We start from the raw sequence: 57,671 nt of genomic DNA on the forward strand, positions 1-57,671 counted from the left end.
CACCCGCGTCATCCCGTACTGGAGCGCCGATCTGCACCGGCCGATCCTGGTGGTCCAGGCGGTCGATCTCCTCCGGTGCGCCGCCGCGATCCTTCCCGCGGCGATCCTGTGGGGGGCCAGCTTCCCGCTGGCGCTCGCGGCGTTCGGGGCGAAGTCGGCGGACACGGGAAGATCCGCGGCTCGTGTGTACGCCGCGAACACGCTCGGCGCCCTCGTCGGCGCGCTGGCGTTCACCTTCTTGGGGGTGCCCGTCCTCGGAAGCCGGGCCTCGCAGCAGGTGCTCGTCGCCGTCGCCGGGTGCGCGGCGCTTCTCGTCCATCTCCTCCCGCGCCGACTCCCGCGATCGGCGGGGGATGGGAACGCCCCCGCGCCGTTCCCGGGGCTCCCCGGTTTTCCCGCGAAGCCGATCCCAGGCCTCCTGGCCGTGATGGGCGCAACGGCGATCTCGATCGCGCTCCTCCCCGAGGTCCCCGTGGCGATGCTCACGTACGGCCGCAACCTCGACAAGTGGAAGATCATCGGCCGGGTGCCGTATCTCGAGGAGGGGATGGTCTCCACGGTGGCCGTGCAGCAGCGCGAGGAGGGGATCACGTACTTCCACGTGAGCGGCAAGGTGGAGGCGACGACCGAGCCCGAGGACATGAGGCTGCAGCGGATGATGGGGCATATTCCGGCGCTCATTCACCCGAACCCGCGATCGGTCCTCGTCATCGGCATGGGCGCCGCGGTCACCGCCGGCTCGTTCGTGGTCCATCCCGGCGTCGAGAGGATCGTGATCTGCGAGATCGAGCCGCGCGTCTTCGACGCCGCATCCAGGTATTTCGGCGACGCGAACCACCATGTCCTCGAGGACCCGCGCGTTCAGGTCGTCTTCGACGACGCCCGCCATTTTCTCGCCACCACCGGCGAAAAATTCGACGTCATCACCTCCGACCCGATTCACCCATGGGTGCGCGGGGTGGCGGCGCTCTACACGCAGGAGCAGTACGAGCTGGAAAGGCGGCATCTCAACCCCGGGGGGGTCGTGGCCCAGTGGCTCCCCTTCTACGAGACCAGCGAGAAGGCCGTGAAGATCGAGCTCCGCACGTTCATGGAGGCGTTCCCGGGCGGCACGATCTGGAGCGCTGACGCGACGCGGGTCGGTACCGACGCGGTCATGGCGGCGCAGGTGGAGCCCATGCGGATCGATCTCCTCCGCGCGGAGTCGAGAATTCGGCAGAACCCGCGCCTCGCCCGGTCGCTCGCCGACGTGCAGATGGGGACGGCGCTGACGCTCTTCGCGACCTACGCGGGGCGCGGAGAGGATCTCGCGCCATGGCTCGCGGACACGGCGCCCAACCGGGATCTCGATCTCAAGCTCGAGTACGAGGCGGGACGCTCGCTCAACATGCAGGTGTCGAACAGGATTTTCGCCGCCATCAGGAGCCGCCGGCGCTTCCCCGAGGATCTTTTCGTGGGGCCGCCGGAGTCCGTGAGAATTCTCAGGGGTCTGGTGCTCAGGTAGCTCGCCGGGACTCCCGGCGGAATCCGGGGCGCGTTACGCGCCGACCGGCTGCGGCGCGGGCGGGGTCGCGGCGGCGGCTCCGATCTGGAGCACTCTCGAATCCACCCAGTGGGCCAGCAGGCGCCGGACCCTGAAGGCATCCACGGGAACCTGCGCCTCGCACTGCTCGGGCGACGCGCCCGCGACCACCTTGCTCCAGACGAGCTGCGTCAGCTTGAGGTCTTCCTCCTCCTCGAGCTTCGTCGGCTTGGTTCCAGAGAGCCGGAGCTCCGAGCCGTCGGGGACGAGCACTCTCGCCTGCTGGTACTCGTCCTGACGGCGCATCGCCTCCATGAGCATCGGGATCACTTCGATCAGCCCTTCGGCCGGAGCGCCGTCCGCCGGCGCGGCCTGGGCCTGGAACGCGAACGTGCGCGCCTCGGGCTTCTCGAAGAGCTGGTAGAGGGCGTCCTCTCCCTTGACGTGCGTGTACTCGCTGCTCCCGATCTTCCCCTCGGCGAAGGCGACCGTGCCGCAGATCCGGCCGCGCTCGTCGCGAAGCGTGAGGGCCCCGGTGACGCGGGAGTCCGAGAGACTCTGGAAGAGGTTGGGGAGGCCGAAGAGGCCGACGTCGCCCGTGAGCCCCGGCGGCGGCGGTTCCGCCCGGGGCCCGGCCGACTTGAGCGCCTCGAGCGCTCTGGCGGCCTCGACCGCGAGATCCTGGCTGGCGTACTTCGCGACGATCTCCTCGAGCAGCGTCCGGACGGCGGGAAGCGGAGTTCCCGCGAGCGCGCGGATCAGGTGCGGGAGGCTCTCCTGCTTCTGGATCACGAGGCCGAGGATCTTTCTCGGCATCCGCTCGCGCGCCGCATGGAGCATCCTCTCGACGAGCTCCGGCCACGGTGAGAGATCCTGGGCGCCGAGCACATCGAGCCGCGCGCGCGCGTCGCCGAGGGAGGGCTCCTCGCGCAGGCCGTGCTGCACGACGGCGCCGAGCGACCCCGAAGTCCGCTGCAGCGCAAGGGCCGAGCACGAGGCGTCGAGGAGCTCGAGAAGCGGGCTCGGCTTGCCGTCGGTGGAAGGGGCCTGGCGCAGCGCGGCGGCCTCGATCTCCCGCAGCCGCGTCATCAGGACGCGCTCCGCGCTGGGGTGCGCGACCGGGCCGAGCGTGCGGATCGCCTCCCGGACGACGATGGCCGGCTGATCGAGCTTCGAGAGCCGGCTGAGCGCCTCGAGCTCCTTCTCGGCGGGCCCCGCGTCGCCGGCCGGGATGCGCCGCAGCAGGTGGATCAGATTCCGCTGGTGAAATCCGTGGGGCTCGTTCCGGTCGCCGCGAAGGAAGGCCTCGAGCTCCTCGACCGCCGCGTTCCGGGCGCTGGCGCCGTGCGCCTCGAGCAGGAGGAGGAGAAGCCACCGCCGCTCGCGTTTCTTCTCGTCGTGAAGCTGCCTCAGCAGCCCCTCGGGCGTCATCGCGGGGAAGAAGTTCATGAAGCGGAGCAGGACCGAGCGCTCCTCGAGCCGCTCCGCGTGGGCGCGCAACGGCGCCTCCTTGATCGCCTCGTGGGCCCGGCGGCGGATGGCTTTCACGACGTCCTGGTGACGCTCCTGGCCGATCAGCATGCGCTCGGCGAGGTCGAGGATCGTCGCCGCGCGCGCCAGCGATCCCGTGTTGAACTGATCGATCGCCGCCAGCACGAGATCGTTGAACCGGCGGGCCCACTCCTCGGGAGACTCGGCCAGGGCCACCAGCTTGCGCATCGCCTCCATGGATCGATTCTGGACGGGGCCGGCGGCTCCGCCTGCCTCGAGCGCGCCGAGCGGGACGTTCCACTCCGGAAGGCTCCGGCTGAGCATGCGGAAGATCTGCTCCGTCCGCGCATCGAGCCCGGCGCCGCCCAGCCGGCGAAGATGATCCTGAAGCTCGGTCTCGTTGCGCGCCTGCACGGCGGCGGTGACCACCGCCTGCGTCTTGATCTGCTCCATCTCGGGGTCCGCCCGACCGCTGACGCCGACCGTCGCACTTCCCGTGAGCCGCTCGAGGAGGAGGGAGAAGCGGCGCAGCGCGCGGCTCATCTCACGGTCGCCCGCCGGCGCGGACTCCCTGCGAACGGCGGGAGCGATCGTCGAGCCGGTCGAGGCCGCTCCGGCCACCTGGTAGATCTTGTCCACGTGCCCGCCCGACATGACCGCGGTCGACTCGCCCAGCCGGCCGAACTGCTGCCTCAGCCTCTCGCGCTCCTCCTCGGGGCAGTCCTCGAGCAGGGTCTCCCCGAGCTGCTTGAGGTACTCCCGCAGGCGCTCCGCGCCGATCAGATCGAGCTCGCAGAGCACATGGAGCTTCTTGACCGCGTGGTAAAGGTAATCGGAGGCCGAATAGCTCGAGCCGGCGCGCGCGTACTGCGAGCCGATCCAGGCGTGAATCTGGGGGGCCAGGAGGCCGGGCGGGTGCTCCATCAGCAGGAGCACCGAGTCGGCCACCATCATCGGCGCGAGCTCGTCGCCGAGGTAACGCTGCAGATCGTAGACGGCCGCGCGGATCTCGTTCCCCATGGCCGTCTCGCTCATGAAACCATCCTTCTTCGCCTGGCGCCGTTGTCCGGTTTTTATCGGATGTCTCGCGGTCCGGGACACGAGGTCCTGCACCTATTGACTCGGACAAATCTGGACCTGGAAGAGGCCGCGTCAAGGCCGGCGGAACCCCGATGGGGTGGAACGACCCCCTTCCATCCCCCTGGTCGGCGCGGCCGGCCCTCGCGAACCTGAACGCTCCCCACGCTCATTCGAGGGTAATTACTTCCGTTGACCGCTCCATCGGTTCGCGGTATATCGGGGCGACCCGTCTTGCTGTTACATCATTGAAAGGGGGGCACATGGTCGGCATGAGGCTCACGAGACTGGGGTTTTGTCTGGCATGGCTCGTCGTCACGTGGACGGCTTCCGCGCTCGCCGCGTCACCTGACGGCGGGTCTCACCCGTTCGTGGGAGACGTCGGTCTTCGGATGGACGGATTCCTGATCTCCTACCCCGCGTGCCACGGGGTTCTGGTGTCCGATCGTGTGATGGTGACCTCCGCCGCGTGCGCCGACGGGGTCAGCAGCTTCCTGAACGGCGACCCCACGCACCACGTCTTCGTCTCCTTCGACGAGACTCCGCTCGATTTCCAGGACCCGGTCAACAGCTTCGTGGCCGTCTCCTCCTCCGCGACCGATGCCGCCTCTTCCGGAGGGAAGAAGCAGACCACCCCGCTCCTCGGGGTCCTGATCCTCGATCGCGCAGGCGCTCCGCCGGGGGTCTTCATTCCGAGCCCGGCGCTCCTGCCGGCGGCCGGCGCGGTGTCGAATCTCCCACGGAGGACGCCGATCACGGCGGTCACGTATCAGGGAGGCCGCCTGGACGTCGTCTCCAATCTCGTCAAGGTGAGCGCCGACCAGTTCACGCTCGATATCGCAATCAACCCCGCCACGGGAATCGCGGAACTGTGCGGCAAGCGGGGTGCTTTGGACAACGGGGCGACCGCCTTCATGCCCGGCACGGCGAATGTGGCGGCCGGTGTGGCGATCGACGCGGACGCCCAGTGCCGCATGCAGAACGTCGTCGCGCGCCTCGACACGACGAGGGCTCGGACCTTCCTGGCGAGCCAGGCGGTCCCGATCCCGTAGGGAAGACTCCGCGGCGGTAAGGCGAAGGGTGAGGCGCGGGGGCTCGCGCCGGAAACGTCGAAGCTTGTGTAATCCCCCGCGCGCCGTCACCATGGGCCGCAGCCCGTCGAGCACGCGACGTTCGATCGCGCGGAGGATGCCCCGCTGACCCTCGAGCCCGGACAGAAGCTCGCCCACTACCGCCTCCTCGCCAAGATCGGCGAAGGGGGGATGGGGGTCGTGTGGAAAGCGGCGGACACGTCGCTCGATCGCGACGTGGCGATCAAGTTCCTTCCTCCCGCCTTCTCGGCCGATGCGGACCGCCTCCAGCGGTTCGAGAGGGAGGCGAAGCTCCTCGCGTCTCTGAATCACCGGGGGATTGCGGCGATCTACGGCCTGCACTCTGACGCCGGTCAGCGGTTCCTCGCGATGGAGCTCGTCGAGGGGGAGGATCTCTCCGCGAGAATCCTCGGCGGTCCCGTTCCCATCGAGGAGGCGCTCGGGATCGCGGTCGAGGTTGCCGAGGCGCTCGAGGCGGCTCACGAGAACGGTGTCATCCACCGCGACCTCAAGCCCGCCAACATCCGGCTCACTCCCTCGGGACGGGTCAAGATCCTCGACTTCGGCCTCGCGAAGTTCGTCCTTCCGGATCCGGGGTCGGGATCCTCCGACGCGTCGCGATCCCCGACGATGACCTCCGGCGGAACGGCCGCCGGGATCATCATGGGGACCGCCGCCTACATGAGCCCCGAGCAGGCGAAGGGAAAGCCGGTCGATCGCCGCGCCGACGTCTGGTCGTTCGGTGTCGTCCTCTTCGAGCTGCTGACGGGCCGCCAGCCGTTCCGATCCGACTCGGTCACCGAGACGCTCGCCTCGGTGATCATGAAGCAGCCGGACCTGGGCGCCCTCCCCGCCGGGACGCCGCAGGGAGTGCGCCGCATCATCGAGCGCTGTCTGCGCAAGGATCCGAACACGCGTCTGCGCGACATCGGCGAGGCGCGGATCGAGATCCAGGAGATCCTCGCAGGGAGATCGTCCGCGGAGATCGGCGCGCCAGCTCTCGAGGGGACCGCGGTTTCGCGTCCGCGCCCCACCGGCCTCCTCGCGGCGGCCCTCGTGACGGGGGCGCTCCTCGGCGTGGCGGGCGCGTGGATCGCGATGCGTCCGGCTCCTCCGCGCGCCGCGCGCGCGATCCGCATGGACATGGCCCTTCCCGCGGACGCTCCTCTCGCAGCGGGGAGCTTCCTCTGCCCGATGGCGCTCTCCCCCGACGGATCGCAGCTCGTCTACGTCGGCGTGCACGAGGGTGTGAGGCGCCTCTACATCCGGGACCTGGGCGGCTTCGAGGCGGCGCCGCTCTCCGGCACCGAGGGGGCCGAGGGCCCCTTCTTCTCGCCCGACGGGCAATGGATCGGTTTCTGCGCCGACAGCAAGCTGAAGAAGGTCTCGGTCCACGGCGGCGGGCTCCCTCAGACGCTCGCCCCGCTTCTCGATTTCCGGGGCGCGGCGTGGGGCCCCGACGACACGATCGTGCTGGCTCCGGCCCAGCTCGCCCCGCTCTCCACGGTGAGCGCTTCGGGCGGGGCCCTCGTTCCGCTCACGAAGCTGGACGAGGCGAACGGGGAGTGGAGCCACCGATTCCCGCACTTCCTCCCAGACGGGAAGACCATCGTCTACTCGGCGCACCGCGGCGCCTTCAACTTCGACGAAGCCGCGATCTGGGCCTACTCGATCGCGAGCGGGAAGAGCACGAAGATCCTCGACGGCAGCTCCGATCCCCGGGTTCTCTCGTCGGGGCAGCTCGTCTACGTGCAGGCGGGGTCGCTTCTCGCCGCTCCCTTCGACGCGAAGACGCTGAAGATCCTCGGCGCGGCGCGAACGCTGGTCGAGGGGATCGCCGTCCAGGCGAACACCGGGGCCGCCTTCTTCACCGTCTCGGCGAGCGGCACGCTGGCGTACCTTCCCGGCGGCGTCGTCGGCGGGAAGACCGATCTCGTCTGGATGGACGCGGCGGGCCACGCAGAGGAGTTCACGCAGGCGCCGATCATCATGCGGTACCCGAGGCTCAGCCCCGACGGCCAGCAGGTCCTCACCACCGGCATCGGGAGCAATCGCTCGGGGGTCTGGTTCACCTCCACACGCGAGGCGGGTCTGAAACGCCTCGCGAGCGACAACGGCGCGCCGGTCTGGAGCCCGGACGGAAAGCGATACCTGAGCGATGCCGATACGAGGGCCGCGACCCGCCTCGTCTGGAGCTCGCCGGACGGTGGCGGCGGTCAGACGCTCGTCGAGAGCGAGAAGACCTGGGTTCCGACGTCGATCTCCCCGGACGGACGGTGGCTCGCCTTCACGGAACACGGCGCCGATCACAACGCCGACATCTGGGTGATGCCCATCGACGGCAAGACGACGCCCACCCCATGGCTCAAGACTCCCGCCCTCGAAGGGGGGGCGCGCTTCTCCCCGGACGGCCGGTACATCACCTACGTTTCCGACGAGAGCGGGCGCTTCGAAGTCTACGTCGCCGATTTCCCGGGCCCGGGCGGCAAGCGGCAGATCTCGCTGGACGGCGGGCGCGAAGCCATCTGGCCGAGCCACGGCGCCGGCATCTTCTTCCGGAGCGGACAGAACTTTATGGCCGCGAGCGCGAAAACATCCCCATCCTTCGAGGCCGGCTCACCCCGCGTGCTTTTCCGGACGGGGTACGAGGGGCTCCTCTCCAACGTCGACTTCCCCAACTTCGATGCGACCGCCGACGGGAGCCGCTTCATGATGATGCGGAACGAGGAGCTGGACGCCAGGGCGCCGAACATACGCGTCGTCCTCAACTGGTTCGCGGACCTGCAGGGGAAGTGAGGTCGATGGAGTGTGTCAATTTGAAGATCTAATCTTAAATTTGACACGGCCAAGGGCGTGCGTCAGGATCCCCGCATGTTCCTCCGGGCGCTCGCGAAGGAGCTGAAGGCGGCGGCCCGCCGCATGCCCGTCGTGACGGTGACCGGGCCCCGCCAGTCGGGCAAGACCACTCTCGTTCGAGCCGTCTTTCCGCGGCACGTCTACGTGTCCCTCGAGCGGCCGGACGAGAGATCGCGAGCGAGGGAAGACCCGCTCGGATTCCTGGCGGCTTTCCGCGGCGGGGTCATTCTCGACGAGGTTCAACGGGCACCGGAGCTCCTGTCATACGTGCAGAGCGCCGTCGACGAAGACCGCCGTCCCGGCCGGTTCATCCTCACCGGATCGCAAAACCTCATTCTCATGGAGAAGATCTCGCAGACGCTGGCGGGTCGGACGGCCGTCCTCCGCCTCCTCCCGCTGACGCTCGCCGAACTGACCGGACGAAGCGCCGTGGACCCGCGACGTCTCGATGCGCCCCCCCGGAAGGTCGTTCCGCCGAAGCTTGAACTCTGGCACACGATCTGGTCCGGCTTCTACCCGAGAATTCACGATCAGCGCCTGCCACCGGAGCGCTGGCTGGCCGACTACTTGCGGACGTACGTCGAACGGGATCTGCGGGACGTTCTCCGCGTGCTGGATCTGGACGCGTTCGAGCGCTTTGTGCGGCTCGCCGCCGCGAGGACGGGACAGGAGTTGAATCTGGCAGATCTCGCCGCGGACACGGGGGTGAGCCAGCCGACCGCGCAGGCGTGGATCACGGCCCTTCGAGTGGGGTTCATCGTGACGCTGCTCCCTCCGCATCACGCAAACTTTCGCAAGCGGTTGCGCAAGAGGCCGCGGCTCCACTTCCTCGACACCGGTCTTGCCTGCCACTTGCTGGGCATCCAGAGTCCCGCCGTGCTCGAGCGGCACCCGCTCCGCGGCGCCATCTTCGAGTCGTACGTCATGGGCGAGATCATCAAGGGCTTCGAGAACGCCGGACGCGAGCCGCCTCTCTTTTTCTGGAGGGACGCGACCGGCCACGAGCTGGATGGTCTCATCGATCTCGGAGATCGGCTGCTTCCTGTCGAGGTGAAGTCCGGTCTCACCGTTGCCGCCGACGCCGTGGACGCGCTGAGGTGGTGGACCGGATTGCCGGGGAATCGCAACAAGCGCGGTACGCTTGTGTACGGAGGGGCTCGCCCCCTCTCGCTTCACGGCTTCACGGTCCTCCCCTGGTTCCTCAAGTGATCGGCCGGCAGCTCTCCCACTTCCGCATCCTCGATCGCCTGGGCGAAGGCGGGATGGGGGTGGTCTACCGGGCCGAGGACACGAAGCTCCAGCGCGTCGTTGCGCTCAAAGTCCTCCCTCCCGAGAAGCTCGCCGACGAGGAGCGCCGCCTGCGGTTCCTCCGCGAGGCGCGCGCCGCCGCGGCGGTCACCCACCCGAACATCGCCGTGGTCCACGAGATCGACGAGGCCGACGGCGTCGTCTTCATCGCGATGGAGCTCGTCGAGGGGCAGACGCTCCGCGCCGCCGTCGGCGGGAGACCGATGGCGCTCCGGGAGGCGCTGCGCCTGGGCGTCGAGATCGCCGAGGGGCTCGCGGCGGCGCACCAAGCGCGCGTCATCCACCGGGACCTCAAGCCCGAAAACATCCTCGTGACCGCCGAGGGGCGCGTGAAGATCCTCGACTTCGGCCTCGCGAAGCTCCTCGACGAAAAGCCCGGGCCCGACATGGGCGAGGGGAGCAAGCTCGCGACGATCTCCGACGAGATGACGCAGGCGGGGAGGGTGCTCGGGACGGCGTCGTACATGAGCCCGGAGCAGGCTCGAGGGCTTCCCGTGGACGCGCGCTCAGACATCTTCTCGTTCGGGATCGTGCTGTACGAGATGGTGACGGGGGCGCCGCCGTTCCGGGGGGCGACGTCGATGGACGTGATGTCGGCGATCCTCCACAAGGAAGTCGCGCCGCCGTCGCAGGTGAACGCCGAGGCGCCGCCGGAGCTCGAGCGGATCGTCGGGAAGTGCCTGGAGAAGGAGCCGGGGGAGAGGTACCACGACTCGCGCGATCTCGCGGTCGACCTGCGGAGGCTCAAGCGCGACACCGAGAGCCAGCCGCTCCGGAGGGCGGAGGCCGCGACGGCGCCCAGGGTCAAGGGGCGGAGGTGGGTCGCGCTCGCCGCGCTCGGCGTCGTGGTGTTGGCGGGCCTGGGCATCGGCGCATGGAAAGTGCTCCGCCGGGACGCGGGGGCGCGGGAGAGCGCCGGGGCGCGTACGTCGCCGAAGTTCACGAAGCTGGCCACGCTCAAAGACCTCCAGGACATGGGCCTCTCCGCGGACGGAAAGTTCCTGGCGTACGTCGCGGTCAAGAACGGAGATCTGGGCCTCTGGATCAGGCAGGTCGCGACCGGAAGCGACATCCGGATCTCCGCTCCCGAGCAGGCCCGGTTGTGGAATACGAGGAAGACCCGAGGTCTCGTCTTCTCGCGGGACGGCAGCTTCCTTTACTACATGATGACCGATCAGGACTACGGCAACTACAGCGCGCTCTACCAGGTTCCAACGCTCGGCGGGGCGCCGCGAAAGATCCTCTTCGACATCGACTCGCCCCCGACCTTTTCGCCCGACGGCAAGCGCGTCGCGTTTCTGAGAGGCTTACCGAACCATGACAGCGCGTTGATGACGGCGTTCGCCGACGGGACGCAGGAGAAGCAGCTGGCTGTCGCGAAGTTCCCGGATGGCTTCAGCGTGAATACGGCACTTTCGTGGTCGCCGGACGGCCTGCGCGTCGCGGCGGCGCTGAAGAAGTTCGAAGGAGGGGAACGCGTCGAGCTCGTCGAGTTCGACGTCGCCGGCGGAAACGAGTCAGGCATCGGCACCGACCGGTGGGAGACCGTCAACGCGCTCGAGTGGCTTCCGGACGCGAGCGGACTCGCCGTGGTTGGCCGGAAAGGGGACGACCAGACCCAGCAGGTCTGGTTAATGTCGTACCCGGATGGACGGGCGAAGAAAGTCACGAACGACTTGAACGAACACGTTCAACTCAGCGTGTCAGCCGACACCTCGACGCTGGCGACCATTCAGGCTGTCGTGACCTCCGACATCTGGGTTGCGCCGGCCGGGAAGCCCGGCGCCGCCGCGCCGATCGTCTCCGGTGCCGAAATCGGGGATACTCCGACCGCCATCGCAGGCACTCCGTGGGGAGCGATCGTTTTTGCGTCTGCAGGACGAATCTGGAGCATGGCCCCCGATGGGACGGACCGAAGGCCCATCTCACCCGACAGCGTGTGGGCGGAGGGGCCCCTCGTTCCGGGCGGGGCCCGGATCATCGTCTTCACCGCGGCGAAGCCGAACGAGGCGCGGCACGTTTTCAAGATGGATCCCGAAGGCGGAAACCCGACACAGGTCACGCATACCGATCGCGACGAGCGTGCGTTCGCGGTCTCTCCCGACGGGAAGTGGGTCGTCTTCGTGAAGGGCGCGGAAACCTCTCGATGGAAAGCGCCCCTCGACGGGGGCGATCCCGAAAAGCTCGATGAGCCCATCGTCAGCGGCGGCCGGCCGATCTACTCCCCCGACGGCAGGTTTCTCTTCCTTCCGTCATCCCGGGAGGAAGGCGGCAGGCACAGGGTGGGGTACGATCAGATCCCGGCGGAAGGAGGTCCCCCCATCCGCTGGCTCGAACGTCCACCACGCTGCCTGGGAGGTCCGGGGAATCGAATTGCGCCCGCGGGCATGGACTTGACCTGTATCGGCGCCGTGGACGGCGTGCAGAACATCCTCAGCATTCCACTCGCGGGGGGCGACCTGAAGCCGATCACCGAATTCAAGACCGGCCACGTCTTCAGCTACGACTGGTCCGCCGACGGGAAGCAGCTCTACCTCGTGCGGGGCGACATCACGACCGACGTCGTTCTCATCACGAACTTCAAGTAGACAACGGCCGGCCGTCTCCAGCGCGCGGGCGATGATGGAGCGCACCGCGCCCGTCGGCTATAGTCGCCGGGTCGCGAGGCCAATGCCGGCCCGCGCCGTGAGGAACCCGATGACGACACCGATCCGGCACTGAACCATCACATGGCCTGAGGGACTCAGGCCCCGCCTTCGAAGGCCCCTCACCCGAGGCTGACGCCCGCTCGACACGCCGGCCGCCTCGAGCGGGGCGTTCGAGCATGGAGCGTCAGCGATGCCGCAGCCCAATCCCGCAGTTCAGAAGCAGGTCGACGTCCTCGCGGCCGACGTCGTGGCGAAGCACGCCGAGGCCGTCGATCGCACCGCCGCCTTCCCGAAAGCGTCCATGGATGCGCTCGCCGCCGGCGGGCTGATGGGTCTCGTCAGCGCCCGCGAAGTCGGCGGGATGGGGCTGACGGTGGGCGCCGCGGCGCTCGCCGTCGAGCGCATCGCCCGCGAGTGCGGGTCGACGGCGATGGTCCTCGCGATGCACTACGCGGGGACGGCGGTCATCGAGAAGCACGGCCCCGACGACGTTCGCCGGGCCATCGCCTCGGGGCGGCACCTCAGCACGCTCGCCTTCTCCGAATCGGGATCGCGCAGCCACTTCTGGGCGCCCACGAGCACCGCGACGCGGGCCGCGGCCGGCCGGGTCATCCTCAACGCCCAGAAGAGCTGGATCACCTCCGCCGGGAGCGCGACGGCCTACGTCTGGTCGAGCCGGCCGGTGGCGGCGGAGGGGGCGAGCACGCTCTGGCTCGTCCCTTCGAACTGGAACGGGATCCGCATGCCGGCGCCCTACGACGGGCTGGGATTGCGGGGAAACGACTCGCGCGCGGTGACGGCGGAGGGCGTCGTCGTTCCGGAGGCGTCGCGCCTCGGGGGTGACGGCGAGGGGTTCGCGATCATGATGCAGACCGTCCTCCCCGCCTTCAATCTGATGAACGCGGCCTTCTCCGTGGGGCTGATGGAAGCCGCGGTGGCACGGACGGCGGGCCATGCCGCCGGCAGCCGCTACGCCCACATCGACTCGTCGCTCGCCGATCTCCCGACGATCCGGGCCTACGTCGCGCGCATGCGGGTGCGGACCGACATGGCCCGCGCGCTCCTCCTCGACTCCATCGACGCGGTCGAGTCGGGACGCGAGGACGCGATGCTGCGTGTCCTCGAGTGCAAGGCGGCCGCGGCCGAGACGGCGCTCGAGGTGCTCGGCACGGCGATGCGCGTCTGCGGCGGGGCGGCCTACCGGAGGGACGTCGCCGTCGAGCGGTACTTCCGCGACGCGCAGGCCGCGAGCGTCATGGCGCCGACCACCGACCAGCTCTACGACTTCATCGGCAAGGCCGCGTGCGGCCTGCCGCTGTTCTGACGGGCGCGCGCATGAAGACCCTGATCCTCGGCGCCGTCGCGTACGATCCCAAGGTCGTCACGATCTGGGAGGGATTCAAGTCCTGGTTCCTCGATCGGGATCTGCCGTTCGATTTCGTCCTCTACTCGAACTACGAGCGGCAGGTCGAGGGGCTCCTCTCGGGCGAGGTCCAGGTCGCGTGGAACTCGCCGCTGGCCTGGATCGAGGCGGAGCGTGCCTCCTTGCGCGTCTCGAGGAGGGCGAGCGCATTGGCGATGCGCGACACCGATCGCGACCTGACCTCGATCGTCGTCGTGAAGGCCGGCTCGAAGATCCGGTCGCTCGGGGACCTCGCCGGCAAGTCGGTGGCGGTCGGTGCGTCGGACTCGCCGCAGGCGACGCTCATCCCTCTTCTCCTGATCGCGGAAGCCGGCCCGCGCCCCGAACGGGACTTCCGCCTCGAGAGGCACGACGTGCTCGTCGGAAAGCACGGCGATCACGTCGGCGGGGAACGCGACGCGGCGCGCGCGCTGATGGCGGGGCGCGCGGACGCGGCGTGTCTCCTCGACGCCAACCTTCTCGCCTTTGCGCAGGAAGGGACGCTGCCGCCGGGCTCGACGCGCGTTCTCGCTCAGACCCCGCCCTTCGACCACTGCAACTTCACGGTCCTGGACGAGGCGCCGGCCGATCTCGTCCGGCGGTTCGTGGATCTCCTGCTCGGCATGACGTACGAGGACCCGGCGGTGAGGCCGCTTCTCGATCTCGAGGGGTTGAAGCGTTGGCTTCCGGGGCGCGTCGAGGGGTACGCCCAGCTCAACCGTGCGGTCGACGCCTTCGGGACGCTCGAGGGATGGATCGCCCGGATGGCGCCGTGAGCGTGACGAGGCCCCGGATCGACCTGGGAGATCTCGGCCTCGATCGCGGCGGGCACCTGCTTCTGAAGCGGGGGCTTCGCGACATCCCCGTGGGCGACCGTCTCGAGGTGGCCGGCCGCAGCCCGGAGCTCGCCGTGCACCTGCGCGGGTGGTGCCGCGCGCGCGGTCACGAGCTCGAGGTCGTCGCCCCCGGCGAAGGGGCTCCGCCGGGCTCGATCGTGGCGATCGTCACGCGCGGTGGGGCGGAGGTCGGTAGGTGGAGCGGGGCGGAGACGGCGGGCTCTCCCGACCCGGCGGCGGCCGGGGCCGTCGTCGATCATCCTTCGCCCCGCTGGGGGCTCGCGGCCCGCGGCGCACGCGTCGAGCAGGGGAGCCCCGCCTTCGAGTTTCCGCTCAATCTGAAAGACTCCGTCTGGGCGGACGAGGCCGCCTCGCTCTACGCGCAGGCCGCCGCCGCGCAGTGGGATCCGGCGACGGCCATCGACTGGAGCGCGCCGATCACCCACCCCGAGGAGATCGAGGAGGCGGTCGTCCAGGTGATGACCTACCTCATCGAGAACGAGATGGCGGCTCTGATCATCCCGGCCTCGTTCCTCGCGAAAGTCCACCCGCACTTTCGTGAGGTGGTCCAGCTGCTCGCGATCCAGGCGGCCGACGAAGCCCGCCACGTCGAGGTCTTCACCCGCCGCGCGCTTCTCGTGCGAAAGGAGTTGGGCCTCTCGACGGCCGGGGGCCAGGCCTCGCTCAAGACTCTGATCGAGGAGAGTGACTTTGCCCTCGCATCGTTCCTGCTCTCGGTGCTGGGAGAGGGCTCGTTCCTCTCACTCCTGAGGTTTCTCGACGCCCACGGACCCGATCCGGTGACGCGCCGGGTGTCGCGCCTCGCGGCGCAGGACGAGGCCCGTCACGTCGCGTTCGGTCTCGCGCACCTCCAGCGCCAGGTCGTCCGTGAGCCGGGGTTGCGCCCGCGTCTTGCCGCCGCCGTCGTGAGGCGGCACGACGCGCTGCGGCACACGGCCGGCCTCAACGAGGAGGTCTTCGACGCGCTCGTGGTGCTGGCCGCCGGATCGTGGGAGCCCGAAGACCTCGCCGCCGGATTCGACCGCGTCCTCGGGCTTCAGAGCGACATGGACACCGGCCGCCGGCGCCGCCTCGAGCGGCTCGGCTTCACGTCGGTCGAGGCCAAGTCGCTCTCCGCGCTCCACACGCGGAATCTCATGTAGGGCGCCCCGCCGTCACCTCCGGCTTTGATCAGTTTGGTCTCCAGAGTCCTCGCCAGCTCATCGCGCGGCAGCGGATGAGCGATCGGGCGCGCGGACGTTCCTCCCCGGGTGAGTGACTCCACCGCGTGTCATCTCTGAGAATTGCAATATAGGCACTGGAATAGCATGATGGTGGAGCTCACTATCGTTGGGGCGCTGCGGACCCCGGGACGATCACGATCGCGATGACGCACGCGGTAACGGCCGTACGGTGGAGCCATAGGATGACATCCAGGCTGCTTCCTTGGTTCGGGATCCGCCGCGGTCACGGAGGATGTCGCGATGTTCGAGTTCCTTCGAAACATCTTCAACGCCGATTTCGTGCCCCACGGGCACTGTTACTTCTGGCAGCCGTCGATCGTCTGGCTTCACGTCCTCTCCGATAGCCTGATCGCGCTCTCCTACTATTCCATCCCGGTCGCGCTCATCTACTTCGTGCGCAAGAGGCGCGATCTCGCTTTCCCGTGGATCTTCGTGATGTTCGGCGTGTTCATCCTTGGCTGTGGCACGACGCACGTCATGGAGGTGATTACCGTCTGGAACCCCGTCTACCGACTCTCGGGAGTGATCAAGCTGCTGACCGGAGTCGTGTCGATGGCGACAGGCCTGGCCCTCATTCCGCTCTTGCCCCGCGCGCTGAAGCTGCCGAGCCCCGGTCAGCTCGCCGTCGTCAATCGCGACCTCGAAAGAGAAATCGGCGAGCGCCGGCGCGCCGAAGCTGCTCTTCAGAGCGCGAAGGAAGCGCTCGAGAGTGAAGTCGCGGGGCGGACCGCCGAGCTCTCGTTCGCGAACGTCGAGCTCAAGCGGGAAATCGCGGAACGCGAGCGCGCGCAGGCGGATCGCCTGAAGATGGAAGAACGAACCTGGCACTCGCAGAAGCTCGAGAGCCTGGGAGTGCTCGCGGGCGGAGTCGCGCACGACTTCAACAACCTTCTCGTCGTCATCCTCGGGAACGCCGAGCTCGCCGTCGCGGATCTTCCGGACTCCTCGCCGGTGAGGTCGCGTCTGCACCAAATCGAGATCGCCGCGAGCCGGGCGGCGGACCTGACAAACCAGATGCTCGCGTACACCGGCAAGGGACGCTTCGTCGCGGAGCCGATCGATCTGTCGAGCCTCGTCGCCGAGATGACGCACCTGTTGGAATCCGTCGTGACCAAGAAGGCCGAGCTTCGGTGCCACCTCGCCGCGCGCTTGCCCGCCGTGATGGGAGATCCGGGCCAGCTCCGACAGATCGTGATGAACCTGATCACGAACGCCTCCGACGCGATCCGCGACGGGATAGGGACGATCACGGTCACGACGGGCGCCGCGGATCTCGACGCGAGGGACTTGAGCGAAGCCCTGCTCGGGGAAGGGCTCGATGCGGGACGCTACGTGTTCGTCGAAGTCGCCGACACGGGTTGCGGGATGGACGAGGTGACGCGCGCGAGGATTTTCGACCCCTTCTTCTCCACGAAATTCACGGGCCGCGGGCTGGGGCTCGCCGCGACGCACGGCATCGTGCGCGGCCACCTTGGCGCGATCGCCCTGCGGAGCGCGCCCGGGCAAGGGACGAACTTCAAGGTGTTCCTGCCGGCAACGGCCGGCGCGCGCGAAGCCGGCGATGTCGTGCCGAATCAGACGGTGCGACCCGCCCCCGTCCTCGGGCCGAAAGAAAGCGGTACGATCCTCGTCGTGGACGACGAGGAGGGCGTACGAGCCGTCGCGGAATCCATTCTCCGCAGCATGGGCTTTGATGTCCTGCTCGCCGAGGACGGCCGGAAGGGGCTGGATGTCTTCGGAGATCACCGGGACGTGATCGACCTCGTCATCCTCGACCTCACCATGCCGGAGATGGACGGTGAGGAAGTGCTCAAGGAGATCCATCGCGTGAGTCCCGAGGCGCGCGTCGTCCTCTCGAGCGGCTATTCAGAGACGGACGTCATCAAGCGCTTCGCCGGCAAGGGGATCGCCGGGTTCATCCAGAAGCCCTACCGCGTCGAGAGTTTTCTGGAAACCTTGCGCGCCGCGATGCGGGGGCCGTCCCGATCGCGATGACCCGGGCTCATGGCGCCGGAGATCCCTCGCGAGCCGGCGTCAGCCCGCGCGGGACGGGGATGGTCGGCTGGCCGCGTGCGTCTCAACGTGTCCACATCCTGTCACGAGCGGCATGACTTCGGCGCTGAACCTTTCCATCTCGTCGGCCTGCGGGCTGAACTGCAGCAGCACCAGGTCCACGCCCGACGCCTCGAACTCGAGGAGGCGCGTCGCGATGCGCTCCGGAGTCCCGATGAGCCCGCTCCTGAGGCCGCGATTGGAGACCGAATAGTCCTCGAGGCTCACGCGCTGCTCGAGCTGCGTGCCGGCGAGCCACTGCTCGTAATTGGCGTACCCGGCCGCCGAGGCCCTGACATCCGTGATGCGCGAAAGCTCCTTCCGCGCCGACGCGTCGCTCCCCCGGCACACGACGTACCCGGCGACTCCGAATGTCAGCGGCGGAGCCTCCGGGAGGAGCGTTTGGCGCCGGCGCCGCATGTCCTCGATTTTCTCACGCACCCTGTCCGGCGCGTCGCCGTGCATCAGGTAGGCGTCGGCTTCTCTCGCGATGAGATTCTTCGCCGCCTGAGACTCCCCGCCCGCGTAGATCGTCGGCCACGGCCGCCGCACCGGTTTGGGCGAAAGGATAGCGTCGTCGATGTGGTAGAGCCGACCCTGGTGGTGGAAGCGCTCGCGCGTCCACAGCCCCTTCACCACGGTCACCCATTCCTCCGTGCGCGCGTAGCGGTCGTCGTGGACGTCGAAGGGAACGCCGTACTGCGTCGCCTCGTCCTTCCACCAGGACGAGACGACGTTGATGGAGAGGCGTCCTCCCGAAATCCTGTCGATGTTCGCCGCCTGCTTCGCCAGAAGGGCCGGATGGTGAAACGTCGGCCGCACGGCCGCCATGATCTCGAGACGCCGCGTCACCGCCGCGAGCGCCGCCGCCGTGCTCCACGCGTCGAGGGACGGCGCTTCGGGCCCCTTGATGTCGTTCAGGTTTAGCTCGGCGATCAGCGTCAGGTCGAACCCGAGCTCCTCGCTGCGCACGGCGAGGTCGCGCACGTACTCCCACGTCGCCGGCATCCCCTCGTCCTCGACGTTGCGCAGCCATCCCCCGAAGACGGGAAGCCAGTACCCGAACCGGAGGCTCACGGGTGCCTCCCCGCCGAGACGCGTTCCGCGCCGGGGCCCGCCGCGACGCCGGCGCGTGCGAGGAGCGCGTCCACGAGGCGCGACGTCGGATCGAACCCGACGACGCGCACCGGGTCCGCGACGAAGTTGGAGAGGGCGTTGACGTCGTAGAAGTAGAACATGCCGTCTCTCTCGCTCTCGAGATACTCGATCCCTCCGACGTCGAGCCGGGCTTCTCGCGCGATCGTGAGGGCCCCTTCGACGAGCCACGGCGGAGGGGCGAAGCGCTCGACCGTCAGCCCGGCCTTCTCTGCGCCCACCGGGCAGGCCGCGCTTTCGAGGCTGGAGCCGTCGACGGTCTTGCAGATGTCCGCCGGGCAGAGATCGAACCCCGCGTTCTCCCCCATGTGGACGCGGATCGCGTACAGAAAGTCCTCCTCGAGCGTCTCGATGCGCACGATGCTCGAGTTCCGGGGCCTGTGGTACTCCTGGAGGAGCAGGACGCCGTCGATGCCCGGGAAAATGGATCCGTCATCCGCGGCCCGGGCCAGATCGTCCGGGCGGTCGAACCGGACGATGCCGGCGCCGCTCCCTCCGATGTTTGGCTTCACAACGAGCGGAAATTCCAGCTCCCGGGCCGCCTCCGCGAGACCCCCAACGTGGTTCACGACCCTCGTGCGCGGCACCGGAAGCCCGAGGCGCGCGAGGAGCGACACCTGGAGCGCCTTGCTCGTTTCGAGGACGAACGCGTCGTACCCGTTGAAGCAGGGAACGCCGAGCCCCTGCAGGTGCCCGAGGAGATCCCGGGTGTGGAAGATCGCCCCGGGCCTGCCGCGCTTCCACGCGGACGGGCTCATACGATTGAAGAAGAGGGAAATCTCGGCGACCGGGCCGGGGGACGCGGGGTCGAAGTGATGCTTGCCGGCGTCGATCTTCCGGAAGGCGATTCCGCGGCGTTCCAGCTCCTGGAACAGCGGGCGGAACCAGTCGGGGTGCTCGAAGTACACAACGAGAGGGAGCGCTGGCGTCATCGGATGGTCCTCCGAAATGCCCGGCGTCCCCGAATCAGGCAACAAAAAAACCCGCCTCCGGGAGCGCCGTCAGCGGGTTTGAAATTCTCTGGGAGTCGATCAGCTCAGTGGGTCAGTCCCGGATTCCTCCATCCCCGCTCACGCAGGGACAACAACAGGTCGACGAGATCGCCGGTCGAAGGTGGGAGGCTCGTTGCATGGCGGGAATCTACGCCGATCTCGTGTCGACGTCAACGAAAGTTTGGCCGGGTTCACGGGCACGCGCCGCTCGCGCGCGGCGATCCAGCGCTCGTCAGGCCGTAGCCGCCGGCGCCGCACGCGTTCTCCGCGCGGACGAGATACCAGAACGCCATGCCGCCCGGCGGGACGGCGGAGTCGGCAAGCGACGTGGCCACTGTCCCCGTGCTCAGGCAGCTCTCGCCCGCGCCGCCGACCGGCAGCCCCGTGACGCCGCCGCGCAAGACCTGGTGGACCGTCGCGGAGCCCGCGGCCGGCGCCGCGGAGTTCCAGCCCAGCGTGATCCGATCGGCCGCGAAGGCGAGTCCCGTGACCTCGCCGGGTGCGGCGAAGACGCCCGGGTCGCTCGGGCGGCAGTCGGTCAGGTTGTTCGAGCCGTCGCCGTCGGCGTCGGCCGGCCCGAGCTGCGTCAGGTCGAAGCGGTACATCCCGCGGGCGTGCGTTCCCGCGAAGAGCTCACGCGTGGACGCGATGAGATCGAGATCGTGAACGACCACGCCGGGGAGGCCGCTGCCGAGCATGGACCAACGCCCGCCGAAGTCGTCGCTGACTTCCACGCCGAGGTCGCTGCAGACGAAGATCCTCCCGCGATCGTCGGCCGCCGGGTCGGCGCTGACGCAGTTCAGCGGGACATCCGGGAGCCCGCCGCTGATGTCCGCCCACGCCGCTCCGTAGTCGGAGGTCCTGAAGATCCTCGGGAGCGGGGATCCGTCGCGGTATCCGGAGAACGTGACGAACGCGCCCCCGGTCGCGAAGGGATCGGCCTCGAGGCGCGTGACCCACTCGCTGCGGCCCGGAACGTCGATTTGCGTCCACAGCGCGCCGGCGTTCGTCGTCACCCACACGTTCCCGTCGTCGGTGCCGGCCCACAGTATGTTCGAGTCGATCCGCGAGACGGCGATCGTCGTGATCGTCCCCGCGACGGTGCTCGCGAGGTGCGAGGAGGCAGGGGCGCCGCCGCGGGCCTGGGAGGCGAGCGCCGGCGGCCCGTTCGTCAGATCGCCGCTGATCGCCGCCCAGCTCTGCGCGCCGTTCGTCGAGCGATAGACGCGCGTGGTGCCCGTGTACAGTCGCTGCGACGTCGACGGATCGTGCGTGATCGGCGCGTTCCAGTTCCTGCGATCCGACGTGGCGATGCCCGAGACCGCGCCGGCAAACGTGTTGCCCCCGTTCGTCGAGCGGACAATCCCTCCGAACTGCGATTCGCAGTACACCCGCTTCGAGTCGAGCGGATCCACCTCGCACTGCAGGCCGTCCCCTCCGTTGACCATCGCCCAGTTCGACAGGCCGCCGGTCTTCGTCCGCACCGACCCGTTGTCCTGCAGCCCGCCGTACCGCGCGAGCGTGTTCGAGGGATCGATGCCGAGATCGTAGAACTGCGACACGGGGAGCGACGCGGCCTGCGTCCAGGTACCCCCTCCGTCCGCGCTTCGGTAGAAGCCGCCGTCGGTGGCCATGTAGAGCCGCCCCGGAAGGATCGCGAGATCGTGGTTGTCCACGTGGAGCCCCGACACGAAGTTCGTCCACGTGGCGCCGCCGTTCGTCGAACGAGACCAGTAGACGTCGAGCACGTAGACCACCTGGGCGTCCGCAGGGTCCACGCGGATTTGACCGAAGTAGTAGCCCGCGCCGCCGAAGATCGACTGGGGCGGGCTCCCCGGCGTGTCGACGCGCCCCCAGCTCGAGCCGGCATCCGCCGTCCTGTAGACTCCCATCAGCGCGCCCGGGTCGTTGAGGTAGAGCGCATAAACGGTCTGCGGGCTCGACGCGGCGATCGCGAGGCCGATGCGGCCGACGCTGCCGGAGGGGGCGGGGAGCCCGTTCGCGAGGCGGGCCCACGTGTCGCCGCCATCCACCGACTGCCAGATGCCGCTGTTGACGCCCCCGGCGATCCAATGCGTCGGGGTGCTGTAGTGCTCCCAGATCGCGGCGTAGATTCTCACGGGGTTCCCCGGATCGATCGCGACGTCGATGGCTCCCGCCGTCGGTGCGACGAAGAGGACCTGCGTCCAGCTCACGCCGCCATCGAGAGAGCGATAGACGCCGCGGTGGGTGTCGGGGACGTAGACTCCGCCCGCCGCGGCGACGAAGATCCTCTGCGGGTCCACCGGATCGATCGCGATCCGACCGATGCGGTGCGTGTCGGCGAGCCCCATCGGCTGCCACGTCGCGCCGCCGTCCGCCGTGCGGTAGACGCCGTCGCCGTCGTACGAGTACCCGGCGCCGTTCGCCTCGCCCGTTCCGACGTAGACGATGTTCGGGCTGGTCGGGTGCGCCGCGACGGCGCCCACCGGCAGAAGCGGCTGTCCGTCGAAGACGGGGGTCCACGTGGCGCCCTGATCGGTGGACTCGACGACGCCCCCCGCCGCCGCCCCGGCCCAGATGTGGTTCGGATCGGTCGGGTCGACCGCGAGCGACGTCAGCCGGCCGCCGATGTTGGTGGGGCCGGCAAACGTCCACACTCCTGCGGCCGCCGTCGCGAGCGTGATTCCCGCGCTCGCTCCTCCCGCGCCGCGATCGTGGGAGCGCTTCCATCGGGCGAGGGCGCGCTCCCGGGCCTGCGCCGGAATCGGCTCACCCGACGACATCCGCTGCCCGATGAACCAGGCGCGGTCTGGGCGCTCGGGGTCGCGCTCTTCGGCCGGCCGGGTCGTGCCCTCCGTCGCCGGCGGGCGCGCGCACGAGAGGCCCAGGAGCGAGAGGACCAGGAGCCCCGACGCTCCGGCGCGACGTGCGGCACAGGCCAAACCGGCGTTCATGGCACCCCGAACTTACGGCGAACGTCCGTCCTCAAACTTGAAATTCGAGCGGTCACCGCTCGATTTTCAAGGTTCCGCCATCCCCCGCTGCTTTTCCTCGAGCTCCGCCCAGCGGGAGTAGAGGCGATCGACCTCGGCCTGGGCAGCGTCGAGATCCTTGAAGCGCTCCAGGAGCTGGGCGGCGTCGGCGGCGATCGACGGGTCCTCCGCGCGCGATTTCGCCCCGGCGACGCGCCCCTCGGCGGCAAGGACCGCCGTCTCGATCCCGGCCCACTCGCGCTGCTCGAGGTAGCTGAGCTTCCGGGCGGCGGGGCGGGGCGTTTTCGGCGCGGCCGAGCGCGCCGACTCCCTCCTGGTGAGGGGGGTCGCCCGGCTCGTCTCCCACTGGTCGTAGTCGGCGTAGTGCCGCGCCCCGCCGCGCCCGTCGAGGGCGACAATCTGCGTCGAGACGCGATCGAGGAGGTGCCGGTCGTGGCTCACGAGGACGAGCGCGCCGGGGAACTCCAGGAGCGATTCCTCCAGGACCTCGAGCGCGGGGATGTCGAGGTCGTTCGTGGGCTCGTCGAGGACGAGGAGGTCGGCAGGCTGGAGCATCATCCGCGCGAGGACGATGCGCGCGCGCTCGCCTCCTGAAAGGCTCGAGACGCGCGTCTCGAGCTGCTCGGGGCGGAAGAGGAAGCGCTTCGCCCACGCCGCGACGTGGAGCGGCCGGTCTCGGTAGATCACCCCGTCTCCCTCCGGGGCCAGCGCGCGCTTGAGCGAGAGCGTCGGGTCGAGCGACGCCCGAGTCTGATCGAAATAGACGACGCGGAGCATCTCCGCGCGCTCGATCTTTCCGGCGGCGGGCTCGATCTCCCCGACGATCGCTCGCAGCAGCGTCGTCTTGCCCGATCCGTTCGGTCCGATGACGCCGCACCGCGTCCCCGGCGCGAGAAGCATGTCGAGGTTTTCGATGATCGTCGTCTCGCCGAAGGCGATCCGTATCCCCTCGCCCGACCAGAGTCGGCGCGACCTCCGTCCGGACGCCGTGAACTCGATCCCGGCGCTCGAGACGGCGCTCCGCGCGCGGCTCCCGGAGAGCTCCTCGATGGCCGCCTCTGCGGTCTGGATCCGCGCCTTCGACTTGCGCGTGCGGGCCTTCGCCCCGCGGCGCAGCCACGCGACCTCGCGGCGCACGAGGCCGGCGAGCGTCTCCTCGTACGCCGCCTGATTCTTCAGCACGGCGTCGCGCGCCTCGAGGAAGTCCGAGAAAGCGCCGTCCGCATAGAAGAGTCCCGAGGCGTGCAGCCGGTTGATCTCGAGGACCCGCCGCGCGACGCGCTCGAGGAAGTAGCGGTCGTGGCTTATCGCGACGAAGGCGCTCGCCTCGTCCTTCAGCACCGACTCGAGCCAGAGGATGGAGTCGATGTCCAGGTGGTTGGTCGGCTCGTCGAGGAGGAGGACGTCGGGGGAGTGGGCCAGCTCGCGCGCGATGGCGAGGCGGGCGCGCCACCCGCCCGAGAGGACGTCGGCCGGGACGTCCGGGTCGGTGAAGCCGACCTTGCCGAGGGCGAGGGCGACGCGCTGCTCCCTCTCGTGGTCCTCGAGCCATCTGTCCGCGGCGAGCCCCTCGGCCACGACGGCGGCCGCTGTCGCCCCCGGCGTGAAGACCGGCGTCTGGGGCACGAATCCGATGCGGACGTTTTTCCGGCGCGTGCACGTCCCCGAGTCGGGGGTCTCGAGGCCGCCGAGAATCCTGAGCAGCGTCGATTTCCCCGCGCCGTTCGGCCCGACGAAACCGACGTGGTCGCCCTCGTGGAGGGAAAAGGTCAGCCCTTCGAAGAGCGGAGGTCCGCCGAACGACTTGGTGACGCCTTCGCACGCGAGGAGGACGGGTCGGGCCATGGGGGGCGGCAGTGTACATGACGGCGCCCTAGGAACGATGGCGACGCGGCGTCTTCCCGGATGACCTCGAGCCGCGCGTGAATGCCTTCGAGAGCTTCGAGCGCAGGTCGCGGATTCCAATCACTTCGGCCCAGTCGTCGACGGGGTAGGAATCCGGTCCGGGGGACACGATGAAGGCCCGATCGAGCTTCAGATCCTGTCTCGCCGTCCTCAGCGACTTTGTGACCGACGGGGCGTCCGCGTACTTGAACTCGATGCCGAGACGCCTGCCTCCCGGGAACACGAGGAGATCCAGCCCCGCCCCGGACTGCGCCGACCAGAAGTATGCGTCGCGATCGCCGATGACCTTCAGGGCTTCCTCCAGCGCGAACCCCTCCCATGACGCCCCGAGCTTGGGGTGGGCCTCGAGCGCCGGAAACGACGGGATGCCCAGGAGCGAGTGCAGTAGGCCGCTGTCTCGCAGGTAGACTTTCGGAGACTTCACCTGACGCTTCCCGAGGTTCTCGAACCACGGTGGAAGCTGTCGCATGACAAGAGCCCCAGTCAGGATGTCCAAGTGGCGCCTCACGGTCGTGTGCGCCTCGCCGAGAGATCGACCGATCTCGGAAGCGTTCCAGATCTGCCCGTGGTAGTGCGCTGCCATGCTCCAGAAGCGGTGCAGCGCGGCCGGCGCCACCTGCACGCCGAACCGCCGCAGGTCCCGCTCGAGAAAGGTCTGGATGAAGTCGTCGCGCCACTGCCGGCTCTGGTCGTCCGACCGAGCGAGGAACGAGCGAGGGAAGCCGCCGCGCCACCACAGTCGTCGCAACGCGCCGGCCCCCGTCTCGTCGAGATCGAACCCCCCCATGTGGACATGAGCCACCCTCCCGGCCAGGGACTCCGTGACACCGCGCACGAGATCGGGCGACGCGCTACCGAGAACCAGGAATCGCGCGGGGAGCGGTTGTCGATCCGCCAGGACGCGCAGGATCGGGAAGAGCTCTGGCTGGAGCTGCGCTTCGTCCAGGATCACGAAGCCGCGCAGCGGCTCGAGGGCGGTCATCGGCTGGGCGAGGCGGTCTCGATCCCTGGGGTTCTCGAGATCGAAGAACTCCGAGGCTCGGCGCCGTGCGAGCTGAAGGGCCAGGGTCGTCTTCCCGCACTGCCTCGGGCCGAGGATCATCACGACAGGGTTCGCGCGGAACAGTCGCTCGATTCGATCGAGGAGGGCGGATCGCGCGAGCCGCTTGATCATGGATGCATTTTGAGCGACCGTCGCTCAAAATGCAAACCGTTCGACCGCCGTCCCCCGCTCGGCGATTCGCTGGTATCCTCCGCGGCGATGGATGTGAAGCCCGGCACCCGTCTCGGTCTCTACGAGGTCGTCGCGCCCCTCGGCGCGGGCGGCATGGGCGAGGTGTACCGCGCGACCGACGCTCGTCTCGGCCGGGAGGTCGCCCTCAAGATGCTCCCCGAGGCCTTTTCCGCCGAGCCCGAGAGGCTGGCGCGCCTTGAGCGGGAGGCGAGGCTCCTCGCCTCGTTGAACCACCCGGGCATCGCGCACCTCTACGGTTTCGAGACCGCGACCCTCGACGACGGGCGGAGCGTCCACTTCCTCGTCATGGAGCTGGCGGCGGGGGAGGATCTCCTCGAGCGCCTCAAGCGCGGGGCGATCCCGGTCCACGACGCGCTCGAGATCGCGAAGCAGATCGCGGAAGGCCTCGAGGCGGCGCACGAGAACGGGATCGTCCACCGCGATCTCAAGCCCGCCAACATCAGGGTGACGCCGGACGGGAAGGTGAAGGTCCTCGACTTCGGCCTCGCGAAAGCGTACGCGAGCGACCCGGGGGGCGGCCGCGGAGGCTCGGGCGATCTGTCGCAGTCCCCGACGCTCGCGCTCGCCGGGACGATGGCCGGCGTGATCCTCGGGACGGCGGCGTACATGTCCCCCGAGCAGGCGCGCGGGAAAGCGGTCGACAAGCGGGCGGACATCTGGGCCTTCGGCGTGGTCCTCATCGAGATGCTGACGGGGAAACGACTCTTCTCGGGGGAGACGGTCAGCGACACCCTCGCCGCCGTCCTCACACGCGATCCCGATTTCGGCGCGCTCCCCGCCGCGACGCCGCCGGCGATCCGGCGCCTCCTGCGACGCTGCCTTCAGCGGAACCCGAACGATCGCCTCCACGACATCGCCGACGCGCGGATCGTTCTCGACGACGCACTCCGCGGCGCGCCGGACGAGGCGATCGTCGCGGGCGCGCCCGGCCGGCTCCCGCGGACCGCATGGATGATCGCCGCCGGCCTCGCCGTCGCCCTCGGCATCGGGGCCGCCGCGGGGTGGATGCTCAGGCGGCCCGCGACGTCCGATGCCGCGCCCGGCGCGCGGTGGACGCTCGCGATCCCCGACGGCCTGACGCTGTCGACCACCGAGTCCCCTCAGATCGCGATGTCCGAGGACGGGAGGATCCAGGTCGCCGTCGTGATCGGCCCGGACTCCATCCCGCGACTCCTCATTCGCGATCGCGACGAGTTCGAGCCCAGAGTCCTCGCGGAGTCGGAGCACGCGTCCTGTCCCTTCCTGTCTCCCGACGGCGAGTGGATCGCTTTCACGCGCGACGCCGCTCTGTTCAAGATCTCCACCGGGGGAGGGCCGCCGGTCCGGCTGACGAAGACTTCGGGGCAGTTCCGCGGCGGCACGTGGAGCCGCGACGGCTTCATCTATCTCGCCCGGGACTCGAACACGGCGCTCGTGCGCGTTCCGGCGAGCGGCGGGGACGACGCCCGGGAGGTGACCCGGCTCGATGACGGGCGCGACGAGCGCACGCATCGATGGCCCCACGCCCTCCCCGACGGCAGCGCGGTTCTCTTCACGTGCGACACGCAGGCGTCGAGCGAGTTCTACGACGACGCCCGCATCGAGGCGGTGCGGCCAGCGACCGGGGAGCGCAAGGTGATCCTCGAGGGATCGAGTGAAGCGTGGTACGCCCCGGGCGGCTACCTCCTCTTCGCGCGCGGGGGATCCATCTTCGCCGTGCCGTTTGACCTCCGATCGCTGGAGGTGCGGGGGACCCCGGCTCAAGTGGCGCAGGGGGTCGCGACCGACGTCTCCACCGGGGCGGTGCAGTTTGCCGCAGCGCAGAGCGGGGTCGCGACGTGGATACCGGGGATTGCGGTCCTCTCGTACGGGGTCGTCTGGATCGATCGGAAAGGCACCGAGACGATTGTGCCCCTCCCTCCCGCCCCGTACAGCCAGCTCGCCCTCTCGCCCGACGGCCACCGGCTGGCGCTCGTCGGCGGTCAGGGAGGCGTCTCGGACCTCTGGGTCGCGGATCTCGATCGCGGCGGGATCACACGCCTCACCTTCGGCGAGTTCATCGTCGGCCCGGTCTGGAGCCCGGACGGCTCGCGCGTCGCGTTCGGCCTGCGGCTCCAGAAGCGGAACGACAATGCGTGGCGGATCGAGTGGAAGCCGGCGGACGGAAGCCGCGACGCGGAGGTGCTGTTCGAAGGGTCCCGGATCCATGTTCCGACTTCCTTCTCCCTCGACGGACGGACCCTTCTCTTCGACGCGGTGTCGAAGGACGCCGTGACGAAGGACATCCTTGCGCTCGAGATGGGCGGAACCCACGCTTCCCGCCCGATCGTGGCCGGGCCCTTTCAGAAAAACGCGGGGGTGATCTCGCCCGACGGCCGGTGGCTGGCCTACGTCTCCGACGAGGGGGGACAGCCAAGCGTCTTCGTGCGTCCGTTTCCCGGCGGGGACGGCCGGTGGCAGATCTCGACGCCTCTCGGCGACGAGCCCCGATGGGGCCGGGACAGCCGGGAGCTTTTCTACCGAGCCGACGGGGTGATCTACCGGGTGCCGGTCGAGACCGCCCGGGGCTTCTCGGCCGGCCGGCCCGAGCGGTTCGTGGATCGCGTGGCCAAGGGGATCGTGCCGTACACGTACTCGATCGCCGGCGACGGCACCCGAATACTCACCTTCCGGACCCCGAAGGAGGGCGGGTCGGTGCGCACGATCTACTTCGATGCGGGGTTCGCCGCGCGGATCGGCGCCCTCGCGGGGGAGAGGAAGTAGCGGGCCGGGCCGAATCAAGAAAGCGCTGCCAGGAGGGTCAATCGTTCCGCCCATCCCACGGCCGGACGGCGTGGAACCTGTTGCCGCGGGCGCCCCTTGGGCGTATCGTCAGGGCTCACATCCATCCCGCAGGAGGAGTGTCTTCATGCTGCAGAAGTCCATCCGTGCGATCGAATCGCTCACGCTCGTCGCGGTCCTGCTCGTCCTGTCGGTCGCCGCGGCCGACGCGAAGCCGAAATCGACGACCCTTGCCGGCCACTCCGCCGAAGCGCGCTTCAAGCACTCGCTCCCGCGCCTCAGGTACTGGAATCAGGTGGCTGTCGACGCGAGCGGCATCGATCACATGCCGGGGCAGGCCGGTGAGCAGCTCGGTCCGGGTCGCGCGAGCCGCGCGATGGCCATCGTCCACATCGCGATTTTCGACGCGGTGAACGCGATCGCGGGGGCCTTCGAGCCGTACGGCGATGTCCCGCGGGCGAAGCCGGGTGCCTCGATGGACGCGGCGATTGCAACCGCCGCCCACGACGCCCTGATCGGCGTATTCCCCGCGCAGACGTCGCGGCTCGACGACCTCTACGACGCCGACATGAAGGGAGTGCGCGCGGAAGGGGGTCGCCCGGTCGCCGACGGCCTCGCTGCCGGCCATCGCGCCGCCGCCGAGATTCTCGCGCGCCGCACGGGGGACGGCTCGGAAACCCCGGAGCCGATCATCGGCGTGAGCTGGACGACGAGCAACGACCCGGGCCGGTGGCGCATGGATCCGATCAGCCTGAAGCCGGTCGCGCTCGGCGCGCACTGGGGGGACGTGAAGCCTTTCGTCCTCACCTCGTCCGACCAGTTCCGCGTCCCGCCGCCACCGGCGCTCGACAGCGCGGAGTACACCGCCGCCTACAACGAGGCGAAGGCGATCGGCGGCGACGGCGTCGTGACGCCCACGATCCGCACGCCGGAGCAGACCGTCATCGGGACGTACTGGGCGTACGACGGCACGCCGAGCCTCTGCGCCCCGCCGCGCCTCTACAACCAGATCACGATGAAGATCGCGGAGCAGATGCACACGGACCTCGTCGATCTCGCGCGCCTCCTGGCTCTCGTGAACACGTCGATGGCCGACGCGGGGATCTCGGTGTGGGAGTCGAAGTACTACTACGATTTCTGGCGCCCCGTGACGGGGATCCGTGAGTCGGATCCGGGAACCGGGCCGACCGGGCTCGGTGACGGGAACGCGGACACGATCGGCGATCCGACGTACGTCCCGTTGTGCGCGCCCGCGAGCAACCTCGCGGGACCGAACTTCACCCCGCCGTTCCCCGCGTACCCGTCCGGCCACGCGGGATTCGGCGGCGCGCTCTTCGAGACGCTGCGGAACTTCTACGGCACGGATGCGATCCCCTTCTCGTTCGTCTCGGACGAGTTCAACGGCGTCACGACCGACAACGCGGGAAACGTGAGGCCGATCATCAGCCGCTCGTTCTCCACCCTGTCACAGGCCGAGGACGAGAACGGCCAGAGCCGCATCTACCTCGGCATCCACTGGCGCTTCGACAAGGTGGAGGGGATCCACCAGGGGAACATGGTCGCCGACTACGTGTTCGATCACGCGTTCCTGCCGGTCGCCGCAGGAAGCGCGAAGGCGAAGCACAAGTAGGATCCGCCGGTCTACACTCTCTAACGCACCGGGCGGTGGTTCGCGGCGCCCGGCAGGGAGGGGTGCATGCACCGACGCGGCATCGCGGTCCTCGATTTCGGCGGGCAGTACGCCCATCTGATCGCCACGAAGGTCCGCTCGCGCGGCGTCCACGCCGAGATCCGCGAGCCCGACGATCCCGTCGACACGTTTCGCGGCTACCGGGGGATCATCCTCTCCGGGAGCCCCTCCCTCAGCGCGCACGACGAGGACTCGGGGTGGAGCCGCGGCGTCCTCGATCTCGGCATCCCCATCCTCGGATTCTGCTTCGGCCACCAGGAGATCGCGAAGCACGGCGGCGGATCGGTCGAGCATACGCGACGCGAGTACGGCGCGGCGACGCTCCACGTCACGCAAGGCTCGCCTCTCTTCGACGGTCTGAAGCGCGAGGAGGTCGTCTGGATGAGCCACGGCGACACCGTGACCCGCCTCGCGGGAGGGTTCGAGGAGATCGGCTATTCGACCGGCGGCGCGGCTCGGTCGCACGATCACCGGAACGCGGCGATCGCGAACGAGGCCCTGAGGCAGTACGGCCTCCAGTTCCACCCGGAGGTCGACGACACCCCCTGCGGCGCCCGGATCCTCGAAAACTTCGCGGTGACGATCTGCGGGGCCGCGCGCGACTGGGCGGTGGGGGACCAGGTGAAAGAGCGCGCCGCCGCGCTCCGCCGCGAGGTGGGAGATCGCGCCGTCCTCCTCCTGGCGTCGGGGGGCGTCGACTCGACGGTCTGCGCGAAGCTCTTCGAGCGGGCGATCAGCGCGTCGAAGCTCAGGCTCCTCCACATCGACAACGGCCTCATGAGGAAGGACGAGAGCGCGGGAGTCGTCGCGGCCCTGAAGTCCCTGGGGCTGGGCCCGTCCCTGACGCACGTCGACGCGTCGGCCGAGTTCCTCGGCGCGATCGAGGGGCTCGACGACCCGGAGAAGAAGAGGAAGGCGATCGGGGACACCTTCGTGAAGGTCTTCGAGCGCGAGGCGGGAAAACTGGGCCTCGGCGATGTCCTCCTCGGGCAGGGGACGATCTACCCCGACACGATCGAGACGGGGGGCACGAAGCGCGCCGACGTGATCAAGACGCACCACAACCGCGTGCCGATCATCCAGGAGATGATGCGGGCCGGGAAGGTGGTCGAGCCCCTCAAGGATCTCTACAAGGTCGAGGTGAGGGAGCTGGGACGGGCGCTCGGCCTCGATCCGGCGAGCGTCGATCGCCACCCGTTCCCGGGCCCGGGTCTCGGCATCCGCGTCGCGGCCGCGCGCGAGGTCCCCGGCGATTACGACGAGCCCGGATTGCGGAAGGGGATCGACGAGGTCCTTCGCGGCACCGGCCTCTCGGGCCTTCCGCTCCCCGTGCGGTCGGTCGGCGTGAAGGCCGACCTCCGGAGCTACGAGCACCCCGTGATGCTGACGGGACCCTTCCCCGGATGGGATCGGCTCACGGCCGTCGCGACGAGCCTCGCGAAGACGGTCCACGGCCTCAACCGGTGCCTCTTCGAGCTCTCCGGGCGCGCGCCGAAGACGGCCCGCCTCGTCCCGGCGACCGTCACGCGCCGCCGCCTCGATCTCCTGCGCGAGATCGACGCGATCGTGATGGGCGCCCTCGAGCGGCACGACCTCATGCGCGAGGTCTGGCAGTGCCCGACGGTCCTCGTTCCCGTCTCGCTCGACGGGCGCGGCCAGGAGCTGGTGGTAATTCGCCCCGTCCACTCCGAGCGGGCGATGACGGCGCGCCCCGCCTGGGTCGGCGAGGCCTGCGCCGCCGAGATCACGAAGGCGATCCTCGCGTTCGAGCCCGTGGGCGCGGTGGCGATCGACGCGACGACGAAGCCCCCCGCAACGATCGAGTGGGAGTGATCGGGCGACGGGCGGTGAGCCGATGGGCGGCGGCACTCCTGTTGCTGGCCTCGGCGGCACCGGCGTCTGCGCGAGGCGGCGATTCCTGCAAGTGGGTCGAGTCCGAATCCGGCGACTTCTGGTGCAACGAGCGGTACCTGTATCCGGATCCGAACGCGGACACGGATGCCCTGAGGCGGCTGGAGGTCGCGAGGCGAGGCTATCTCTACGCCCTCGCGGCCGCCCTCGTCATGCAGAAGCCCGAGGAGGTCTGCCACCGGTTCGCCGCGCCGGCGCGCCTCGTCGAGGTTCGACCCCGCCCGGACTCGGCGCTCTCCGGGTTCGAGGCGACGACGTTCGAGGTGCGATCGAGAGTCGATCCGAACGACGTCGAGGAGGTCGTCGTCGCCTTCGCGGGAACCGACGAGCTTCGAGACTGGGCGGCGGATCTGGGGATGTCCGACCGGCAGTACGACGAGGCCTCCAGCTACACGTCGGCCGTGGCGAAAGCCCACCCCGGCAAGCGCCTCGTCGTGACGGGGTACTCCCTCGGAGGCGCGCTCGCCCTGCACGTCCTGAACGACGAGAGGACGTCGCCACTCATCGCCGAGTGCTGGGCGCTGAACCCGAGCCCTCTGACCCACGCCGCCGTTCGTTTCGATTCGAGGATCTGGCTGGCGTCGTCACAGCGGGACATCCTGAAGTTCGTCCGGCTCAACCACCTGGGGGCGCCTGAGGCCCAGAGCGCCACGGGGTACGACCTCGTGCCCACCCGTCACCTCGACGCCCACCTCCACTGGGTGCTCCTCCGGAACATCCTCTGGGAAGCCGATCTCGCGCTCCAGGATCCGGGCGATCGGACGAGGAGCACCGAGCCGCTGGAGATACTGAACAAGTCGACCTTCGCGGCGTGCCGCAGGACGGGCAAATGAGCGCGCCGCGGGACCGGCGAGGGGGACGCCGTTCACGCGCGACATGCGCCGCGCGTCAGGTTCGAGCCGTCAGCCCGCGTCTACGGGCAGGGAGCCGCGTTCGGTCGTGCGACGCCGTGGCTGTCGGTGCCGATCGACCCCTCGCCGAAGGACGTCTTCGCCGTGACCAGGAAGTAGTACGACCCGGTGTCCTCGGGAAGCGCGGCCGAGGCGGCCGGGAGCCCCGAGGCGAAGCACGCGTGGTCGAAGACGCCGCCGTGGAGCGACGCGAGCGTCCCCCGATACACGTTGAAGGTCGCTCCGGTGACGTCCTGCCACGCGAAGCTCAGCGTGCCGGTTGAGCGCGACACCGTCACCCCCGACCCCCCGAGGAACCCCGACGCGACTTCGGGGGTGCCGACGGTGAGGCTCGCGGGGATCACGCGGAGCGTCTCGTCGATCGGGTTCTCGTCCTTCGCGCCAAGGCCGGCATCGGGATCGTTGACGAGCGCCGTCGCGGAGGCGTCGAACCCGAGGGGGATCGACCCGGTGGCGGCGGGGAGAAGCGTGAACGTCGCGACGGCGACGAGATCTCCAGGCGGCGGCCCGTTCAGCCGGAACGGGACGTCGCCGCCGAAGGAGACTGCGTACGTCTTGCGGCCCGTGATGAGATCGGGAAGGGGATCGCTCTCGCTCAGCACCGGCAGCGCCGCCGTGATGCCGGCGCGCCTCACCCTCACGTCCGTCACCTGCGCGGCGTTGAAGGTCAGTCCAAGGTCGAGCCCGCGCGCCCGGTTCCCGGCGACGGGGTCGTTGACGTTGAGCGCGCTCGCGGACTGATCGCGCACGAAGATCGGCAGCTCGATCCCGGAGGGGAGCCCCGTCGCCGGCTGGAACACGACGTCGTCCCTGTCGGTCCCGTACGCGAGCATGTAGGCGACGAGATCGTTCCGCTCCGGATTGGTGAGCGTCGTGGTGACGCCGTGCTGGTCGGCCGGGTTCCTCGGTCCGATGACCGCCTGGAGCGTCGGGGCGGTGCCGTCGTGAAGGAACGGCGCGCTGTCCCAGAGGCCGCGCATCGTCGGCGTGTCGAATCCGTTCTGGCCCCTCACGTCGCCGGGGGCGAGCGTCCCGACGTCGTGCACCACGAGCGTCTGGCGGTTGCTGTCTGAGCCGGCCGCGCCGACGTGGCACGACGCGCAGCGCCGCGCGGGGCTCTCGAAGAGGGCCTTCCCGCGCTGGGCCGCCGGCGAGAGCCCGCCGCCGGGCGCCGACGTCGGGTTGCTCTTCGGCAGCCGCTGCATCGAGTCCATGAACGCCGCGAAGTCGTCGAGGTCGGGCGAGAGGCCGGCGTTCGGCGCCCCGAAGGCGTCGTTCGGCGTCCCGGGGATGAGGCCGGCGCCGAAGTTGACCTTGCGGATGCTCCCCTCGAGGTCCTGGAGCTCGTTCATGTTCGCCGTCCAGTGCACCGCGCCGGTGTCCTGGATGCCGTGGATGTCGGTCGTGTTCCTGATCCCCTCGCCGTTGGGGGTGAAGTCCCAGTCGCGCGCGTCGTGGACGCCGTCGGGGTGGCACGAGATGCACGCGACGAAGTTGCTCGTGGACATCCGCCCGCGCGACGTGAAGAAGAGCTTCTTCCCGTTGAGGAGGTTCGCCGAGAGGACCTCAGAGGCGACGTGCACCGTGCGCACGACGGCCGCCGCCGCCGGCGGCGTGAGCGATACGACGTTGACGTCACGCGAGAGGTAGTTCGAAACGTAGGCGCGCGAGCCGTCCGGCGTGATGGCGACCCCCTGGGGCGCGTCGCCGACGAGGACGGTGCGGACTTCCGTGCGCGGTCCGGCGTTCAGGATCGTGACGTCGTTGCTGGCCATGTTCGCGACGACGGCCACGAGCCCGTTCGGCGTGAAGTCGGCGCCGACCGGCTGGCTGACGGCGGGGGAGGCGACGATGACGTTCAGGTCGGTGCGCGTTCCCGGGATCTCGAGGTTGGTCGCAAGGTCCACGAGCGCGATGGCTGGATGCACCGTGGTGTTGAACGCGAGCGCCGGGTTCCCGGTCTGCGACTGGACCATGGGCAGCCAGAGGAGGGTCGTGCCGGGGCGGAAGACCGCGGTTTGCATGATGTTGGGAACGCCGGGGGGAGCTGCGAGCGTCGGGAGGTTTACCACCGCGCGCGTCGCAAGCGTCGCTGCGTCGAGGAGGAGCACCGTCCCGTTCAGCCCCGGCGTCTGGGTCAGGAACCGCGTGACGGCGACGACGGTCGAGTCGGCGGAGACAGCCACGGCGCGCGGGCGATCCCCCGCGCCGACGGTCGCGACGACGGAAAGCGTCGCGGGGTCGATGACGGAGAGGGTGTCCGAGGATTGGTTCGCCACCCAGATGCGCTCCCCGTTCGGCGAGACGGCGATGCCGGAAGGCTCGCGCCCCACCGGGATGCGCGTCAGGAGGAGGAGCGATGCCGCGTCGACGACGTCCACCGAGTTCTCGGCCGCGCAGGCGACGTAGACGCGCGTGCCGTCGGGGTGGATCGCGAGGCTTCGGGGCATGCGGCCGACCGGTATCTCCGCGAGGAGCGTGTCGGTCGCGGCGTCGATCGCCGAGACGGTGTCGGCGTCGGGGTTCACGACCCAGACCCGCGTCCCCGCGGCGTTGACGGCGATGGCGGAGCTTCGGGCCTGGACGGCCCAGAGCGAGGACAGCGCGGTGAGCAAAACGACGAACGACGTCGTGAGGTATCTCATCTTTCCCCAGTAGAAGATGGCGCCTCCAAGCGGCGGCCGGACGGTCTGATTTCGGTCGCAACTATACGACGTTGGCCACCTCGGGGCACGCCTATATATATGTAGGGGCCGCAGGGGGAAGGGGTGGATTTACCCCGGCTCCTGGAATCCGTAGGCGACCACGACGCGCTCCTTGATCTTCTCCGGCTGGCCGAATCCGGTGAAGTTCTCGTAGCGGATCGGAAAGCACTCGAAGTAATTGGTTCTCCCGATCTCGACGCCGGGCGAAGACTCGCGGATGACGCTCATCGCCCGCCGCCCCGCGCCCGAGGTGCCGAGCGTCGCGATCTCGCGGACCCAGTCGAGGACGCCGCCTCCCTCGACGAAGTCGTACGTCAGCGTGAGGGTGCGGTTCACGGGATCGTCCACCACGACGGGATAGGGCCCGGTCTGAATCCCCGCGATCTCGACGCGGGTGTCGGTCAGCAGGTTGTTCGACGACGCGGTGCGGTTGGCGGGAGGGCCCTCCTCGATCTGGACCCGGTTGTCGGGAAGGTGCGTCTGGTGCATCACGTACCGCTTCCCGCCTCCCGCGGCCGGCTCGATGGTCGCCAAGCCGAAGTCGCGGAAATTCCAGCGGAAGATCTCGTTCAGCGCGATGTCGCGGACGATCAGGCTGAAGTCCACTCGGAGGCCCTGGTTGACGAAGTTGTCGTGGACACCCTGGAGGGTGTTCGCCTGCGGCCCGGAGTACTCGAAGACGAAGTCCCCCTCCATGTTCGGCCCCGAGGAGTCGAGCGGTCTCCCGAACCCGTCGAACCCCGAAATCCTCTCGATGTCGAGCGACGGCCCCATCGTGACGAGGACGGTGTCGTCGAACGTGTCGATCACAAGGCGCGCGGAGTTGTCAACGACGCTCGGGAAGGGCTGGCAGGTTCCGGTCTTGCACGTCTCGCCGATCGCGCAGGCGTTGTCGCACGCGCCGCAGTTCGCCGGGTCGGTGTGGCTGTCGACGCACAGGCCCCCGCAAGACATCTGGCCGGCCGGACATCCTCCCTGCGTGCAGACGAGATCCCCGGCCGCGTCGAAGCCGATGACCGCGCGGCCGTTCGGGCACATCTCGCCCGCGAGCCCCGAGGATCCGGCAGGACCGATTGGTCCGCTCGGCCCCGAAGGTCCGGTCGCCCCCACCGGTCCCGGGGGACCTGACGGCCCCGGCGGTCCGACCGCTCCGATCGTCACCTCGATGGAGTCGGTCTGCGTGGCGCCGTGGCCGCGGGTGACGGTGAGCGTGAAAGTGCCGGATCCGATCCCCGCGGGAAGCGCAGCCTCGATCAGCGTGGCATCCCAGTGAAGAATCGGCTGAAGATCCCGACTTCCGAGAGTCACCTGTCCCGTCCGGTCGCCGAACTTCTGTCCGCGGATGACGATTGTGGCGGGCACGCCGCCGGCGATCGTGATCTCGGTGCTCGTGATGACGAGCTGGGGCGGAGGGTTCTTCCCGCCGGGGGCCGCCATCACCGTCGCGACGCCGGCGGCGAGCGCGAGAAGGACGAGCGGAGCGAAGGCTCTTCTGTTCGTCATCGACACGGGGGGTCTCCTTTGATGGTCGCCGGGCCGGGCGCTCGGAACCTTATACCGCGAAGTGGGCCGCGGGGCTACCCTCGTTCCTCGATCCGGACGTGAGTCGACGGAGGGCGCGCATGAGTGAAGCCTGCAAGAGATTCCTCCTGGCCGCGGGGGCGGTCCTCGTCGCCGCTCTCGTGGCCGATATCGGCCTCCGTGTCTTCGATGTCGCGCGGGGGCGGACCGTCAACGCGCGCGCCTACTGGTACTGGCTCTACGAGCAGGATCCGTACCTCGGCTGGCGCGGCGTCCCGCGCGCGCACGCCGTCACCGACCTCGACGACATCCGCCACGACGATGCGGGATTCCGCGACGCGCGCGACGTCGCGGAGCTGGTGCATCGGGGAGACGGGAAGCAGCTCGTGGTCTGCGTCGGCGAGTCGAGCACCTACGGCATCTCCGCCGGGTCGAACGACGCGACGTACCCGGCCGCCCTCGAACGCGAGCTTCGATCCGCGGCGGGCGACGACGGGTGGATCGTCCTTAACGCCGGGATGCCGGGGTACACAAGCCACGAGGTCCTCACGCTCATCGACCTCCAGCTCCTCAAGCTGCACCCGGACATCATCGTCGAGATGAACCTCGCGAACGATCACGACTTTATGGCCCTCTACCTCGACGAGGCGACGGATTATGACCACCTCCCCGTGAGACTCGCCCCTCTGTCGCGCTCCGCGACCCGCGATCTCCTCATGCGGTCTTCGCTCGTCGCCTTCATCGCATCGCGGCTCCGATTCGCGCTCGGCGACGATCTCGGCGGCCTCCATGTCGGCGCGCCGCACGACGGCCCGACTTCCCGCGGCCTCAAGCTCTACCGCGACAACCTCGCGATGACGGCGCTCCTCGCGAGGAGATCGGGCGTACGCCTCATGCTCGTGGATCAGCCCATCGAATACTCAAGCCTGCCGGCTCCGGCCGTCGCGAGCCTCGAGACGGTTCGCGGGGCGCTCCGGAATGCCGCGCAGGAGGAAGGGGTCCCGCTCCTCGAGGCACACGCCGGCTTCGACTGGAGAGGGCTCAGCGTCCATCAGCTCGTGCACCTCGGCCGGCCCGGCTACGAGCGTCTGGCGAAGCGCCTCGCGCCGCAGATCCTGGCTGCGGCCGGCATTCCGGATCTCCACGCCCGGGACGCCGGACGGTAAACTCCCTCCCGCTCGACCCGCCACATCCCACCACCGGAGGCCGTCATGATCCGAACGCCGTCCCCGCGAACCGCCGCCTCGATCGCCCTCGCCCTCGTCGCGCCGATCGCCCTTCTGCTGGCACCGTCGCCCGCCCGCGCCGCGGCGATCCCCACCCCGAGCGAGTTCCTCAAGCTCGACATCGGGGCCGACAGGGTCCTCGCCGACTACCGGCAGATCCGCTCGTACTTCGCGGAGCTGGATCGCCTGTCGGAGCGCGTGAAGGTGCTGGAGCTGGGGAAGACGACGCTCGGCGAGCCGATGATCATGGCGGTGATCACGAGCGAGGCGAACATGGCGAACCTCGAAAAGCTCAAGGAGAGCGCGCGGAAGCTCGCCGATCCGAGAGGCCTCACCGACGCGCAGGTGGACGCCCTCGTCCGCGAGGGGAAGACGATGCTCCTCATCACCTGCAACATTCACTCGACCGAGATCGGATCGACGCAGATGGCGATGGAGTGGGCGCACGCCCTCGCCACGGGAGACGACGCCGAGACGAAGCGGCGTCTCTCCGAGGTCGTCCTCCTCCTCGTGCCGTCGCTGAACCCCGACGGCCAGATCATGGAGACCGAGTGGTACCGGAAGTACCTCGGCACGAAGTACGAGGGGGGCCGGATGCCGTGGCTCTACCATCACTACACGGGCCACGACGACAACCGCGACTGGTTCATGCTGACGCAGGCCGAGACGAAGGCGATGTCGCGCGCCGTCTACCACGAATGGTTCCCGCAGGTCTGGCTCGACGAGCACCAGATGGGATCGACGGGGCCGCGCATCTTCGTCCCCCCGTACTCAGAGCCGGTGTCCGACGCGATCCATCCGCTGATCTGGCGCGAGGTGAACCTCTTCGGCGCCCTGATGGCGTGGCGGCTCGAGCAGAAGAACAAGAGCGGCGTGATCTACGGCTACGCCTTCGACGCCTACTGGCCCGGCGGCACGAAGAACACCGCGTGGTTCAAGAACGTCTCGGGGCTCCTGACCGAGGTGGCCTCCGCGCGCCTCGCGTCGCCGATGTTCGTGGAGCCGAACGAGCTGGCCGGCGGTAGGAAGGGGCTCGTCGACTACGAGGTCCAGACGAACTTCCCGAACCCGTGGAAGGGAGGGTGGTGGCGCCTCCGCGACATCATGGACTACGAGCGCATCGCCTCCGACGCCCTCCTCGAGGCGAGCGCCAACCGCCGCGCCGACATCCTGAAGGACATGGCGGCGCGCGCCCGCGCGGTGATCGCCGCGGCCGGCCCCGGCGAGGCGATCCGCATCCCGAAGGAGCAGCGCGACGGGGCGACCGCTCTGAAGCTCGGCGCGCTGATGGACGAGCACGGCGTCGAGGTCTTCTCGGCGGAGGGGGGCGATCTGTACGTCCCGCTCGCGCAGCCCTACGGCGGCTTCGCGCGGGAGATGCTCGGGACGCAGCGGTACCCGGAGGTGAAGCTCGTCCCGGGGCAGGACATCGTGCGGCCGTACGACGTCGCCGCCTGGTCTCTCCCGCTGATGATGGGCGTGACCGTCGAGAAGAGCGTGATGCCCGCGAAGGTGTCGCGCTGGACGCCGAGCGGTTCCGCGGCGCCGACCGCGGGCGCCGCCTCGCTCGCGGCGGGCGGGGCCGAGAACGCGAAGGCGGTGAACGCCGCGCTCCGGAGCGGCGGGAGCGTGACGTACCAGACGGGGATATTCTATTTCGACGAGCGCGCGGCGAGGGCCGCCTCTGGGGCCGCGAGCCCGGGGGTGAAGATGACGGCGGGGGCGGTCGCGGCGTCGGGGCTCACGAAGCTCCCGGCGCCGCGCGTCGGCCTCTACAAGCCCTGGGCGGCGTCGATGGACGAAGGGTGGACGCGGTGGCTGCTGGAGCAGTACGGCTTCGCCCCCGTCTCCCTCGACAACGCGGCGATCGTCAAGGGGAATCTGCGGCAGAGCTTCGACGCCATCCTCCTCCCCGACATGCCCAAAGAGACGATCGCGACCGGGAAGCCGAAGCGAGAGGAAGGGGAGATGGCGTACTTCGTTGAGCTGCCTCCCGAGTACAACGGCGGGCTCGGCGCCGACGGCGCGAAGGCGCTCGTCACGTTCGTGCAGGACGGAGGGACGCTCGTCGCCTTCTCGGCCGCGAGCGACTACGTCATCGATCAGTTCAACGTCCCGGTGTCGAACACCCTGTCGAAGGCGAAGCCGTCCGAGTTCAGTTGCCCGGGATCGATCCTGCGCGCGCGCGTCATGACCGATCACCCGGTGACGCGCGGCCTTCCGGAGGAGATCGGCCTCTTCGTCGACAAGCCGATGGTGTTCGAGACGGCGCCGCCGGCCGGGGACGTGGGGCGCCGCGTCCTCGCGACGTACCCTGACGATCCGCGCGACGTGCTCATGTCGGGGTGGATCTCGGGGGCCGACAGGCTGACGCGCCGCGCGGCGGCGGTCGCGCTGACCTACGGCAAGGGAAAGATCGTGCTCCTCGGCTTCCGCCCTCAGCACCGCGCCGAGACGAACGGGACGTTCCCGTTCGTCTTCAACTCGATCTGGTGGTCGGTCCTCCCCGAGTAGCTACGGCGTGACGTGCACCTGCACGACGTCGCTGAACGTCGTCCTGTGCGGGTCCTTCGAGGAGACGTTCAGGTCCTTCCCCGTGACGCGGATGAAGAGGACCGGCGAGCCCGCGTTCGCGGCGATCGCGAGCGAGCACGCCTTGCGGAGCTTCTTCGTCGGCGGGGTGTACGTCGGCGTCTTGAGAGGGGTGCTCCCGCTCGAGACGACCGTCCCCTTCGTGAACCCGGCGGTGGTCGAGACCTCGACCTTGAAGCGGTCGTAGAATCCCGGCGACCACGTCAGCGTCGGCCTCACGTTCACGGGATCGGCGCACGCGACCGTCGCGCCGGTGAGAGGAGCCGTGATCATGATGTCGCAGGCGTCGCCGCGGCCGTCGGCGTCGGCGTCGTCCTGGCCGGGGTTGGCGAGGCCGGGGCAGTTGTCCACGTTGTCGCAGACGCCGTCGCCGTCGGCGTCACCCGCCGTGCAGCCGCCGCCCGTCCCGCCGAAGCGCTGCGCGAAGACGCCGGTGCCGTCCCCGTCCTGCGCGTAGCTCGTCCACGAGACGATGAACTGCCCGGCGTCGGCCCCGCCGATCGACGGAGTCCCCTGGCCGTTGGCGGTCGTCGTGTTGACCAGGAACTCCGAGCCCATCGGCGCGCCCGCCGTGTCGATCTGCTGCGCGAAGACGCCGCCGTTGGATCTGTCCTGGTCGTAGCTGGTCCACGCGACGACGAAGGAGTTGCCGCCGACGAGCGCGACCTTCGACCCGGTCTGGATTCCCGGAGTGTACGTGTTGATCTGGAACTCGTTTCCGAGTGCGTCGCCGTTGCCGTCGAAGAACCGGCCGAAGACGCCGCTGTAGTCCCCATCGCCGGAGTCCCAGGTGACGACGAAGTTGCCGAGGATGTCCGACGCGATCGCGGGGTCGGCCTGGCCACCCGTGGTGAACTGGTTGACCTGCACGTCGCCGCTCGTCCCGGTGCCCGTCGAGTCGAAGGTTCGCCCGAAGACACCCGGACCGTCGCCGTCCTGTCCGAAGCTGTTCCAGACGACCATGAAGGCGCCGGCCGGCTCCATGGCCACGGCCGCCACGGACGGGTAGCCCTGGGTGTAGGTGTTCACGAGGAACTCGGCGCCGTTCGCCGCGCCGGTCGACGTGAAGCGCCGCGCGAAGATCCCCTGGCTGTAGTACCCGGCGAAGGTCTGCCAGGAGACGACGAAGTTCCCGTTCAAATCGGCCGAGACTTCGGGGTACTCCTGGCTGTCGGTCGTGGCGCCGTTCACCTGGAACTCGCCGGCCAGTGGCGCGCCGGTCGAGTCGAAGCGCCGGCCGAAGACGCCGCGCGAGTCTCCATCCTGCCCGTCGCTGTGCCAGACGACGATGAAGTTGCCGAATCCGTCCATCGCGACGGCTGGAGCCGCCTGGTCTCCCGTCGTGTAGGTGTTGACGGCGAACTCGCCCGTCTGCGGCGCCCCCGCGCTGTCGAAGAGGCGTCCCCGGATTCCCCCACCGGATCCGTCCTGGGCGTAGGCCTGCCACACCACGACGAAGTTCCCGTTTCCGTCCACCGCCGTCGACGCGGAGAACTGGGAGCCGGTGGTGTACGTGTTGACCTGGAACTCGGAGCCGCTTGGCGAGGCGGCGCGGAGCGGCCTCGAAGCGACGGCGAGGACCACGGCGATCACGACGGCGAGGGCTGCAACGGGGCGATGGCGGCTCATTCTCTTCTCACTCTCCTCACGTCGGGCGGGGCCCGATCGGCGGGACGAGGCTCAAGGGAGGTCCATTGTACGACGTGCCGGGAACCGCGGCATCAACCATTTGGCGGATCGAAAGATCCGGATGTCCCGGTGATAGCATCCGCCCCACGTTGACCCGTGGGGAGGATTCCATGCACCGTCGCCGCGTCATTCTTGCCCTTGTCTTGCTCGTGGCCGCAGTGGCACTGCCTTCCGCTGCGTCTTCCGCCTCCTCCGCCGATCCCGCCTACCAGGAGATGCGGTGGCGGCTGGTCGGCCCCTTCCGTGGAGGGTGGGCGACGGCGGTCGCAGGCGTCGCCTCGGATCCCGCCACCTATTACTTCGGCTCCGCGGACGGCGGCGTGTGGAAGACCACCGACGCCGGCGTGACGTGGCGATCTCTCTGGAGCGATCAGGGAAGCGCCTCGATCGGCGCGCTCGCGGTCGCGCCCGGCGACGCGAACGTCATCTGGGCGGGGACGGGGCAGATCCAGCAGCGATGGGACGTCGTGGACGGCGACGGCGTCTACCGATCGACCGACGCCGGAGCGACGTGGCGCCGCGTGGGGCTCGCCGACTCGAGGCACATCGGCGCGATCTGGGTCGATCCGCGGAGCGCGGCCGTGGCGGTGGTGGCGGCGACCGGCCATGCCTTCGGGGCGAATGCCGAGCGCGGCCTCTATCGGACGGCGGACGGAGGCGCTCACTGGGACCACGTGCTCGATCGCGGCCCCGATGTCGGCGCGGTCGACATCGCGGGGGATTCCGCGCTTCCCGACGTCCTCTACGCGTCGCTCTGGCAGATGCGGCGCCATCCGTGGCTCGACTACTTCCAGCCGCCCGTGGGCGCCGGGAGCGGCATCGTCAAGTCGATCGACGGCGGGAAGAGCTGGTCCCCGGTGGGCGGGCAGGGGCTTCCGGCGGGCCCGCTCGGCCGCATCGAGCTCGCGGTGGCTCCCACCCGCTCGTCGAACCGCGTCTGGGCGGCGATCCACGCGGTCGCCGGCGGAGGCCTCTACAGATCCGACGACGGGGGAGGGAGCTGGCAGAAGATCCACCCCGACGCGGGGCTCGCCTCGGCCTACACGAGCAACCTGACGCCGGACCCGAAGGATCCCGAGACGCTCTGGTTGATGGGCCGATCGATCCGCGTGTCGCGCGACGGCGGCCGCACCTTCCAGTTCGCCAAGGGCTCGCCTGGCGGCGACGACTACCACGCGCTCTGGATCAGCCCGGCCGACTCCCGGCGCATGATCGTGGGCGCCGACCAGGGATCGGTCGTGACCCTCAACGGCGGCGAGACCTGGTCGAGCTGGTACAACCAGCCCACCGGGCAGTTCTACCGGCTGGGGCTCGACGATCGCTTCCCCTACTGGATCTACAGCGGGCAGCAGGATTCCGGGACCGTCGGGATCGCGTCGCGAAGCGACTACGGGCAGATCACGTTCCGCGACTGGCATCCCGTGGGCGGCGACGAGCGCGACGGCGACGTCCCCGATCCGAAGGACCCCGCAATCGTCTACGGCGCCGGGCTCGGCGGGCGCATCTCGCGATGGAACGAGCGGACCGGACAGGTGCAGAACGTCGCGCCCTGGCCCGTCTCGAGCTACGGCGCGCGTCCGGGAACCGGCCGCTACCGCTACGAGTGGATCACGCCGCTCGCGATCTCGCCGCGCCCGCCCCACGCGATCTACACCGCCGCGCAGGTCCTCTTCCGATCTCTCGACGCCGGGAAGAGCTGGGAGACGGTGAGCCCCGATCTCACGGGCGCCGACCCGAACGCCACGGGATGCGGCGCCGGCGACGCCGAGGTCCCCGTCGATCGCGCGACCGCGTGCGGCTTCGGCACGATCTTCGCCGTCACGCCGTCGCCGGCGGCCGACGGCGCCGTGTGGATGGGGACGACCAACGGCCGCGTCCTCCTGACGCGCGACGATTCGAAGACCTGGGCCGCCGTCACGCCGAAGGGGATGGCCGACTGGACCAAGATCAACCTCATCGACGCTCCGGCGCGCGACGCCGCCACCGCGTACGTCGCCGCCGATCGCCACCGGCTCGACGACTTCCGCCCGATGGCCTGGCGCACGCACGACTGGGGCGCCACGTGGGTGGAGATCGGGCATGGCCTCCCCGCGGGGGCGTGGGTCGGCGTCGTGCGCGCCGATCCGGTGCGCCCGGGGCTGCTCTACGCCGGCACGAGCCGGGGCGTCTGGGCCTCGCTCGACGACGGCGAGAGCTGGCGGAGCCTGCAGCTCAACCTCCCGACGACGGGCGTCAACGACCTGCGGGTGCAGGGGAACGACCTCGTCGTCGCGACGGAAGGGCGCGCGATCTGGATTCTCGATCAGGTCGAGCCGCTGCGAAACGCCGCGTCGCCCGTCGCCGGAGTGAAGCTCCTGCTGCCGGCCCGCGCGTACCGCCTCCGGGGCAATCAAAACAAGGACACGCCGCTCCCGGCCGAGGAGCCGCGCGGAGAGAACCCCCCCGACGGGGCGATCCTCGACTACGTCCTTCCGGCGGGGGTCGCGGGCCCCGTCACCCTCGAGATCGCGGACGGCTCCGGGGAGGTCGTGCGGAGGTTCTCGAGCGACGATCGATCCGGGCGCCCCGAGGCGGACGTCTACTTCACCGATCGGTTCCTCGCGGAGGGCCCCAAGATCTCGATCGCCCCCGGGCACCACCGCTTCGTCTGGAACCTCCGCTACCCCAGGCCCCGCGCCCTCGAGTACGAGTACTCCATCGCCGCCGTCCCGGGGAAGGACACGGCCGCCCTCCCCGAGGGAGCGTTCGTCCTCCCCGGCGCCTACCGGATCCGGCTGGCCGCGGGCGCAGGCGTCTCCGAGGGGTCCCTCGACGTCGCGATGGACCCGCGCGCCGAGGTCTCGCGCGAGCCGCTCGCGCCGCTCCTCGAATTCCAGCGGAAGGTGGGAGACGCCCTCTCGCGCTCGACCGATCTGGAGAGGGAGCGCCGGAGCACGGCCAGGCTTCTCGACGCGGCGAAGGACGACCCGAAGGCGAAGGCGCTCGCGAAGAGCGTCGCGCAGCGGAAGGCCGATCTCGAGAAGCTCACCGCGAAGAGCGAGGACGACCCGGCGAAGCTCAACGGCAACCTCGCGTCGCTCGCCACGGATCTCGAGAGCGTCGACGCCCCGCCGACCGCGCCTCAGCGCGAGCTGCTCGAGCTCTGCGCAAAGGGGATCGCGCGATTCGACACGGCGTGGAGCGCGTTCCTCGCGGGCCCGTTCGCGGACCTCCGCCTCAAGCTCGCGAAGATCGGCGTGAAAGCCTCCGATAAGTGATCGGTCCCCCGAAGCTCCTCGAGAGCCTGAGGACGTACGATCGGCGCACCTTCGCGAGCGATGTCGTCGCCGGAATCACCGTCGGCCTCGTCGCGCTCCCGCTCGCGATGGCCTTCGCGATCGCGTCGGGGCTGAAGCCCGAGCAGGGGATCTACTGCGCCGTCGTCACCGGATTCCTCATCTCGGCGCTCGGGGGATCGCGCTGCCAGATCGGCGGGCCGACGGGGGCCTTCGTCGTCGTCGTGGCCGGGATCGTCGCCGAGCACGGCGTGGACGGCCTCTTCATGTGCACGATGATGGCCGGCGTCATCCTCGTCGTCCTCGGCGCGACGGGGATGGGGACCGCGGTGAAGTTCATCCCGCGCCCCGTCGTCGTCGGCTTCACGAACGGCATCGCCGTCCTCATCGCGAGCACGCAGCTCAAGGACTTCCTCGGGCTGAAAATCGAGAACGTGCCGGGGGATTTCATCGGCCGCATCAGCTGGATCGCCGCCGGGATCGGGACGTTCTCGCCGCTGGCGGCAGTCCTCGCGACCTCGTCGGTCGTCGTCATCTTCATGACGCGCCGGTATGTGCCGCGCATCTCCGGCACCGTCCTCGTGCTCGTCGTCGGCACGGCGCTCGCCTGGGCCCTGAGCCTGCCTCTCGAGACGATCGGATCGAAGTTCGGCGGCATTCCGACGGGACTCCCTCACTTCGCCGTCCCCCGATTCCACCTGAACCTCGCGCTGCATCTCCTGTCACCGGCCATCACCATCGCGATGCTCGGCGCGATCGAGTCGCTCCTGTCGGCGGTGGTGGCCGACCGGATGTCGGGGGACAGGCACAACCCGAACGTCGAGCTGATCGCGCAGGGAGTCGCCAATATCGCCTCGCCCCTCTTCGGCGGTCTCCCCGCGACAGGCGCCCTCGCACGGACCGCCACCAACATCCGCACCGGAGGGAAGACGCCGGTCGCGGGGATCGTGCACGCGATGACGCTCCTCGCGGTGCTCCTCGTCGCCGCGCCTCTCGCGCAGTTCGTCCCGATGGCCGTTCTCGCCGGCATCTTGATGGTCGTCGCTTACACGATGGGGGAGTGGAAGGAGATCCCGCAGCTCCTGCGCCTCACGAAGCCCGAGATCTCCGTCTGGCTCGTGACCTTCCTTCTGACCGTCTTCGCCGATCTCACGGTCGCCGTCGAGGCGGGGATGATCCTCTCCGTCCTCCTCTTCATCCGGAGCGTCGCGGCGACGACGACGGTCTCGCGCGTCACCGACGATTACGTCCGCGAAGGCGTCGCCCACACGCTCCAGGACAAGGACATCCCGCCGTACGTCGCGATCTACCGGATTCACGGGCCGTTCCTCTTCGGCGCCACCGACAAACTCCACGAGGCCGTCGGCTCGATCGACGCGCAGCCTCAAATCGTCATCCTGCGGCTGCGGAACATGACCGCCCTCGACTCGACGGGGATGCTGGCCCTCGAGGATCTCGCGGAACGCCTCCACGCCTCGGGGCGCACCCTTCTCCTGTGCGCCGCCATGGCGCAGCCCCGCGGGCTGATGCGTCAGGCCCGGTTCGCCGAGATCGTGGGGAGCGAGAACATCTGCCGGAGCGTCCTCGACGCGCTCGCCCGCGCGCGCGCGCTCCACGGAACGGCCGCCTAGCGCCCGGGAAGGAGCCCGCGATCGGGAGGTCGCGGAGCGCCGTCGGTCGCGCGCTCCTCCAGACGCCCGAGGAGCCTCAGGAGACCGTCCAGGATGGTCAGCGGGTGAGGCGGGCAGCCGGGGATGAACAAATCCACGGCCACGATCGAGCCCACTCCGTCGCAGATCCCGGAATTTCCCACGAAGGGGCCGCCCGCGATGGCGCAGGCGCCCACGGCGATCACGATTTTCGGCGGGGGAACGGCCGCATAGGTCTTCTCGAGCGCGAGCTTCATGTTCTCGGAGACGGCGCCGGTGATGAGAAGGCCGTCGGCGTGCCGGGGCGAGGCGACGAACTGGATGCCGAAGCGCCCGAGATCCCAGCCGATCGTGCCGAGGACGCTGGTGTCGGCCTCGCAGGCGTTGCACCCTCCGGCGCTCACCTGCCGGAGGCGCAGCGAGCGGCCGAAGAGCCGGCGAAGCTTTCCGTCGAGCGCCGTCGCCAGGCGCGCCTGCTCCGCCCCCTCGCCGCCGATCACGAGATCCTCCCGGCGGCGCGCCGCCATGCGGTGATCCCGGGTCTGGGTGACGGCTCCGTCCGGGCAGACCTCCACGCACCGCGCGCAGAAGACGCAGCGGCCGAGGTCGAGCGCGACCGGGCTTCCTTCGGGCCGGGAGATGGCCTCGGTCGGACACGCGGCGACGCACGCGGAGCACCCCGCCGTGCACCGCTCCTGGACCACGCGCAACGCCCCGCGGAACCGATCGGGGAGCTCGGGGGCCGGACCGTCGGGGTACTCCATGGTCTGGCGCCCGTGGCGCAGGCGATGCAGGAGGGTCTCGAGAGCGAACATGTCAGAGGTCGAACCCGCAGTAGGAAAGGTTGAAGCTCTTGTTGCAGAGAGGGAAATCCGACACCGCCTGATCGCGCATCGCCATCGCGACGCCGGTCCAGTTGTGGAACGATGGATCGACGATCTTGTACCGCCGGAACCGGCCGCGCGCGTCGGTGAGCGCGACGTGACAGACCTCGCCGCGCCACCCTTCCACCAGCGCCGCGGCCAGCGTGTCGGCCGAGGCCTCTCCGCACGCCGCCGACAGATCGCCCTCCGGCCCGCCCCGCAACTGCTCCTCGAGAAACGCCCCGGTGCGCTGGATCTCCAGCCACCTCACGCGCCCCCGTGCGAGCACGTCCCCGCCCGGCCAGACCGAGACCGGCACGCTCGCGAAGCGGTGCCAGCCCGCCGGGTGATCGAAGCGCACGTCCCGCACCAGGCCGGAGGCCCGGGCCGCCACGCCGACGAGCCCGATCTCCTCGGCGAGCTCCGCGGAGAGCGCCCCGGTCCCCTCGAAGCGCGAGCGCACGGAACCGGAATCCCACAACCACGACATCGCCTCCTCGACCCCGGAGAGGGCCACCCGCAGCCCGGCCAGGAGGAGGGCGGATCGCGGGGGCTCGACGTCCCGGCGAAACCCCCCCGGAACGACGAGGCCGCGACCGAAACGGCTGCCGCCGACGAGCGCCGTGAGGTTCAGGAAATCTCCGCGGAGCCTTCCGCAGGCGGCGGACGTCGGCAGGAAGGCCACGTCGCCCGCGAGCGCGCCGAGGTCGCCCGTGTGGTTGGCGAGGCGCTCCAGCTCGAGCGCGAGCGCTCTGAGCCACTGCGCGCGCAGGGGGGCCTCGGATTCCCCGAGCGCCTCCGCGACCATGGCGTGGGCCGTGGCGTGCGCGATGGTCGAATCCCCGGCCACCGTCTCCATCTGCGCCAGCGTCGAGCGGTGCGGCCCCCCGACCAGCGCCCGCTCCACGCCGCGATGCTGGTAGCCGAGCGCGATCTCGAGGTGCAGCACGCGCTCTCCGTCGCACTGGAAGCGGAAGTGGCCCGGCTCGATGACTCCCGCGTGGACGGGCCCGACGGCGACCTCGTGGATCTCGCCTCCCTCGACGCGGAAGAACTCCGCCGTCGCCGGGGCCGTGCCGCCGCTCCGCCGCACGGGCTTCAGCCAGGGATGGCCCGCGGGCTCAAGCCCGATCTGCTCGAGGATCTCCCGCTCGAAGAGATGCGCCTGCGCGTGCCGCTTCGTCAGCGAGGGATACGACCCTGCGATCGGCTCGCTGCGCCCGACGGCGAGCGTGTTGTCCGCGTCGAACGCCGCCACGCAGACCAGCCGGCCCCCGGCGCCCTCCGGGACGCCGAAAAGGGCGCACAGGCGCCCGCCGCGATCGAGCTCCGAGGCCGCGACGTCGACGAACTCGCGCACCGGCCACTCCGGGATCCGCGCCCAGGGAAGACTCGCCCCGTTGGTCAGCAGCTCGAACTCGCCGCAGGCGGTCACGGCGTTCCCGAGAGAAGCCGGACGGCCGCCGTCCACGCGTCCCGCAGCGACGCGGGCAGGACCAGGCCGATCCACACCGACGCGAGCAGGCAGAGAAGCGGCGGCAGGAGGACCCCCGACGTGTCGCGGAGGCGATGAGACGACGATCGGGTGACGGTGCGGGGCCGCCCGTCCACGATCGCGAACACGAGGCGCGACAGCCCGACGAACGCGAGAAGCAGGCAAAGGAGAAAGATGGCCGCGACGGCGACGTGATGCCCATCGATCGCGGAACGGAGGATCCCCAACTCGCTGAAGAACGGCCCGAACGGCGGGCACGCGGTGATCGCCAGCATCCCCGCGACGAGGATGCGGCTCGAGCCCGGCGATCGCCAGGCCAGCCCCGCAACGTCGTCCACGGTGCGCGCCCCCGCCGTGCGGCGGAGGTTTCCCGCCGCCAGAAAAAGAGCGCCCTTGGTGAGACCGTTGCTCCACACGTGGAAGAGCGCGGCCCAGAGCCCGGTGCCGCCGATCGCCGCCCCGACGCTCAGGATTCCCATGTGCTCGACGCTGGAGTACGCCAGGATCCGCTTGAAGTCCCTCGCCGCGAGAAGGAAGAGCGCCGCCACGAGCATCGAGAAGAGCCCCATCGCGAGGAGCGTCCGCTCCGTCATCGCGCCTTCTCCCGCGGCGTTCATCACCCCGCGGACGCGCAGCAGCGCGACGAAGGCCATCGTCGTGACGCCGCCCGCGAGCATCGCGCCGACGACGCCCGGGGCCTCCCCGTAGGCGTCCGGCTTCCAGGTGTGCATCGGAGCCAGCCCCATCTTCGTCCCGTAGCCGGCGAGAAGGAGAACCCAGGCGGTGACCAGCCACGGCTTCGAGAGCGTGGGGCCCTGCGCCGCGAGCGCCGAGAAGGAGAGATCGCCCGATCCGTTCGTGAGCAGCGAGGCGTAGCCGAGGCAGAAGGAGCCCAGCAGCGACAGAGCGATGCCGGTCCCGCCCACGAGAAGGTATTTCCACGTGGCCTCGAAGGCCCGGGCCGTGCCGTTGAAGTGAAGGAGCGGCACGACCATCAGGGTGGCCGCCTCGACGGCCACCCAGAGCAGGCCGAGGTTCTGTGCCTGAAGGGCGAGGTTCAGGAAGCCGAGAAGCGCCAGGAACGCCGCAACGAACACACGGTTGTTCCTCTCCGATCGAATCCGGAGATACGTCACGGCGTAGGCCGAGCAGATGAAGAACAGAATCGACACCATCGGGGTGACCGCGAGCGCGACGGCGTCCAGCGCGAGCCATCGCCCCGGGTTGGGAGGCGAGGCCAGCGCGAGCGCCCGCCAGGTCAGCGCCACATGCGCCGCGCCCGTGACGGGGAGCAGCCACGGCCGCGTGCGCTCCGACGGCCACACGATCGCCGCGGCCGCGGCCAGCACGGGGAGTGCGATGAGGGCGAGGCCGATCATTCGCGAAGCACCGAGAGCTTCCTCGTGTCGAGCGTGTCGAACTCGCGCTGAATTCGGTCCACGATGATTCCGATGATGAAGACCCCCACCGTCAGATCGAGGAGGATTCCGGCCTCCACGAGAAGCGGCGTCGCCTCCAGAAGGAGCATGCCGAAGAGGTAGATGCCGTTCTCGAGGAGCAGATAGCCGCAGACCTGGCCGATCGCCTTCGAGCGACCGACGAGCATCAGGCACCCGCAGACGACCGTGGAGAGGGCCCCCGGCACCAGGAGAAGGCGCGCGTGCTCGGGGAGCAGGGGAAGGGCGCCGCCGAGCACCACCGCTCCCGTCGTCGCCACCGTTCCCAGAAGGAGCGACGGGATGAACCCGAGCAAGGGGGCGATCTCACGATCGATGTTCGCCTTTCTCAGCGCGCGCGTGAGGAGGGCTGGGATGACGAACCCCTTGATCCCCACCGTCGCCACGGCGACGAGGCAGACGAGCAGGCGCAGCTCGTGCTCCATCATCAACGGCAGGATGCCGAGGATCATCCCCTGCGCGGCGGCGAAGCGGATGATCGAGGGGAGCCTCTGGCTCGCGAGCGCGAGGAGGTTGAGCCCCATGGCGAGGCCCACGAGCAGGTTCAGAGAATCGGCCACGGCGCCCTCCCCTTCCAGATGACCAGCAGCGCGAAGAGGCACAGGAGGATCGACGTCGTCAGGAGCAGCGGAACCCGGCGGAACGCGGCGCGCGCCAGCAGCGACTCGACCAGCCCGACGCAGATCGCCACCAGGAGAATCGACGCGGCGAGCGCGACGGCGGCCGCGAGCGGCGGCAGGGCGCTCAGCGGGAGGACGGTCTGGACGAGGAGCACGGAGAACACGAGGAGCTTCAGCGACGCGCCGTGCAGGACGGCGGCCAGCGGCGGGCCGCTGTGATCGAGGACCATCACCTCGTGGATCATCGTCAGCTCGAGATGCGTGTCGGGATCGTCGAAGGGGACCCGGCAGTTCTCCGCGAGGAGGGCCGAGAAGAGTCCAAGCGCCAGGAGCAGGGCCCCGGCGCCGGCCGCGGGCTGAAGCATCCCGGTCAGGGAAACGCTGCCGGACTTGAGGCTCAGCGCGAGGATCGCGATGACGATCGCCGCCTCCGCCAGGACCGCGTAGCTGACCTCGCGCGCGGCCCCCATCCCTTCGAAGGAAGAGCCCGTGTCGAGCGCCGCCCCCGCGACGGCGAAGCGCGCCAGCGCGAGAAGGTAGACGAAGAGCAGCGCGTCGCCCCGGAAGGCGAGCGGCGAGGGGCTGGGCCCGGCCGGAAGGAGAAGCGCTGCGAGGGCGAGCGCGGTCCACGCGACCGCCGGACCGGCGACGTGCCAGGGGGAGACGACCATGCTGAGGACGGTTTCCTTCCGCCAGAGGCGGGCGAGATCGAAGTAGAGCTGCAGCACCGGCGGCCCCTTTCTTCCGGCGACCGATGCCTTGACCTTGTTGATGAGCCCGGGCACGAGCGGCGACACGACCACCGCCGCGCCGATCCGGAGCGCGGCGAAGGCCACGACGTTCACGGCTTGCCGCCCAGAGTCGCGAGGAGCGCCAGCGCAGCAACGCCCAGGAGGAGATAGAGGATGTAGGCCTGGATGCGTCCGTGCTGGAGGCGCCGGACGGCCCCCGCCGCTCTCATCACGAGAGAGCCGGCCGGCTCGACCACGTACTCGAGGACCGTCTCGGGCGTGCGCGACTCGAGCCCTGCCTCCGCGGGGAAGAGGCCTTCGACCTTCCGGGCCGTGGTCTGCGGCCGGAGGATCCCGGAGAACCACCCGGTGATGATGCCGGCGAACGACCCCGCCGTGTACTGCATGCGCGCGGTCGGTGAGGCGTAGCCGCAGTCCCACGTCGGGCCGCGGTGGAGCCCGTTCGCCTTCACGCGAAGCCAGAGGCCTCCTATCGCCACGATCGACAGCGCGCCCACGCAGAGGTTCAGGGCGCCGAGCGTGCCCAGCGGCGCCGGCGGCACGCCCGGTGCCCCGTCGGGCCGCCAGTCGATCGACGCGCGCGCCACCGCGGGCCAGAAGAACGACGGAAAGAGCCCGATCGCCGCGCAGGCGGCACCGAGGGCAAGCATGGGGGCGCGCATCAGCCAGCCCGCTTCGTGCGCCGTCCGCGCCGCGTCGGTGCGCGGCGCGCCCAGGAAGACGATGCCGCACACTTTCACGAAGCAGGCGAGCGCCAGCGCGCCCGTCATCGCGAGCATCACCGCGGCCGGCACGGCGGCCCAGAAGGCGGGCCCCCGGGCCGACGCCGCGTCGAAGAGCCCGAGAAAGACGAGGTACTCGCTGATGAAGCCGTTCAGCGGAGGGAGGCCGGCGATGGCGGCCGCGCCCAGCGCGAAGAGGCCCGCGGTCCACGGCATGGCGCGCCAGAGGCCGCCGAGCCGGCTCATCGTGCGCTCCCCGGTGGCGTGGATCACGGAGCCCGCGCCGAAAAACAGGAGCGACTTGAACAGTCCGTGATTCCAGACGTGCAGGAGCCCTCCCGCGAGGGCCAGCCTCCCCCACGCCGGCTGGCCGTGGGTCACGGCAATCATCGAGAACCCGAGCCCCATGAGGATGATGCCGATGTTCTCGACGCTGTGGTAGGCGAGAAGCCGCTTGATATCGTGTTGGCCGAGCGCGAAGGCCACTCCCAGCAGCGCGCTCACGGTCCCGAGCGCGGCGACGACCCATCCGGCGCCGTCGGGCAGCGGCAACCATCCGGTGAAACGGTAGAGCCCGTAGACGCCCATCTTCAGCGCCATGCCGGAGAGAATCGCCGACACGTGGCTCGGCGCGCTCGCATGCGCCGACGGCAGCCAGATGTGCAGGGGGAAGAGCCCGGCTTTCACGCCGAACCCGAAGAGAGCCAGCCAGAAGAGCGGCGCGAGCGAAGGCTGATCGCGAAGCGGTCCCAGCTCCCAGCTTCCCGTCGCGGCCGCCAGGGACGCGAAGAAGGCGAAGAGGCAGAGCGTCGCCGCGTGGGAGGCCGCCAGATAGAGCCATCCCGCGGAGCGCGCCCCGGTCCGCTGCCGCTCGCTCGTGATCAGGAAGTAGCTGCTGATCGTGAAGAGCTCCCACGCGATGAGGAAATGAAGTCCGTTCGCGGACAGGAGCACGAAGCCCATCCCGGAGGTCAGCAGCGCCCACCAGACCCGGCCGCGCGGCGCCGAGATCGGGTGCTCTCGATCGGTCCAGTACCCCAGTGAGTAGAGAGCGCCCGCGCCGCCGAGCACCGCGAGCAGGGCGAGAAAGAAAGCGCTGAGGGAGTCCATCCTGAGGTGAAGCGTCTCGCCGCCGAGAGGGACGGTCGTGGGCCAGTCCCACCCGGCACCCGTCGCCAGCACGCGGACGGATCCGGCCAGCGCGGCGAGGGAGCCCGAGAGCGTCGCGGCCAGCCAGATCCTCGGGGCGCGCCAGGCGGCAAGCAAGGCCGCCAGCAGCGAGATCCCCGAGAGGGCGAGCAGGGGACCTGCGCTCAACCCCCTCCCTCCGGCTTTCCGGGAGCCGTCCGATCGGGCGGCGAGGCCTCATCGGCCGCGTCGACGTCGGCCAGCGCCGCGAAGATCTCGTCGTCGGGGGCCCTCTCGAGGACGAGACGCCGCAGGCTGCCTCGGATGAAGAGCGAGCTGAGCTGGCCGAGAAGCTCCAGGTGCGCGCGGGGTGAAGGGGCGATGAAGAACAGCAGTCCCGTGACGGGCTGCCCGTCGGGACCCGTCCCCGCGATCGAGAGAGGCTCGGTCAGGAAAAGAAGCGAAAGAATTCCCGCGTCGCGGCCGAGCGTGACGGGGGTGTGAAGGTGAGGCAGCGCGAGGCCGCCCCCGACCGGCGCCCAGGAGATTCCGTCCTCCATCCGCACGCGGCGGACCAGAAGCTCGACGACCGCGGGGGTGGCGCCGGGGAGCTTCGCCGCCGCGCCCTCGATGGCGTCGAGGACCCGCTCCGGCGGGACCTCGCGCTGGATGCCTCCGGCCCGGAGCATCGCCTCGATGCGGCGGGTCGATCGGGGCGGGTGCCGCTCGGGAGTGAGGAAGCCCGCTCTCGAGATCAGCCCGCGCTTCGCGGCCCACGCGGTGACCTCCCCGCGATCGAAGAGAAGGCGTCCCCGATCCGGGATGCAGGGGAGACCTTCCTTCTCGACCCAGCTTTCCACGAGGCTCCGTCTCACCCCGAACGAATCCGCGAGCTGCGCGAGCGACAGGTAGAGATGCATGGGGATGGATCTCCTCGAGCCCCGCGCGGAATCACTCCGGAGCTCACCGGGATCGGCAGGATAGATCAAATCAGGTCGGAGCGATCTGAAGGGCGAGGGGGCGCTTGCCGGCCGGGTGAAAGCCTCCGTGAGTGTTTTTGACTATGGTGGAAAAACATCGTAGTCTCCCCGTCATGAAGGCGTATCCCCGTTACCTGACCGCCCAGATAGAGAGCGATCTGCGGCGCAAGATGGTCTTCGTCGCCGGGCCGAGGCAGGTCGGCAAGACGACGCTGGCCCGCGAGCTGCCCGGCGCCCGTCCGGGGTACCTCAACTGGGACGTCGCCGAGCATCGCGAGCGGATCTTGCGGCGCGAGCTGCCCGCCGCGCCCCTATGGATCTTCGACGAAATCCACAAGTACCGGCCCTGGCGCGGCTTCCTCAAGGGGCTCTTCGACAGCCGCCGGGAGGGGCAGCGCATTCTAATCACGGGGAGCGCCCGGCTGGATCTCTACCGGCACGGGGGCGACTCGCTGCAGGGGCGGTATCACATGCTCCGGCTTCATCCACTGTCGGTGCGCGAGGCGGGAATCGATTCCGCGCGCGGGCTCGGTCAGCTCTTGCGCCTCGGCGGATTTCCGGAGCCGTTCTTCGGAGGGACCGAGCGCGAGGCCCGCCGGTGGTCGCGCGAATACCGCACGCGGCTCGTCCGGGAGGACGTCGCCGGCCTCGAGCGGATCCAGGATCTCGGAACGCTCGAGCTCCTGGCGATGCGGCTTCCGGAGCTCGTCGGGTCCCCGCTTTCGCTGAACGCGCTGAGGGAGGATCTCCAGGTCAGCCACAAGACGATCGCGACGTGGCTCTCGGTCCTGGAGCGGCTCTATGCCGTCTTCCGGCTGGCCCCGTTCGGTTCGCCGCGCGTGCGCGCCGTGAGGAAGGCCCAGAAGCACTATCACTTCGACTGGTCGCTCGTGCCGGAGGAGGCCGCGCGGTTCGAGAACCTGATCGCCTCGCACCTCCTGAAATGGGTCCATTTCCAGCAGGACGTCGAGGGGAGCGACATCGAGCTTCGCTACTTCAGGGACACCGACGGCCGGGAGGTGGACTTCGTCGTCGTCGAAGGGCGCCGGCCCGTCCTGATCATCGAGGCCAAGTGGGGCGATCAGGATGTGGACCGGGGGGTTCGGTACCTCAAGGCGAAGTTCCCTGCCGTGAACGCATGGCAGCTGAGCGCGGTCGGGCGGAAGGATTACGTCACCCCCGATGGCATCCGCGTCGCCCCCGCCCTCGATTTTCTCTCCGGGCTCGTCTGAGGACGACGATGGCGCCCGCCCGCCTCACGCGCCGGGGGGACGGGTACCTCCTCGAGTCGCCTCTCGACATCCCGGGCTGGGAGCCGCGGTGATCGTCCACGGGGCGCGCCACTACGTCGCGGCCCGTCACGCGAAGGGGCCGGGCACTTTCGAGTACGAGTTGCGCCCGTGGCCGGATGCGTACCACGATCCGCCTGCTGAGGAAATCGTCTGCGACGCGGCGTTCCTTCGCGCACTCTCCGTCGCGAGCAACTCCCGCGCCGCCGCGTCGGCGCGCCACGACGCGATGAGGTTCCTCAAGCCCCTCGTCGGCTTCTTCCCGTCCGCGACGAAGCTGCGGCTCCATGAGTCGCACGGCGTGCACCCGGGCGAGGCGACGACGGCGTCACTCTTCCTCGAGTACCTCATCCTGGTCGTCGCGGGGGCGCTCCTGAGCGTGAACTCCTTCACGATGGCGCACGTCCTGCCCGGCGGGGCGCTCTGGACGCTCGTCGGCATCGTCGCGCCCGACGCCCTCGTGCGATACGGGCGGGTCCTCCACGGAGAGGTCTCGCCTCCGGGATTCTACGAGTGGCTGGTGCGGATGAGATGGAGGTGATCGCGGTTTCCGCAGGGTCGACCCGGCGAATGCGCTAGCATGTCGCCGCCATGCCGAGCCTGAGGACACTCCTCTTCGCGGCGCTC

35 protein-coding genes and 1 pseudogene (1 of these 36 running past the window's edge) are annotated in these 57,671 nt (G+C 69.6%); 20 read left to right on the forward strand and 16 right to left on the reverse strand.

Going from position 1 to position 57,671, the window contains the following annotated elements; genetic code table 11:
* Positions 1 to 1,504, forward strand: a 1,504-nt coding sequence (locus HY049_01080; protein MBI3447502.1) for a fused MFS/spermidine synthase, incomplete at its 5' end; no start/stop codon positions are given.
* Between the two features lie 33 nt (positions 1,505 to 1,537).
* On the opposite strand, the gene HY049_01085 is transcribed toward HY049_01080, so the two are convergent.
* Entirely contained in the window at positions 1,538 to 4,048 is a 2,511-nt protein-coding gene (locus HY049_01085) for a DUF4388 domain-containing protein (protein MBI3447503.1), read from the reverse strand.
* A 305-nt stretch (positions 4,049 to 4,353) separates the two neighbouring features.
* Between HY049_01085 and HY049_01090 the strand changes: the two genes are divergently transcribed.
* The 8 genes from HY049_01090 to HY049_01125 all read left to right on the forward strand — a co-directional run bounded on the left by HY049_01090 (position 4,354) and on the right by HY049_01125 (position 17,470).
* Positions 4,354 to 5,142 carry a hypothetical protein gene (locus HY049_01090; GenBank protein ID MBI3447504.1) on the forward strand — a complete coding sequence of 263 codons (789 nt, stop codon included), beginning with the start codon at positions 4,354 to 4,356 and terminating at the stop codon, positions 5,140 to 5,142.
* Positions 5,143 to 5,352: 210 nt separating this feature from the next.
* Positions 5,353 to 7,977, forward strand: coding sequence for a serine/threonine-protein kinase (locus tag HY049_01095; GenBank protein MBI3447505.1), 2,625 nt, complete (start codon positions 5,353 to 5,355; stop codon positions 7,975 to 7,977).
* Positions 7,978 to 8,052: 75 nt separating this feature from the next.
* Positions 8,053 to 9,246 (forward strand): ATP-binding protein, encoded by a 1,194-nt coding sequence (locus HY049_01100; GenBank protein ID MBI3447506.1) that lies wholly within the window; start codon positions 8,053 to 8,055, stop codon positions 9,244 to 9,246.
* Positions 9,243 to 11,933, forward strand: coding sequence for a serine/threonine-protein kinase (locus tag HY049_01105; GenBank protein ID MBI3447507.1), 2,691 nt, complete (start codon positions 9,243 to 9,245; stop codon positions 11,931 to 11,933). Before HY049_01100 ends, HY049_01105 begins: the two co-directional genes overlap by 4 nt.
* 250 nt (positions 11,934 to 12,183) lie before the next feature.
* Positions 12,184 to 13,317, forward strand: coding sequence for an acyl-CoA/acyl-ACP dehydrogenase (locus HY049_01110; protein MBI3447508.1), 1,134 nt, complete (start codon positions 12,184 to 12,186; stop codon positions 13,315 to 13,317).
* An 11-nt stretch (positions 13,318 to 13,328) separates the two neighbouring features.
* On the forward strand, positions 13,329 to 14,171 hold the full coding sequence (locus tag HY049_01115) for a PhnD/SsuA/transferrin family substrate-binding protein (protein MBI3447509.1): 843 nt from the start codon (positions 13,329 to 13,331) through the stop codon (positions 14,169 to 14,171).
* Entirely contained in the window at positions 14,147 to 15,394 is a 1,248-nt protein-coding gene (locus HY049_01120; GenBank protein MBI3447510.1) for a ferritin-like domain-containing protein, read from the forward strand. Before HY049_01115 ends, HY049_01120 begins: the two co-directional genes overlap by 25 nt.
* A gap of 321 nt (positions 15,395 to 15,715) precedes the next feature.
* Positions 15,716 to 17,470 (forward strand): response regulator, encoded by a 1,755-nt coding sequence (locus HY049_01125; protein MBI3447511.1) that lies wholly within the window; start codon positions 15,716 to 15,718, stop codon positions 17,468 to 17,470.
* A gap of 39 nt (positions 17,471 to 17,509) precedes the next feature.
* Here the strand turns inward: HY049_01125 and HY049_01130 are convergent, their stop codons facing one another.
* The 5 genes from HY049_01130 to HY049_01150 form a co-directional block, all read right to left on the reverse strand.
* Positions 17,510 to 18,604: an LLM class flavin-dependent oxidoreductase gene (locus tag HY049_01130; protein MBI3447512.1), complete on the reverse strand. Its 1,095-nt coding sequence runs from the start codon at positions 18,602 to 18,604 to the stop codon at positions 17,510 to 17,512.
* Positions 18,601 to 19,614, reverse strand: a complete 1,014-nt coding sequence (locus HY049_01135; protein MBI3447513.1) for a hypothetical protein — start codon at positions 19,612 to 19,614, stop codon at positions 18,601 to 18,603. The genes HY049_01130 and HY049_01135 overlap by 4 nt, the downstream gene beginning before the upstream one ends.
* Before the next feature lie 251 nt (positions 19,615 to 19,865).
* Positions 19,866 to 22,610, reverse strand: a complete 2,745-nt coding sequence (locus tag HY049_01140) for a glycosyl hydrolase (protein ID MBI3447514.1) — start codon at positions 22,608 to 22,610, stop codon at positions 19,866 to 19,868.
* A gap of 66 nt (positions 22,611 to 22,676) precedes the next feature.
* Complete coding sequence (locus tag HY049_01145; protein ID MBI3447515.1) at positions 22,677 to 24,494, reverse strand: ABC-F family ATP-binding cassette domain-containing protein; 1,818 nt, start codon at positions 24,492 to 24,494, stop codon at positions 22,677 to 22,679.
* A 28-nt stretch (positions 24,495 to 24,522) separates the two neighbouring features.
* Positions 24,523 to 25,728 (reverse strand): ATP-binding protein, encoded by a 1,206-nt coding sequence (locus tag HY049_01150; GenBank protein ID MBI3447516.1) that lies wholly within the window; start codon positions 25,726 to 25,728, stop codon positions 24,523 to 24,525.
* Between the two features lie 87 nt (positions 25,729 to 25,815).
* Here HY049_01150 and HY049_01155 point away from each other — a divergent pair, with 87 nt between their 5' ends.
* The 4 genes from HY049_01155 (at position 25,816) to HY049_01170 (ending at position 33,003) form a co-directional block, all read left to right on the forward strand.
* Positions 25,816 to 28,551 carry a serine/threonine-protein kinase gene (locus HY049_01155; GenBank protein ID MBI3447517.1) on the forward strand — a complete coding sequence of 912 codons (2,736 nt, stop codon included), beginning with the start codon at positions 25,816 to 25,818 and terminating at the stop codon, positions 28,549 to 28,551.
* Between the two features lie 145 nt (positions 28,552 to 28,696).
* On the forward strand, positions 28,697 to 30,199 hold the full coding sequence (locus HY049_01160; GenBank protein MBI3447518.1) for a phosphatase PAP2 family protein: 1,503 nt from the start codon (positions 28,697 to 28,699) through the stop codon (positions 30,197 to 30,199).
* Positions 30,200 to 30,265: 66 nt separating this feature from the next.
* The gene (gene guaA, locus HY049_01165) at positions 30,266 to 32,092 is read left to right on the forward strand and encodes a glutamine-hydrolyzing GMP synthase (GenBank protein ID MBI3447519.1); all 1,827 of its coding nucleotides are present in this window, start codon (positions 30,266 to 30,268) and stop codon (positions 32,090 to 32,092) included.
* A 14-nt stretch (positions 32,093 to 32,106) separates the two neighbouring features.
* A complete protein-coding gene (locus HY049_01170) occupies positions 32,107 to 33,003 on the forward strand; it encodes a DUF2974 domain-containing protein (protein MBI3447520.1) in 897 nt (298 codons plus the stop codon).
* 80 nt (positions 33,004 to 33,083) lie between these two features.
* Here HY049_01170 and HY049_01175 read toward each other — a convergent pair whose 3' ends face one another.
* From HY049_01175 to HY049_01185, 3 genes and pseudogenes are all read right to left on the reverse strand, one after another.
* Positions 33,084 to 35,726, reverse strand: a complete 2,643-nt coding sequence (locus HY049_01175; GenBank protein MBI3447521.1) for a hypothetical protein — start codon at positions 35,724 to 35,726, stop codon at positions 33,084 to 33,086.
* Positions 35,727 to 35,855: 129 nt separating this feature from the next.
* On the reverse strand, positions 35,856 to 36,824 hold the full coding sequence (locus HY049_01180; protein MBI3447522.1) for a hypothetical protein: 969 nt from the start codon (positions 36,822 to 36,824) through the stop codon (positions 35,856 to 35,858).
* Positions 36,804 to 37,223: pseudogene (locus HY049_01185) on the reverse strand (IPT/TIG domain-containing protein). The gene HY049_01180 and the pseudogene HY049_01185 overlap by 21 nt, the downstream one beginning before the upstream one ends.
* A gap of 185 nt (positions 37,224 to 37,408) precedes the next feature.
* Between HY049_01185 and HY049_01190 the strand changes: the two are divergent.
* Positions 37,409 to 38,473 carry an SGNH/GDSL hydrolase family protein gene (locus HY049_01190; GenBank protein ID MBI3447523.1) on the forward strand — a complete coding sequence of 355 codons (1,065 nt, stop codon included), beginning with the start codon at positions 37,409 to 37,411 and terminating at the stop codon, positions 38,471 to 38,473.
* A 45-nt stretch (positions 38,474 to 38,518) separates the two neighbouring features.
* Complete coding sequence (locus HY049_01195; GenBank protein MBI3447524.1) at positions 38,519 to 41,047, forward strand: hypothetical protein; 2,529 nt, start codon at positions 38,519 to 38,521, stop codon at positions 41,045 to 41,047.
* Here HY049_01195 and HY049_01200 read toward each other — a convergent pair whose 3' ends face one another.
* Entirely contained in the window at positions 41,048 to 42,109 is a 1,062-nt protein-coding gene (locus HY049_01200) for a thrombospondin type 3 repeat-containing protein (GenBank protein ID MBI3447525.1), read from the reverse strand.
* Positions 42,110 to 42,972: 863 nt separating this feature from the next.
* Between HY049_01200 and HY049_01205 the strand changes: the two genes are divergently transcribed.
* Positions 42,973 to 46,071 carry a hypothetical protein gene (locus HY049_01205; protein MBI3447526.1) on the forward strand — a complete coding sequence of 1,033 codons (3,099 nt, stop codon included), beginning with the start codon at positions 42,973 to 42,975 and terminating at the stop codon, positions 46,069 to 46,071.
* Complete coding sequence (locus HY049_01210; GenBank protein MBI3447527.1) at positions 46,068 to 47,720, forward strand: STAS domain-containing protein; 1,653 nt, start codon at positions 46,068 to 46,070, stop codon at positions 47,718 to 47,720. The genes HY049_01205 and HY049_01210 overlap by 4 nt, the downstream gene beginning before the upstream one ends.
* Here the strand turns inward: HY049_01210 and HY049_01215 are convergent.
* From HY049_01215 to HY049_01240, 6 genes are all read right to left on the reverse strand, one after another.
* The gene (locus HY049_01215; GenBank protein ID MBI3447528.1) at positions 47,717 to 48,553 is read right to left on the reverse strand and encodes a 4Fe-4S dicluster domain-containing protein; all 837 of its coding nucleotides are present in this window, start codon (positions 48,551 to 48,553) and stop codon (positions 47,717 to 47,719) included. The genes HY049_01210 and HY049_01215 overlap by 4 nt on opposite strands.
* Before the next feature lies 1 nt (position 48,554).
* A complete protein-coding gene (locus HY049_01220; GenBank protein ID MBI3447529.1) occupies positions 48,555 to 51,311 on the reverse strand; it encodes a hypothetical protein in 2,757 nt (918 codons plus the stop codon).
* Between the two features lie 160 nt (positions 51,312 to 51,471).
* Positions 51,472 to 52,113, reverse strand: coding sequence for a hydrogenase (locus HY049_01225; protein ID MBI3447530.1), 642 nt, complete (start codon positions 52,111 to 52,113; stop codon positions 51,472 to 51,474).
* Entirely contained in the window at positions 52,098 to 53,009 is a 912-nt protein-coding gene (locus tag HY049_01230) for an NADH-quinone oxidoreductase subunit H (GenBank protein MBI3447531.1), read from the reverse strand. The genes HY049_01225 and HY049_01230 overlap by 16 nt, the downstream gene beginning before the upstream one ends.
* Positions 53,010 to 53,014: 5 nt before the next feature.
* Positions 53,015 to 54,964: an NADH-quinone oxidoreductase subunit H gene (locus tag HY049_01235; protein ID MBI3447532.1), complete on the reverse strand. Its 1,950-nt coding sequence runs from the start codon at positions 54,962 to 54,964 to the stop codon at positions 53,015 to 53,017.
* On the reverse strand, positions 54,961 to 55,695 hold the full coding sequence (locus HY049_01240; GenBank protein ID MBI3447533.1) for a PTS sugar transporter subunit IIA: 735 nt from the start codon (positions 55,693 to 55,695) through the stop codon (positions 54,961 to 54,963). Before HY049_01240 ends, HY049_01235 begins: the two co-directional genes overlap by 4 nt.
* 173 nt (positions 55,696 to 55,868) lie before the next feature.
* Here HY049_01240 and HY049_01245 point away from each other — a divergent pair, with 173 nt between their 5' ends.
* The 3 genes from HY049_01245 to HY049_01255 all read left to right on the forward strand — a co-directional run.
* The gene (locus HY049_01245; protein MBI3447534.1) at positions 55,869 to 56,987 is read left to right on the forward strand and encodes an ATP-binding protein; all 1,119 of its coding nucleotides are present in this window, start codon (positions 55,869 to 55,871) and stop codon (positions 56,985 to 56,987) included.
* 88 nt (positions 56,988 to 57,075) lie between these two features.
* Positions 57,076 to 57,585: a hypothetical protein gene (locus tag HY049_01250; GenBank protein ID MBI3447535.1), complete on the forward strand. Its 510-nt coding sequence runs from the start codon at positions 57,076 to 57,078 to the stop codon at positions 57,583 to 57,585.
* 50 nt (positions 57,586 to 57,635) lie between these two features.
* Positions 57,636 to 57,671: the 5' end (the start) of a sulfite exporter TauE/SafE family protein gene (locus HY049_01255; protein MBI3447536.1), read on the forward strand. 852 nt of this gene lie beyond the right edge of the window; the window shows 36 of its 888 coding nt (coding positions 1-36); it begins with the start codon at positions 57,636 to 57,638; its stop codon lies off the right edge, out of view.

The sequence above is a fragment of the Acidobacteriota bacterium genome, from assembly GCA_016195325.1.
GTDB lineage: Bacteria > Acidobacteriota > Polarisedimenticolia > JACPZX01 > JACPZX01 > JACPZX01.

Bases quoted from the DNA above. Each gene is read 5' to 3' on its own strand.
- HY049_01245 (MBI3447534.1), top strand. From the start codon at position 55,869: ATGAAGGCGTATCCCCGTTACCTGACCGCCCAGATAGAGAGCGATCTG.
- HY049_01100 (MBI3447506.1), top strand. From the start codon at position 8,053: ATGTTCCTCCGGGCGCTCGCGAAGGAGCTGAAGGCGGCGGCCCGCCGC.
- HY049_01145 (MBI3447515.1), bottom strand. From the start codon at position 24,494: ATGGCCCGACCCGTCCTCCTCGCGTGCGAAGGCGTCACCAAGTCGTTC.
- HY049_01195 (MBI3447524.1), top strand. From the start codon at position 38,519: ATGATCCGAACGCCGTCCCCGCGAACCGCCGCCTCGATCGCCCTCGCC.
- HY049_01120 (MBI3447510.1), top strand. From the start codon at position 14,147: ATGGATCGCCCGGATGGCGCCGTGAGCGTGACGAGGCCCCGGATCGAC.
- HY049_01090 (MBI3447504.1), top strand. From the start codon at position 4,354: ATGGTCGGCATGAGGCTCACGAGACTGGGGTTTTGTCTGGCATGGCTC.
- HY049_01175 (MBI3447521.1), bottom strand. From the start codon at position 35,726: ATGAGATACCTCACGACGTCGTTCGTCGTTTTGCTCACCGCGCTGTCC.
- HY049_01110 (MBI3447508.1), top strand. From the start codon at position 12,184: ATGCCGCAGCCCAATCCCGCAGTTCAGAAGCAGGTCGACGTCCTCGCG.
- HY049_01135 (MBI3447513.1), bottom strand. From the start codon at position 19,614: ATGACGCCAGCGCTCCCTCTCGTTGTGTACTTCGAGCACCCCGACTGG.
- HY049_01115 (MBI3447509.1), top strand. From the start codon at position 13,329: ATGAAGACCCTGATCCTCGGCGCCGTCGCGTACGATCCCAAGGTCGTC.
- HY049_01240 (MBI3447533.1), bottom strand. From the start codon at position 55,695: ATGCATCTCTACCTGTCGCTCGCGCAGCTCGCGGATTCGTTCGGGGTG.
- HY049_01125 (MBI3447511.1), top strand. From the start codon at position 15,716: ATGTTCGAGTTCCTTCGAAACATCTTCAACGCCGATTTCGTGCCCCAC.
- HY049_01180 (MBI3447522.1), bottom strand. From the start codon at position 36,824: ATGTGCCCGAACGGCCGCGCGGTCATCGGCTTCGACGCGGCCGGGGAT.
- HY049_01155 (MBI3447517.1), top strand. From the start codon at position 25,816: ATGGATGTGAAGCCCGGCACCCGTCTCGGTCTCTACGAGGTCGTCGCG.
- guaA (MBI3447519.1), top strand. From the start codon at position 30,266: ATGCACCGACGCGGCATCGCGGTCCTCGATTTCGGCGGGCAGTACGCC.
- HY049_01200 (MBI3447525.1), bottom strand. From the start codon at position 42,109: ATGGAGCCGGCCGGCGCCTTCATGGTCGTCTGGAACAGCTTCGGACAG.
- HY049_01220 (MBI3447529.1), bottom strand. From the start codon at position 51,311: ATGGCTCGCGCTGGACGCCGTCGCGCTCGCGGTCACCCCGATGGTGTC.
- HY049_01215 (MBI3447528.1), bottom strand. From the start codon at position 48,553: ATGTTCGCTCTCGAGACCCTCCTGCATCGCCTGCGCCACGGGCGCCAG.
- HY049_01140 (MBI3447514.1), bottom strand. From the start codon at position 22,610: ATGAACGCCGGTTTGGCCTGTGCCGCACGTCGCGCCGGAGCGTCGGGG.
- HY049_01095 (MBI3447505.1), top strand. From the start codon at position 5,353: ATGGGGGTCGTGTGGAAAGCGGCGGACACGTCGCTCGATCGCGACGTG.
- HY049_01190 (MBI3447523.1), top strand. From the start codon at position 37,409: ATGAGTGAAGCCTGCAAGAGATTCCTCCTGGCCGCGGGGGCGGTCCTC.
- HY049_01085 (MBI3447503.1), bottom strand. From the start codon at position 4,048: ATGAGCGAGACGGCCATGGGGAACGAGATCCGCGCGGCCGTCTACGAT.
- HY049_01150 (MBI3447516.1), bottom strand. From the start codon at position 25,728: ATGATCAAGCGGCTCGCGCGATCCGCCCTCCTCGATCGAATCGAGCGA.
- HY049_01160 (MBI3447518.1), top strand. From the start codon at position 28,697: ATGCTGCAGAAGTCCATCCGTGCGATCGAATCGCTCACGCTCGTCGCG.